Source organism: Ferranicluibacter rubi (genome assembly GCF_011603255.1).
Lineage (GTDB): Bacteria > Pseudomonadota > Alphaproteobacteria > Rhizobiales > Rhizobiaceae > Ferranicluibacter > Ferranicluibacter rubi.
On record NZ_JAANCM010000003.1, the window covers coordinates 454,833 to 504,505 of the forward strand.

41 protein-coding genes (1 of these 41 only partly in view) are annotated in these 49,673 nt (G+C 63.8%); 32 read left to right on the top strand and 9 right to left on the bottom strand.

Annotated features, from left to right (window positions below):
- From G8E10_RS08765 to bluB, 4 genes are all read left to right on the top strand, one after another.
- Positions 1-99 carry the 3' end of an ABC transporter substrate-binding protein gene (locus G8E10_RS08765; protein ID WP_165910638.1) on the top strand. 1,056 nt of this gene lie to the left of the window's left edge, so 99 of the gene's 1,155 nt are visible here — the last part of the coding sequence; the start codon falls outside the window, past its left edge; it ends in the stop codon at positions 97-99.
- 108 nt (positions 100-207) lie between these two features.
- Entirely contained in the window at positions 208-1,290 is a 1,083-nt protein-coding gene (locus tag G8E10_RS08770) for a FecCD family ABC transporter permease (RefSeq protein ID WP_245420133.1), read from the top strand.
- Positions 1,287-2,087: an ABC transporter ATP-binding protein gene (locus G8E10_RS08775; protein ID WP_110801538.1), complete on the top strand. Its 801-nt coding sequence runs from the start codon at positions 1,287-1,289 to the stop codon at positions 2,085-2,087. Before G8E10_RS08770 ends, G8E10_RS08775 begins: the two co-directional genes overlap by 4 nt.
- A gap of 120 nt (positions 2,088-2,207) precedes the next feature.
- Positions 2,208-2,849 carry a 5,6-dimethylbenzimidazole synthase gene (gene bluB, locus G8E10_RS08780; RefSeq protein WP_207901502.1) on the top strand — a complete coding sequence of 214 codons (642 nt, stop codon included), beginning with the start codon at positions 2,208-2,210 and terminating at the stop codon, positions 2,847-2,849.
- A 71-nt stretch (positions 2,850-2,920) separates the two neighbouring features.
- Here bluB and mcpU read toward each other — a convergent pair whose 3' ends face one another.
- Positions 2,921-5,017 carry a methyl-accepting chemotaxis protein McpU gene (gene mcpU, locus G8E10_RS08785; RefSeq protein WP_110801536.1) on the bottom strand — a complete coding sequence of 699 codons (2,097 nt, stop codon included), beginning with the start codon at positions 5,015-5,017 and terminating at the stop codon, positions 2,921-2,923.
- A gap of 524 nt (positions 5,018-5,541) precedes the next feature.
- Between mcpU and G8E10_RS08790 the strand changes: the two genes are divergently transcribed.
- Positions 5,542-5,835 (top strand): hypothetical protein, encoded by a 294-nt coding sequence (locus G8E10_RS08790; RefSeq protein WP_422038566.1) that lies wholly within the window; start codon positions 5,542-5,544, stop codon positions 5,833-5,835.
- Positions 5,836-5,933: 98 nt separating this feature from the next.
- Here the strand turns inward: G8E10_RS08790 and G8E10_RS08795 are convergent, their stop codons facing one another.
- Positions 5,934-8,234, bottom strand: coding sequence for an FdhF/YdeP family oxidoreductase (locus tag G8E10_RS08795; protein ID WP_110801534.1), 2,301 nt, complete (start codon positions 8,232-8,234; stop codon positions 5,934-5,936).
- Between the two features lie 529 nt (positions 8,235-8,763).
- The gene (locus tag G8E10_RS08800; RefSeq protein ID WP_132665003.1) at positions 8,764-9,876 is read right to left on the bottom strand and encodes a flavin-containing monooxygenase; all 1,113 of its coding nucleotides are present in this window, start codon (positions 9,874-9,876) and stop codon (positions 8,764-8,766) included.
- 150 nt (positions 9,877-10,026) lie between these two features.
- Between G8E10_RS08800 and G8E10_RS08805 the strand changes: the two genes are divergently transcribed.
- A complete protein-coding gene (locus G8E10_RS08805; RefSeq protein WP_110801532.1) occupies positions 10,027-11,067 on the top strand; it encodes a phosphatidylglycerol lysyltransferase domain-containing protein in 1,041 nt (346 codons plus the stop codon).
- A 9-nt stretch (positions 11,068-11,076) separates the two neighbouring features.
- Here G8E10_RS08805 and G8E10_RS08810 read toward each other — a convergent pair whose 3' ends face one another.
- Positions 11,077-11,976 carry a bestrophin family protein gene (locus G8E10_RS08810; protein WP_110801531.1) on the bottom strand — a complete coding sequence of 300 codons (900 nt, stop codon included), beginning with the start codon at positions 11,974-11,976 and terminating at the stop codon, positions 11,077-11,079.
- 647 nt (positions 11,977-12,623) lie between these two features.
- Here G8E10_RS08810 and G8E10_RS08815 point away from each other — a divergent pair.
- From G8E10_RS08815 to G8E10_RS08855, 9 genes are all read left to right on the top strand, one after another.
- Entirely contained in the window at positions 12,624-13,214 is a 591-nt protein-coding gene (locus G8E10_RS08815; protein WP_110729340.1) for a DUF4360 domain-containing protein, read from the top strand.
- Between the two features lie 86 nt (positions 13,215-13,300).
- Positions 13,301-14,698 (top strand): DUF4360 domain-containing protein, encoded by a 1,398-nt coding sequence (locus G8E10_RS08820; protein ID WP_110801530.1) that lies wholly within the window; start codon positions 13,301-13,303, stop codon positions 14,696-14,698.
- A gap of 405 nt (positions 14,699-15,103) precedes the next feature.
- Positions 15,104-17,053: a methyl-accepting chemotaxis protein gene (locus G8E10_RS08825; protein ID WP_110801529.1), complete on the top strand. Its 1,950-nt coding sequence runs from the start codon at positions 15,104-15,106 to the stop codon at positions 17,051-17,053.
- The gene (locus G8E10_RS08830; protein ID WP_165910639.1) at positions 17,053-17,520 is read left to right on the top strand and encodes a chemotaxis protein CheW; all 468 of its coding nucleotides are present in this window, start codon (positions 17,053-17,055) and stop codon (positions 17,518-17,520) included. The genes G8E10_RS08825 and G8E10_RS08830 overlap by 1 nt, the downstream gene beginning before the upstream one ends.
- A 249-nt stretch (positions 17,521-17,769) precedes the next feature.
- Entirely contained in the window at positions 17,770-18,570 is an 801-nt protein-coding gene (locus G8E10_RS08835) for an ABC transporter ATP-binding protein (RefSeq protein ID WP_245420131.1), read from the top strand.
- Positions 18,567-19,331, top strand: coding sequence for an ABC transporter ATP-binding protein (locus tag G8E10_RS08840; protein ID WP_110801527.1), 765 nt, complete (start codon positions 18,567-18,569; stop codon positions 19,329-19,331). The genes G8E10_RS08835 and G8E10_RS08840 overlap by 4 nt, the downstream gene beginning before the upstream one ends.
- Positions 19,328-20,239 (top strand): branched-chain amino acid ABC transporter permease, encoded by a 912-nt coding sequence (locus G8E10_RS08845; protein ID WP_110801526.1) that lies wholly within the window; start codon positions 19,328-19,330, stop codon positions 20,237-20,239. Before G8E10_RS08840 ends, G8E10_RS08845 begins: the two co-directional genes overlap by 4 nt.
- Positions 20,236-21,225 carry a branched-chain amino acid ABC transporter permease gene (locus G8E10_RS08850; protein ID WP_110801525.1) on the top strand — a complete coding sequence of 330 codons (990 nt, stop codon included), beginning with the start codon at positions 20,236-20,238 and terminating at the stop codon, positions 21,223-21,225. The genes G8E10_RS08845 and G8E10_RS08850 overlap by 4 nt, the downstream gene beginning before the upstream one ends.
- Positions 21,209-22,669, top strand: coding sequence for an aldo/keto reductase (locus G8E10_RS08855; RefSeq protein ID WP_110801524.1), 1,461 nt, complete (start codon positions 21,209-21,211; stop codon positions 22,667-22,669). Before G8E10_RS08850 ends, G8E10_RS08855 begins: the two co-directional genes overlap by 17 nt.
- Before the next feature lie 16 nt (positions 22,670-22,685).
- Here G8E10_RS08855 and G8E10_RS08860 read toward each other — a convergent pair whose 3' ends face one another.
- Positions 22,686-23,891: an MFS transporter gene (locus G8E10_RS08860; protein ID WP_110801523.1), complete on the bottom strand. Its 1,206-nt coding sequence runs from the start codon at positions 23,889-23,891 to the stop codon at positions 22,686-22,688.
- A 112-nt stretch (positions 23,892-24,003) separates the two neighbouring features.
- On the opposite strand from G8E10_RS08860, the gene G8E10_RS08865 reads away from it, so the two are divergent.
- Both G8E10_RS08865 and G8E10_RS08870 read left to right on the top strand, forming a co-directional pair.
- Positions 24,004-24,810, top strand: a complete 807-nt coding sequence (locus G8E10_RS08865) for an AraC family transcriptional regulator (RefSeq protein ID WP_110801522.1) — start codon at positions 24,004-24,006, stop codon at positions 24,808-24,810.
- 123 nt (positions 24,811-24,933) lie between these two features.
- Positions 24,934-25,983, top strand: coding sequence for an ornithine cyclodeaminase (locus G8E10_RS08870; protein WP_110801521.1), 1,050 nt, complete (start codon positions 24,934-24,936; stop codon positions 25,981-25,983).
- Positions 25,984-26,003: 20 nt separating this feature from the next.
- Here G8E10_RS08870 and G8E10_RS08875 read toward each other — a convergent pair whose 3' ends face one another.
- Entirely contained in the window at positions 26,004-27,662 is a 1,659-nt protein-coding gene (locus tag G8E10_RS08875) for a calcium-binding protein (protein ID WP_132664999.1), read from the bottom strand.
- A 201-nt stretch (positions 27,663-27,863) separates the two neighbouring features.
- Between G8E10_RS08875 and G8E10_RS08880 the strand changes: the two genes are divergently transcribed.
- The 6 genes from G8E10_RS08880 to G8E10_RS08905 all read left to right on the top strand — a co-directional run bounded on the left by G8E10_RS08880 (position 27,864) and on the right by G8E10_RS08905 (position 36,883).
- Entirely contained in the window at positions 27,864-28,016 is a 153-nt protein-coding gene (locus G8E10_RS08880; protein WP_165910640.1) for a hypothetical protein, read from the top strand.
- Between the two features lie 16 nt (positions 28,017-28,032).
- Positions 28,033-28,209 carry a hypothetical protein gene (locus G8E10_RS08885; protein ID WP_165910641.1) on the top strand — a complete coding sequence of 59 codons (177 nt, stop codon included), beginning with the start codon at positions 28,033-28,035 and terminating at the stop codon, positions 28,207-28,209.
- A 366-nt stretch (positions 28,210-28,575) separates the two neighbouring features.
- The gene (bcsN, locus tag G8E10_RS08890) at positions 28,576-29,691 is read left to right on the top strand and encodes a cellulose biosynthesis protein BcsN (RefSeq protein WP_165910642.1); all 1,116 of its coding nucleotides are present in this window, start codon (positions 28,576-28,578) and stop codon (positions 29,689-29,691) included.
- A 46-nt stretch (positions 29,692-29,737) separates the two neighbouring features.
- On the top strand, positions 29,738-31,933 hold the full coding sequence (gene bcsA, locus G8E10_RS08895; protein ID WP_110801518.1) for a UDP-forming cellulose synthase catalytic subunit: 2,196 nt from the start codon (positions 29,738-29,740) through the stop codon (positions 31,931-31,933).
- Positions 31,930-34,422, top strand: coding sequence for a cellulose biosynthesis cyclic di-GMP-binding regulatory protein BcsB (locus tag G8E10_RS08900; protein ID WP_110801517.1), 2,493 nt, complete (start codon positions 31,930-31,932; stop codon positions 34,420-34,422). The genes bcsA and G8E10_RS08900 overlap by 4 nt, the downstream gene beginning before the upstream one ends.
- A gap of 76 nt (positions 34,423-34,498) precedes the next feature.
- Positions 34,499-36,883, top strand: coding sequence for a tetratricopeptide repeat protein (locus tag G8E10_RS08905; protein ID WP_110807789.1), 2,385 nt, complete (start codon positions 34,499-34,501; stop codon positions 36,881-36,883).
- Between the two features lie 96 nt (positions 36,884-36,979).
- Here G8E10_RS08905 and G8E10_RS08910 read toward each other — a convergent pair whose 3' ends face one another.
- Together G8E10_RS08910 and G8E10_RS08915 are read right to left on the bottom strand one after the other, a co-directional pair.
- Positions 36,980-37,687 carry a L,D-transpeptidase gene (locus tag G8E10_RS08910; protein ID WP_110801515.1) on the bottom strand — a complete coding sequence of 236 codons (708 nt, stop codon included), beginning with the start codon at positions 37,685-37,687 and terminating at the stop codon, positions 36,980-36,982.
- A 151-nt stretch (positions 37,688-37,838) separates the two neighbouring features.
- Complete coding sequence (locus tag G8E10_RS08915; protein WP_110801720.1) at positions 37,839-38,288, bottom strand: response regulator; 450 nt, start codon at positions 38,286-38,288, stop codon at positions 37,839-37,841.
- A gap of 305 nt (positions 38,289-38,593) precedes the next feature.
- On the opposite strand from G8E10_RS08915, the gene ugpB reads away from it, so the two are divergent.
- The 4 genes from ugpB (at position 38,594) to G8E10_RS08935 (ending at position 42,780) form a co-directional block, all read left to right on the top strand.
- Entirely contained in the window at positions 38,594-39,916 is a 1,323-nt protein-coding gene (gene ugpB / locus G8E10_RS08920; RefSeq protein ID WP_110801514.1) for a sn-glycerol-3-phosphate ABC transporter substrate-binding protein UgpB, read from the top strand.
- A 75-nt stretch (positions 39,917-39,991) separates the two neighbouring features.
- Positions 39,992-40,873 carry a sn-glycerol-3-phosphate ABC transporter permease UgpA gene (gene ugpA / locus G8E10_RS08925; protein ID WP_110729322.1) on the top strand — a complete coding sequence of 294 codons (882 nt, stop codon included), beginning with the start codon at positions 39,992-39,994 and terminating at the stop codon, positions 40,871-40,873.
- A gap of 9 nt (positions 40,874-40,882) precedes the next feature.
- The gene (ugpE, locus tag G8E10_RS08930) at positions 40,883-41,731 is read left to right on the top strand and encodes a sn-glycerol-3-phosphate ABC transporter permease UgpE (protein ID WP_110729321.1); all 849 of its coding nucleotides are present in this window, start codon (positions 40,883-40,885) and stop codon (positions 41,729-41,731) included.
- The gene (locus G8E10_RS08935) at positions 41,731-42,780 is read left to right on the top strand and encodes a sn-glycerol-3-phosphate import ATP-binding protein UgpC (RefSeq protein WP_110801513.1); all 1,050 of its coding nucleotides are present in this window, start codon (positions 41,731-41,733) and stop codon (positions 42,778-42,780) included. The genes ugpE and G8E10_RS08935 overlap by 1 nt, the downstream gene beginning before the upstream one ends.
- Before the next feature lie 8 nt (positions 42,781-42,788).
- On the opposite strand, the gene G8E10_RS08940 is transcribed toward G8E10_RS08935, so the two are convergent.
- Positions 42,789-43,442: a GntR family transcriptional regulator gene (locus G8E10_RS08940; RefSeq protein WP_110801719.1), complete on the bottom strand. Its 654-nt coding sequence runs from the start codon at positions 43,440-43,442 to the stop codon at positions 42,789-42,791.
- A 372-nt stretch (positions 43,443-43,814) separates the two neighbouring features.
- Between G8E10_RS08940 and G8E10_RS08945 the strand changes: the two genes are divergently transcribed.
- From G8E10_RS08945 to G8E10_RS08965, 5 genes are all read left to right on the top strand, one after another.
- The gene (locus G8E10_RS08945; protein ID WP_110801512.1) at positions 43,815-45,086 is read left to right on the top strand and encodes an NRAMP family divalent metal transporter; all 1,272 of its coding nucleotides are present in this window, start codon (positions 43,815-43,817) and stop codon (positions 45,084-45,086) included.
- Positions 45,087-45,108: 22 nt separating this feature from the next.
- Positions 45,109-45,876, top strand: coding sequence for a LamB/YcsF family protein (locus tag G8E10_RS08950; RefSeq protein WP_110801511.1), 768 nt, complete (start codon positions 45,109-45,111; stop codon positions 45,874-45,876).
- Positions 45,877-45,894: 18 nt separating this feature from the next.
- Positions 45,895-46,701, top strand: a complete 807-nt coding sequence (locus tag G8E10_RS08955; protein WP_110801510.1) for a putative hydro-lyase — start codon at positions 45,895-45,897, stop codon at positions 46,699-46,701.
- An 8-nt stretch (positions 46,702-46,709) separates the two neighbouring features.
- Positions 46,710-48,308, top strand: coding sequence for a 5-oxoprolinase subunit B/C family protein (locus G8E10_RS08960; RefSeq protein ID WP_110801509.1), 1,599 nt, complete (start codon positions 46,710-46,712; stop codon positions 48,306-48,308).
- A gap of 49 nt (positions 48,309-48,357) precedes the next feature.
- The coding region (locus G8E10_RS08965) for an acetyl-CoA carboxylase biotin carboxylase subunit (protein WP_167128167.1) at positions 48,358-49,673 on the top strand (1,316 nt) is incomplete at its 3' end.

Below are 49,673 nucleotides of genomic sequence, written 5' to 3' on the forward strand. Positions count from 1 at the left end.
GACCCGGATGCGGACCTTGCAACGATCATCGGAAGCTTCACGGGTCTTCCCAAGGGCCTGACGACGGTCTATGGGGCGAAAGCCGCGCCGGCCAAGTAAGCGGCTGCGGAAGACCAACATTGCCGACGGGCCGCCAAGCGGCCCGTCATCACGATAGACGATCCCTGTGTCGATAGACGCACGGATCGAAACGCGGCAGAGAAAGATTTGGCATTACCCCTGACGGAAACCGCAGCGCCGGAGAGCGCCGAGGCCCATTACGGCGCTTCGGTGACGCGACGTGTGCTGATCATCGCCGCGCTCCTCCTCGTGCTCGCCTGCGCCTTCATCGCAGATATCGCCATCGGCTCGGGAACGCTCTCGCTCGCCGACGTTGCGAACGTACTGCTGTCGCCCTCGACGGCGGATGCGAGCAGTCGGTTCGTCGTCTGGGAACTGCGCATGCCGATGACCTTGATGGCGCTGGTAACGGGGATCTCCCTGTCGCTCTCCGGCCTCCTCATGCAGACGATCCTCGACAACCCGCTGGCCGAACCCTTCACGCTCGGCGTCTCTTCAGCCGCGGGTTTCGGTGCGGCACTGTCGCTCGGCTTCTCCGTTTCGCTCACATCCGCCATGCCGTGGATGCCGCCTGAACTGCTGACGGCGGCAAATGCCTTCCTGTTCGGGCTTCTGGCAACAGGCCTCGTCCTTGCGCTCACGCGCGGCGGCACGAGCGTCCAGGCGATCACGCTTCTCGGCATTGCCCTCCACTTCGTCTTTTCCTCGCTCCTGTCGCTTGTCCAGTACATGGCGAGCGTCGATCAGCTGCAGAGCATCGTCTTCTGGCTGATGGGCTCCCTGCAGCGCGCGACCTGGCTAAAGGTGTCGATCGCGGGCGGGCTCTGTGCCATCGCGCTGCCCATCGTTCTTCTCAATGCCTGGGCGCTGACGACCATCCGCTCCTTCGGCGAAGAGGCCATCGTCTTCGGGGTGCGGGTCAGGGCACTGAGGATCGTCATGCTGACCATCTCGGCGCTGCTCGCCGGCGCCGTCACAGCCGTCGTCGGCATTATCGGGTTCATCGGGCTTATCGGCCCGCATGTCGCCAGACTGCTGGTGGGTGAGGATCATCGCTTCACGATCGCCGCAACGGTGGCGGTGGGCGGCGTCTTTGCCGTTCTCGCCTCGCTCGCGACCAAGGTGATCGTGCCGGGCGCGGTGCTGCCGCTCAGCATGGTGACGTCGCTGACCGGTCTGCCCTTCTTCATCTTCCTCGTTCTGCGTCAGTCGCGGAGCCCGAGCGCATGAGCTTCTCTGTCGAAAACTACAGCGTCACCATCGGCGCCCGCCGCGTGGTGCAAGACGTGTCCTTCGACGCCAAGCCCGGCCGTATACTGGCCGTTCTCGGACCGAACGGCGCCGGCAAATCGACATTGCTGAAAGGCTTTTGCAGCATGCGGCGCGGCGACGGCAGTGTTCGCCTCGATCATGCCGACCTCCTCGCCATGCGCCCGATCGATCGGGCGCGACTGGTCGGCTATGTCGCGCAGGATCTGGCCCAACTCGATGTCGCCCTGGATGTGTTTGAGTTGTTGCTTCTCGCCCAGAGCGGGGGACGACGCTCGTGGCGAGCCCCGCCCGAGGCGTTTCGCCGTGCGGAAGAGACGCTGGAGACGCTCGGCCTGTCGCGCTTTGCCCGCTGCCGCCCCAGCCAGCTTTCCGGCGGAGAGCGGCAGATGATCGGTCTCGCGCTTGCGCTCGTGCGCCGCCCGCGCCTGCTTCTGCTCGACGAGCCGACCTCCGCACTCGATCTCTCCAATCAGTTGCAGATCCTCGATGCCGTCGCCGAGCATACGCGCAGCCACGATGTGGTGACGCTCGCTGTCCTCCACGATCTCAATCTCGCCACCCGCTATGCCGATGAGGTTCTCCTGCTGAAGAACGGCCGTGTGCACACATCGGGTACGACGGAAGCGGTCATGGACCCGGCGACGATCTCGGACGTCTATGGCGTCGATTGTTATCCCCTGCCCGTGCCGGGAACGCGGTTCACCGCGCTGTATCCGGTTTCGCGAACGCCGCGGATGCAGCCGACAGCAAAATAGCGCCAATAAGCTTTTCCTCATAGATACGTGTGTCATCTGGCGCTCGCCGATCGTCACCTGCTATGCAGCCGGCGATCCGTCGCGTACCCATGCGCGCTCGATGCCGAAGGGATGTGGCCGATGCCGCAGGGAAAAACATTCGATGCCGGTTTCCGCGCGGAGCTGACGCAGCTCCTGACCTGGCGCCGCGATGTGCGCCAGTTCCGTACCGATCCACTTCCCGCAGGAACGGTCGAGCGCCTTGTCCAAGCGGCCGGTCTCGCACCCTCCGTCGGCCTCAGCCAGCCCTGGCGTTTCGTCTTCGTGGAGGATGTCGGGCGACGGGCAACGGTGCGTCACGTGTTCGAGACCTGCAACGCAACCGCACTTGCGGGCTATTCCGGTGAAAAGGCCGAGCAATATGCAAGATTGAAGCTGGCGGGCCTCGACGACGCGCCCTGCCAGTTCGCTGTCTTTTGCGATCGCTCGGTATTGCAGGGCCATGGGCTGGGGCGCCTTACCATGCCGGAAACGCTCGATTATTCGGTGGTGCTTGCGGTTCACACGCTGTGGCTTGCCGCCCGCGCCGAAGGGCTCGGGCTCGGCTGGCTGTCGATCCTCGATCCGGCCGGCGTCGTAGCCGTGCTCGACGTGCCCGAGAGTTGGCATTTCATCGGCTACTTCTGTCTCGGCTACCCCACCGCCGAGGACGACACACCGGCGCTGGAGCGGGCGGGCTGGGAGCAACGCTGCGACCCGGAAAGTGTGATCGTCAGGCGTTAGGCTGAAAATGCGGGACAGACGTTCGCAACGCGCATTCCCTCTGGCTGCGCGTTGCGATGGTCTCCGTGTGATCAGGCAGCCCGGCGCGAGGCTGGCTGGTACCGCGCCGCGGCGCTCTCTTCGCCCAAATCGAACTGTGCGAGAAGCGTGTTCAGCGCGGCCGCTTCGCCGGCAAGGCCGTGGCTTGCCGCGGTCTGCTCCTCGACCATAGCGGCATTCTGCTGGGTGCCCTGGTCCATGGTGTTGACGGCAGTATTGATCTCCTGAAGTCCGGTCGATTGCTCGCGGCTTGCCGTAACGATCGCTGCGATATGCGCGTTGATCTCCTGCACCTGACCGGCGATCGCCTGAAGCGACTGCCCGGTTTCGCCAACCAGCGACACGCCTGCGCGCACCTGTCCGCTCGAGGTGTTGATCAGCGCCTTGATTTCCTTGGCGGCCTTTGCAGAGCGCTGTGCCAGTTCGCGCACTTCCTGCGCCACCACCGCAAAGCCCTTGCCCGCCTCGCCGGCACGCGCCGCCTCGACGCCTGCGTTGAGGGCAAGCAGGTTCGTCTGGAAGGCGATGTCGTCGATCACGCCGATGATGTTGCCGATCTCGTTGGAGGATGTCTCGATCCCCTGCATGGCGCTGACGGCCTTGCCGACGATCTCGCCGGAGGTTTCCGCACCGGCACGGGCGCGAGCGACGAGCTGGCCGACTTCCTCGGCACGACGCGCACTGTCGCGCACCGTGGTGGTGATTTCTTCCAGCGCGGCCGCGGTTTCCTCGACGGAGGCGGCCTGCTGCTCCGTGCGACGGGCGAGATCGTCCGCGGCATGGCGAATCTCGCTCGCACCGGCATCGATGGCGCGGGCATTGCTGCCCACGGCTCGCATCGCATCATGCAGCTTTGAGACGGCATGGTTGAAGTCGGCGCGGAGCCGGTCGAGATGGAGGACGAAGGGCGTGGAGATGCGATAACCGAGGTCACCGTCCGCAAGCCGGCCGAGCCCTGTGGCAAGCGCCTCGACGGCGTGCTGGATGTCCGCGGTCTCCTGGGCCTTCGTGGCCTCCCGCTCGCGCTGCTCGCGCGCCGATAGCGAACGCCCGCTTTCGGCTTCGGTTTCCAGGCGCGCCCGGTCGATGGCATTGGTGCGGAACACGGCGACGGCAGCAGCCATGGAACCGATCTGGTCGCGGCGCTCCTGTCCCGGAATGTCGGTCTTCAGATCGCCCGATGCCAGCTCTTCCATGGCGCGGGTCATGTCGGTGACCGGACGGATGACGAGGCGGCTGAGAAGGCTCGCCAGGAAGACGATCATGGCGCCGACCGCAAGAAGCGTCGCGATGGTCGCGGCAATGCGGAAATGGTCGATGGCGGAATAAACCTGGTCGGCATCGACGGCAAAGCCGACATACCATTCGACCGTGGGAAGGCCGGCGACGGGCACGAAGCTCACGAGCATCGGCTTGCCGTTCGCTTCCGTCTCCATGATACCGCTGCCGATCGTGGGTGTCGCAGCCGGAAAGGCATCGGCAAGCGTCTTCGTCACCAGCTTGGCATCGGGATGCACGAGGATCTGGCCCGACTTGTTGACGAGGAAGGCGAAACCGCCAGCTCCGGCATCGATCGACTGGATCATCGAGACCAGCGTCTTCAGCGAGAAGTCGCTGCCGGCAACGCCGGTCAGCGCACCGTTCTTCATCACGGGCACAGCCGCACTGATGATCAGATCGCCGGTGGAAGCGTCGAAATAGGGGTCCGTGAGAACATCGCCCTTCGCCTTCACCGCATCCTGATACCAGGGACGCTGGCGCGGATCGTAACCGGCCGGCAGGTTCGTCACCGGCCATGTGGTAAAGGTGCCTGCCTCGTCGCCGATATAGGTGCTCATGAACTCCTTGACGAGAACATCGTTTTTCAGGACGGCGAGAAGAGCGGTCTTATCAGGGGCATTGGCGGCGGCATCGGCCACCATCGCCGTCAGGGTGACGCGGCCGTTCAGCCAGTTCGCCACGCTCTGTGCGGCCTGCTTTCCAGAGAAGGCGATATTCTCTTCGACGGCATGCGTCGTCGTGCTCCGCTGCAGCGTGTCGATGTAGAAGGAGAAGCCGGCAAAGGCGGCGGCAACGACGACCGACGCGGCCACCAGAATGCGCGTCATCAAATTGGATGTCTTGGGCACAGGGTTTTTCCTAGATCGTCGGGCGCAATCGCGAGGTAGGGTTGTCGGCCAGCTGGGCGGCCACCGTTACCTGTCGGCGTGCCGACAGGTAACGGGAGCGTATCGCGGTGAATGTGGAACATGCCGTTTTCGGCGAACGCAGGCACGCGTCATGCGGCCAGACAAGAGACGCGGTTGCTCTTCATCGATGGAAACTACCGGCGCTAGATTAAGTGGCCGTTAAAGTTCCCCTCCATGTTCAAGGGTATCTCAAACGCCATTAGACCTGATGTCTAAGGCAACCTTGGCGCCCACGGGGTTTTGCGGCAGAGGATCCGATATCCGTCCCGCGCGAACGCAAAGACCACAGCTTTGCCGATCCGGGATCCGGCTACGGTGACAATTGCGACAAGCTTCATGTATCGTCTTCTTCTAAGCCTTCGTCTCAGTGTAACCGACAGCGGCGACGCAACGCTGGTGCTGTGAACGCGCGGAACCAAGGCCTGTGCGCAGGGTTTGGCCAACATCATCATCCCCGAGGAGACATGCATATGACCTTCCGCCTTATCGGCATCCTTGCCGTTGGCCTGTCGCTCGCAGCCTGCACAACGGCCTCGACCGCGCTGGAGCCGATCCCCGGCAGCCTGATCTACAACGGCCAGCCGCGGACGAAGCTGACGAAATCGCCCATCGGCTCCACCTTCACGCACCGCTTCCTCGATCCGCGAGGCGACCGCTATCTGGAAACCTACCAGATTCAGGAAGACCGCAGCGTCAAGCTCATCGCCCGGCGCAAGCTCAATATCTTCGTTGGTTTGGGCAACGACCGGGATTACTGAGGCTTAGAAGGTTCCAAAGTCGTCGTCCGAGCGGCGGCATCCGACCCTCAGGCTGGGGCATCGGCGGTCGGCATGACTTCGGACACCTCCGGCCAACTTCAAGCAGACATGGCCGGCTGCGCCCGGGTGATGACCACGGGCACAGATTTGGCAGCCGGCGTGTTGCTCCGCGTGTCCCTATGCGACAGGGACAACAGTCCATTCGTCTCGGGGTAATAGGCTGCACAGCAGCCTTGCGGGACGTCGTAGGCGACGACCTTGAAGCCGCCTGCCCGCCGCTCGATGCCATCGGCGGCGACGGCGGCGAAATCGACGACCGTCCCCTCCGACACCTCGAGCGCCGCCATGTCCTTCTCGTTCATGAAGACCACCATCCGGTCTCCGGATATGCCGCGATACCGGTCGTTGTTGGAATAGATCGTCGTGTTGAACTGGTCGTGGCTGCGCAGCGTCATCAGCTGAAGGTGCGGCCGCTGTGGCGCATCTTCGTTCTGGTCCTTCAGGTCGGGATTAAACAGGAAGTTTGCCTTGCCCGTCGGCGTCGCCCAGCGCCGCTCGCTCGCGCCGTTCGGCAGGCGGAAGCCACCGGGCTTGCCGATGCGGATATTGTAGTCGCGGAACTGCTCGGGAAGCACCGCCTCGATCTTGTCGCGGATGCGGTCGTAATCGCCAACGAGGCCGTCCCAGTCGATCGATGCCCGATCCGCGACGGTGGCCTTGGCAAGGTTCGCGACGATCCAGGGCTCGGAGCGGCAATGCTCGCTCGCCGGCACTAGGCGTCCCGTAGAACCATGCACCATCGAGAAGCTGTCCTCGACCGTCACCGTCTGGGCCACGCCTTGCTGCAGATCGAGTTCGGTCCGGCCGAGCGCCGGGAGGATATAGGCCTGCTTGCCATGGATCAGGTGGCTGCGGTTAAGCTTCGTCGCGATATGCACCGTGAGCCCGATCTCAGGCACCTTCTCCGCGATCCGCTCGATATCCGGGATCGCACGGAAGAAATTGCCGCCGAGCGCCAGAAACGCATCGACGTCGCCGCGAAGGATCGCCTCGCAGCACTCAGCCGTATCGTGACCATGCTCGCGCGGGCTGACGAAGCCGAAGGCTGCGTCCAGTTGCGAGAGAAAATCCTCCGTCGGTGTCTTGTTGATCCCAACCGTGCGGTCGCCCTGAACATTCGAATGTCCGCGAATGGGGCACGCACCCGCGCCGAGACGGCCGATATTTCCGCGCAGGAACAACAGGTTGAGGATCTGCTGCAGGGCATCGCCGCCGTGCTTGTGCTGGGTGATGCCCATGCCCCAGCAGGCGATGACCCGCTCGGCCTTCATATAGATGTCTGCGGCCTGCTCGAGCTGCTCGCGGCGTAGCGCCGTGTAATGCTCGATCTCGTCCCAGCCAAGCTTGCGGATGAAGTCGGCAAAGGCGCCAAAGCCCGCCGTGTGCTCTTCCAGAAACGCGGTATCGAGGATCCGCTTGCCCCCGGACGCGAGCGCCGCATCGTCGGCCGCGATCACCGCCTTGCAGATGCCCTGCATGGCCATGATGTCGCCGCCGGTGCGCAGCTGGAAATAGTTGGAGCTGATCGCCTGGCCCCTGCCCGTCAACATCTCGACCGGACTCTGCGGGTCGGTGAACCGCAGCAGCGCCCGCTCCTTCAGCGGGTTGAAGGTGACGATCGGCACGCCGCGCTTGGCCATGTCGTGCAGATAGGTCATCATCCGCGGGCTGTTCGTGCCGGGGTTCTGGCCGATGATGAAGAGCGCGTCGCAGTGTTCCCAGTCCTCCAGCGTCACCGTGCCCTTGCCGATGCCGATGCTTTCCGGCAGCGCGACCGTCGTCGTCGCGTGGCACATATCCGAGCAATCGGGGAAATTGTTCGTGCCGAGAAGCCGGCCGTGAAGCTGCCAGAGGAAAGCCGCCTCGTTCGAGGCTCGCCCGGATGTGTAGAACTCGACGCGCTTCGGATCGAGGTTGCGCAGCGTGCCCCCGATTTCGGCCAGTGCGACCGACCAGTCCACCGGTTGATAGGTGTCCGTTGCAGCGTCATAGCGCATCGGATGCGTGAGGCGGCCATGCGCCTCCAGCTCATGATCGCTCCAGGCCTTCAGGTCCTCGACCCGGTTTGCCGCGGAGAAATCCGGTCCTGTCCGCTTCTTCGTCGCCTCCCAGGCAACGGCCTTGGCACCGTTTTCGCAATATTCGGCGAAATGCGGCTTTTCCGGATCCGGCCAGGCGCAGCTCGGGCAATCGAAGCCGCCGGGCTTGTTCATCGACAAAAGCGCACGATTGCCCTTCAGGAGAATCTGCTGCTTGCTCAGATGCTGCTCGACCGCATTCAGTGCTCCCCACCCGCCTGCCGGTGGTTGTTGTGGCGCTGCCTTGCGTCCGTCAGCCATCTGTCTCTCCTCATTGTCCGCACGGAGAAATCCCGCCGAACTCTCATCGTCTCATGATGTTCACAGGTGCATAGCCACTTGCGCATATGCAACCTGAAGTCTGGTGCCGCATTTTGCATTCCCTCGCTCGATCGGCAACCGCCAATATTCGAAGGACAAGAGATACCGTCTGTCACATCTGTCATACGCATACCAAGCCTCCGAGATCTTGCTATTCAGATATGCGTTACCGTCGCCGGTGACCGGGAAGTCGCTTCTGCCTGTTGGTACCTCGGCGGACGTTTACTGTTTTTTACTATTCCCTGAGAGTCGGTTAAGCCGCCTGCTGCATGATCCAGCCACGTTGGAAATGGAGCATGACAATGATTGGCCGCTCATCGACGATGACAACCGTGATGAGACCCATTCAGTTCTAAAATTAGAATATCTTATATTTATTATATAGCTTTAAGATCTATTTCCGTAAAAAAGTGCCTTTACAGAATGCTCCGGCTCAGAACGACACGGCTGCGGATCCTGTGGAACAGGCTTATAGATCGCTTGCAGCACACAATGATCTGCCCGGCGTTTCCGCGATCGATCTGGCAATTTTCGTCGCTTCGCGCTCGGTTTCGCGAAAGAATGACGTGAGACTGGGGGTCAAACCCATGTGCCACAGCCCGGGAGTGCTACCGACAGGCTCGCCCGTCAGAGCGGACGTGCCGTAGCCGGTCGCAACGATCACCATGTCCGGCGTCAAGCGGGTCTCATCCTCAAGGATAACAGCGTCGCGTTCAAAGGAGCGTACGCCACGAACGACGGTGATCTGCCCGCTTCGGATCGCGGCCATCGCGCCGTCATCTACGGGAATGGCGATCTTGTCGTTGACGAGCCGTGTGGCGGCATCGTGTGAACCCTTGGGAAAGCCAAGCCGCGACAGATTGCCGAAAGCAAGATGCTGCGTCGCTGCGATCATGCGATCGACGAGCGGCGTCGGTAGCGCCTGCATGAGGGGAGACAGCCGATGGACCGCAAACCGAAACAGCCGCTTTGGAAGAATGGAGGGGCCGCGGCGCACGGAGAACCAGACGGGGCCGGTCTTTACCCGGCTGAGATGATTGAGGACGTCGAAGCCTGAATTTCCGCCACCAACGACAAGGACGGATCGCCCGGCATAGTCCTGAGCGTTCCCGAAATCGGCGGCATGCCGAACGTCGCCATCGTAGTGCTCCAGCCCATCCCATGCGGGAAGCTGCTTCTCCGTGTCACGTCCCACGGCCATGATGACATGCGCCGCGTGAAATTCGCCGGCCTCGGAAACGATCCTGAAAGAACCGCCGTCTTCACGCGTGACGGAGGACACCGTGACACCGTGCCGAATGTCGAAGGCGTGCTCCCGCGCGAACGCCTGCAGGTGTCGCACGACGGCATCGCGCTTCGGAAAGGCCCCGGCTCCCTTGGGGTAACGGGCGCCTGGAAGCGTTGAGAGATCGCGGTGGGTGTTGAGCGTCAATTGCGGGTGACGCCGCTGCCAGGAAACCCCGATCTCAGGCTCCTGCTCCAGGATGATGGCGGAGATCCCATGCTGCCGCATAACGTAGGCCGCCGTCAGGCCCGCCAGCCCCGCGCCGATGATCATCACATCATGGACATTTGTCGACAAAATCAGCTTCTTTCCTACGCTTTTCGAAGTCTAGGGATTGTGCGCGGCGGCGACAAGCTGGCAATGTCCGAAGCGGTTGGGTAAGCGCATATTTGCGAATGGCATGACCACCTTCTTAACCGCCTGATTGCCTTTCCGGAGCCAAGCTGAATGCCAAGCCTACGCAAGTGGATGGACGCGATTCTGGATGCGCGCCTTTCCAAGCTGCCCGCTGCCGACCTCGATGCACAGGCACGACTCGACCTTCTAAGAAAGCACGGCGATTTCTCGCTCGCCTATTCGACCTATGCCCAGCCCGATCTCCGGTATTTCGGTGATGCGGACGGTTACATCGCTTACGCAACCAAGATGGGGCACACTTTCGTGCTCGGCGATCCGGTTGCCGATCCGGCGCGTCGGGCCGACTATATCAGGCGTTTCGTTGCCGCCGCAAACGCACCCTGCTTCGTGCAGACCTCGCGCGAAACCGCGGCCGTCCTCGAAACGCTCGGCTATCGTATCAACCACATGGGCATCGATACCCGCCTGTCACTCGACACACATTCCTTCGCGGGCAAGCGGAACGAGACGATCCGCTATTCCGAGCGGTGGCTCCTGAAGAAGAATTACCGGCTGATCGAGTGCGACGGCAGCATAGCGGACGCGAAGAAGGTGCGGGAGATCTCGTCGAACTGGCGCAGCGGCCGCATTGTCAGCCGCCGGGAGATGCGTTTTCTCAACCGCCCCTTCAGCGTCGAACTCGCCCCGCATATGCGCCGGTTCCTCATCATCGATCCCGCCGGCCATCCGGTTGCCGTGCTCGATTTCGATCCGATCTTCCGGGCGGGCGACGTCGTCGGCTACACCGTCGCGTTCAAGCGCAAACTGACGGGAACGACGCCCCATGCCGAGATCGGCCTGACCAAGTTCGCGACCGACCGCTTTATCGCGGAGGGCCGAGAGGTTGTCACCTTTGGCCTGTCGCCGCTGGCGGCGATCACCGAGAGCGGCTTTCTCGAAAGCCGGATCTGGCGGAACCTGTTCGAACGCGCCTACCGCTCGAAGAGGATCAACGCCCGGATCTTTAACCTGCAAGGCCAAGCCGCCTTCAAGCGGCGCTTCCATGGCGAGGAGATCCCCACCTATATCGGCTTCAAGCGCCGCACGCCGCTCGAAATCCTTGCACTCCTGCGCCTGTTGAAAACGTTGTAGCGTCTCTTCCTACCAGAGAACATGCTCGACCGGTTGCACCGGCTTCGATCGCCCACCGGCACCGGAGAGATGTTCGAGATCGATCTGGATGGTTCGGCAGATCGAGGTAAGCGGCACGTCGTGTTCGCGGTTTTCAAACGGGTCCTGAAGATCGGCCCCGATACGGTCCATGGCGAGCAGCATGAAGCCGACGATGGTGGAGGCAAGCGGGGTATATATGGTCAGGCTGTCCACCAGGCCGACGGGCAGCAGGATGCAGAAGATGTGGACGAACAGCGTCGGATAGTAATCATATTCGCGCGGCAACGGCGTGTTCTTGATCCGCTCCATGCCGCCCTGCGCATTGCTCATGTCGACCAGAAGCGTCTCGATCTGCACATTGCGGATGGAGTCCGTCCAGCCGTTGCGGCGCGCCTCCGCCACCATGCCCGCTGTCCGGTTGAGAATGGCATTCGGCGCATTGCCCACACCTTGCAAAGACTGGATCTCGGCCTCGCCTAGAAACGGCCGGATCTCATCCGCGTTCGGCTGTCGGCGAAGATGGCATCGCAGCGCGTGCACATAGGCGATCTGGCGGCGCACGAGTTCGCGGCGGAACGCCTCGCTGCCGTCGCGACTTTCGATCAGATGCCAGACCTCGCGCCCGAAGGACCGCGACGCATTGACCATAGAGCCCCAGAGCGTGCGCGCCTCCCACCAGCGGTGATAGGCATTGTTGTTGCGGAAGCCGAGGAACAAAGCGAGTGCCGAGCCGAGCAGCGCCATCGGCAAGGTCGGAAGATCGAGCCAGGGATGCGGCAGATAGACGTAGGCCAGCGTGACGATGATGTCCCAGACGAACAGCAAGGCCAGCGGCCAGCCGATATAGCCGAGCATCTGGTGGAAACGAGCCGACTCCGGCAGAACCATTCGGGTGCTCCTTCGAGACTGCTGAACGTCAGCTTCTCTGCATATAAGGTGCAATGCAGCAAGTTCGAGTGCAGCGCACACCCTTTTTCGGGGGTTGGCAAATCGGCGCATTCAACATCGCGTCGGTCCCGATCAACGATCTACCGAAGTGACCTCGACGTCAGCGGGGGCAGACACCGATGTTCGAGCGGCAGACCCGAGGGCGATAAAGCCGTTCGTAGCCGCCTTCCCGGGCGCGGGTCGCCTGCTTGCGCTGGTGATCCAGCAGAGCCTGCGACGAGCTTGCCGGTCGTGGCGAAACATCCGTTGCGGGTTGCGGTGTCGAGCAACCCCAAAGCAGGGTAGCCATCCCCAGGAGGATCACCGCCTTTGGTGCGAGAGACCGTCGGCTCATTGCATTTCCTTCCTTATCGTCGTCTACCCCCGTAAGCTGGCGCTTCCGACACGGTGCGCGACGATGGCCATGATGCTGCCATTAAATGGCGCGATTTCGACCGCGTTTGATTAAAACTCTCTTAATCACGCCGCTCTACTTCTAACGCCTTCCGATGTGAATCGCAGCCGAACGGATTGCTCAGCGACGGTTCATATTGGCACATCTATTTTCCTGCCAGGGCTTGATGCTCACATATAAACGAGGAAGTTCAATGAAGAGATTTGGTCTCCTGCTGGCGTCGCTGTTCATCTCGTCCGCTGCCTACGCCGACGACATTTCCCTCGGCGTACCCGGCTATGGCGGTAGCGGTTGCCCGTCGGACAGCGTCTCCGCCACGATCAGCCCGGACGGCAAGGCGCTGAGCCTGCTGTTCGACAACTACATCGTCCAGGCCGGCGGTGATACGGGCAAGAACATGGACCGCAAGACCTGCAACGTGGCCATTCCGGTTCACGTGCCCCAGGGCCGCAGCGTTTCGGTTCTCGCTGTCGATTATCGCGGCTTCAACCAGCTGCCGCGTGGCGCCCGCTCGCAGTTCAACGTCGAATACTTCTTCGCGGGAACGCGCGGACCGACCTTCGTCAAGACGTTCTCCGGCCCCAGCGAACAGGACTACCTGATCTCCAACAAGATCGTTGCAGATTCCATGATCTGGTCGGCCTGCGGTGAAGACGTCAACCTGCGGACCAACTCCAGCATCCGCGTGAACACGACGCGCGGCCAGGAAGCCATGGCGACCGTCGATACGCAGGACGTAAAGGCCGCCATCGTCTATCAGCTGCAGTGGAAGACCTGCCGCTAACATGATCCGGCGCGGGTGGCAGGAGACTGCCGCCCGCGCTGATTGCTCTTCTTGCCCGCCTGCCTCCCTGCCCGTGAGAACCGTCCATGCGCCACAGCACATCGTTCGCCCTCTGTCTCCTGAGCATCGCGGCCACAACGCCCGGCCGGGCCGATGCCGCAGACGGATGCGCGGACGGGACGTTCTCCAGCGTCACCTCGCCTGACGGCAATGCGACCAGCGTGCTCTTCGACGACTTTTCGGCCACCGCCGGCGGTGGTGCCGGCACATCGCGCGCGACCAGCACCTGCCAGCTGAACATCCCGGTGACCCGAGCTGATGGCTTCAGCGTCTACGGCGTCGATTATCGCGGATTCGTAACGACGGAAGACGGACAGGCCGCGCAGATCGTCACCTTGCAGGACGGCCGCCAGGTTCTGAAGTACCAGGTTGCAGGACCACTGCAGGACGATGTCGCAACCGGCGGCAAGGTCGGCACGTCGGGCTCCGACACGCTCGGCCTGACGGTCGTCGTGGAAACGACGGCACCGATCGATCCCGACAATCCCGATGCCAGCCTGCTTCTCGACACGGTCGATATCACGCGCCTCGGCTTCACAACGCTCTCATCGGTCACGGCCTCGACGGACCAGCTGGCGCGCCAGCGACAGGCGATTGCCGCAGAGCTCATCGGCACGGCGCAAGGCCTTCTCGGTGAGGGCGAACGCTTCGATGCGGGCAGCGCGATCAGCCTCTTCGGATCGTCCAGCGCGGCGGCCGGCTTCAAGGGCCGGTGGGAAGCCGGAAGCGGCATCACCGTCCTCGGCGGCGCGGCGATCGTCAATCCCGACGACGACAACGTCTCGGTCGATACGCTGGCGCTGCTTGCAGGCGCCGTCCGTTACACGACGCCGCAGGCGACGTGGCGCGCCTTCGGCGAAGTCGGCCTCTGGGGCTCGCCGAACGTCACGGCGGATCTGTCGCGCCGCTATCTCAACGTCGACAATATCGTTTCCGCCGGCGGTACGGCCGATGGCTCGCTTCTCAGCTCCTACGGACGGATCGGCGCGGTTTTCGCGCCCGACCAGGCCAACGAGTTCGTGCTTTCGGCTCGCTTCACCAAGGCATGGCTCGACCTCGACGGCTACAGCGAGACGGCGACGGACAGAAACCTCTTCGCGGCCACCGTCCACGGGGGCACGTCGAGCGAGAACATCGTCAGCGCCGAACTTGCCTGGAGCCACCAGACCGAAGGCCGGCTGGACTACACGCTTTCCGGCGCCGTCGGCCGCATCTTCGCCGACGACAAGGCCGTTCGTGCTTCCGTCGATTGGGTCGGCGATGTCTCCGGCCGCGCTCGCGACCAGACCTTCGCCTCAGCCGGCAGCCGCATCGGCGTTCGGCTTGACGACGTCTGGCGCCTGGACACCTCAGTCGCCGCCACCTTCCGCCAGTACGACGATCCCGAGTGGAACGTCGGCGCGCAACTGAAGGCCGCGTTCTAGTCAAAGTCGGCCCGGCGATTCATGATCGCAGCACGCGCCCGCGTGCTCGCCGCTCTGTATGCGGCCCTCAACCCTGTGCGAAGGCCGTTCGTCACGTTTTCCCAGGCTTTGTGACCGACCAGACTACCGTCTCTTCAGCGCAAGCCGGGCGGTCAATCCCTGCCCATCAGGCAGCAGAAGGGACGCTCTTTCGGGTCAAGCGCTTCCGTTCGAAGAAAGCAAACAGTCGAACCCCATTTCCTCTATCGTATTATTTACCCATTTTTATATTATTTTCGTCATTTAAGATATTCTGCGCGAGCACCATAGCCAGTCCTCCCCCTGCCTGATGTTGTTCTCCCGTGCGTTGCTCAGTCGTCTGTCTCACACCCGCCCTCGGCAAGACATAAAATCAGCGAGCCCATGATGTCCTTCTTCAACAACCTCCAGATTCTCACAAAGATCGCCGCCACTCTCGGCATGTTGATCCTCATCGGTATGGGGGTCAGCTACTCCAGCTATGCGTCCCTCTCCAAGCTTGAGCAGACAGCGGCGATGACGGACCATACGTATAAGGTCATCGACGCGCTGAACGGCATCACCGCCAGCATGGTCGATCAGGAGACCGGCATGCGCGGATATCTCGTATCGGCCAACGAGGCATTCCTGGCGCCGCAGAAGGCCGGTGTTGCTGCCTATGCCGCCGATCTCAAGAACGTTCGAAGCTTGACGTCGGACAACCCTGCGCAGCAGAAGCGCCTGGATACGCTGGAAGCTTTCGTCGCAGACTGGCACGAGAAAGTCTCCAAGCCGGAACTCGCTTTCATGGCAAACCCGGCGACACGCGACCAGGCGCGCGCCATCGAGACCAACGGTAGCGGCAAGGCCGCGATGGATGGCATCCGTGCGACCGTCGCAGAAATGGTCGAGATCGAAGCCGGTCTGCTGGAGGTTCGCGCCGAGGCCGCCGAAGCGGCGGCGGCGTCCGGCCGCTTCAACAATATCGCCGGCGGTGCCGGCATGCTGCTGATCTCCGTTCTTGCCCTGATCGTTCTGAATATCGGTCTCGTTCGCCCCGTGCGCGGCATGAACGATGCCATGCGCCATCTTGCAGCGGGACGAACCGACATCGCGATCCCGGGCAGCGGACGCGCCGACGAAGTCGGCGAGATGTCCGGCGCCGTCGAGGTTTTCCGTCAGGCGGCCATCGTCAACCGCCAGCTGGAGCAGGACGCCGAAGCCGTCCGTCGGCAGGCCGAAGCCGACCGCGTTCGCCTGACGGCCGAAGCCGAAGCAGCCGCACAGCAGCGTCTGAACGAGGCCACCTCGGGCCTTGCCAGCGGCCTGAAGCGCTTGGCTGCCGGCGACCTCACCTTCCAACTGAACGAGCCGTTTTCACCCGATTTCGAGGCCCTGCGCCACGACCTCAACAATGCCGTGAGCCAGCTGGGCGAGACGCTTCGCTCCGTGGCGCAGGCTGCCGGTTCGATCGATGGCGGCTCGCAGGAGATCAGCCGCGGTGCCGACGACCTGTCCAAGCGCACGGAACAACAGGCCGCTTCGCTCGAAGAAACAGCAGCCGCCCTCGACCAGATCACGGCCAACGTCTCGAATTCCTCCAAGCGGGCCGACGAAGCACGCGCCGTTGCCGTGCAGGCCAATTCCAGCGCCAGCCAATCGGGCAAGGTGGTCGCCCAGGCTGTCGACGCCATGGGGAAGATCGAAGCGTCCTCGAACGAGGTCTCCAACATCATCGGCGTCATCGACGAGATCGCCTTCCAGACCAACCTGCTGGCGCTCAACGCCGGTGTCGAGGCGGCGCGCGCCGGCGATGCGGGCAAGGGCTTTGCCGTTGTCGCCCAGGAAGTGCGGGAACTGGCGCAGCGCTCCGCCAAGGCGGCAAAGGAAATCAAGGAGCTTATTCGCAATTCGTCCGTCGAAGTCCAGAACGGCGTTCAGCTGGTCAGCGAAACCGGCTTGGCTCTGCAGACGATCGAGGGCTACATCATCACGATCAACCAGCACATGGACTCCATCGCCACGTCCGCCCGGGAGCAGTCCGTCGGACTCAGCGAAGTCAACATCGCCGTCAACCAGATGGATCAGGTGACGCAGCAGAACGCCGCCATGGTCGAGGAAACCAGTGCCGCTGGCGTGACCCTAGCGAGTGAAAGCAACAATCTTCGCCACCTCATCGGGCAATTCGCTCTCGGTGACACCGGCACACAATCGTCGGCGCTGCGTCACGCGGCGGCAACCATGAAGGTCGCAAACACGCCACGATACGCCAGCGCACAGCCGGCTGCGCGTCCCCGCAAGGCTGCTGGGGCATCGGCCGGAAACACAGCAGTCAACGATGGATGGAGGGAATTCTGATGCACCATGCGGCGAACTCGGCAATGCTGGAAATTATAGCCTTCCGGCTCCACGACCAGGAGTTCTGCGTCCGGACCGTCACCATCCGCGAGATTCGCGGATGGGCGCCCGTGACGCCCATTCCCCAGGCTCCCTCGGAAGTCCTCGGTGTCATGAACCTTCGCGGCACGGTCATTCCCGTGATCAACCTCGCGCTCAAGCTCGGCATGTCCGGTGCCGAACCGACCGAGCGCAGCGCCATCGTCGTCACGGAAGTGCACGGCATGGTCATGGGGCTTCTCGTGGACCAGGTCTCGGATATCCTTATGGTCTCCGCGGACCTGCTCCAGCCGGTTCCAGACATCACGTCGTCCGGCGCATCGGCCTTTTCCGATGGCATCATCGTCCAGCCAAGCGGCATGATCTGCTTCCTGAACCTCGATCGTATGTTCAACAGAAGCGAAGCGGAATTGCTGCTCGCCGCGTAAGCGGGCTAGACGGTTTTTGTAAGGGGGGCGCCCTTTGCTGGAACGCCGCTCCGACTGTCGAAAGTCTGCAACACCTACAGGGTAAAGCCCACGTCCCGGCACACCTGTGCCGGGCGACCTAGCTGCAAATTTTTTTAAGTGTTATCAGCATGTTGGGATAACTGGGCATTCTGAAAGCACTCTTGGCTGTTCGGAAACCGTTTGCCTCGTGTAAGCCACTGAATTCATTGCAGCCTCGGAACCCTTCGATTGCCATTCCAGATCGCCTCCACGACGCCGACGACCGAAAGTCCCGTTATCGATGCGCGCAATCTCGTCAAGCGGTTCGACGGGATGACAGCGGTCGACGGGATGTCGCTGCGGCTGGCGCGCGGCGAGATGGTGGGGCTGATCGGACCGAACGGAGCGGGCAAGACGACGCTCTTCAACCTCATTGCGGGCACGCTGAAGCCGACATCGGGCGAAATCCGGATCGGCGGGCGCGACGCATCGCAGGACCGGCCGGAGCAGCGGATCGGGCTCGGCATCGGGCGGACATTCCAGATCCCCAAGCCTTTCCTCGAAATGACCGTGCTTGAGAATGTGCTCGCGGGCGCGCAGCGCCAGGATGGCGAGAAGCTGCTCGCCAATTTCCTGCGCTTTGCCCATGTCCGTCGACAGGAAAAGGCAGCAATCGAAAAGGCGCGCGCGCTGCTCGCTTTCGTCACCCTATCGGATCTCGAGCATCAGCCGGCGCGGGTTCTCTCCGGCGGGCAACGCAAGCTGCTGGAGCTGGCACGCATACTGATGGCGGATCCGACCGCCATTTTGCTCGACGAACCCGCAGCCGGCGTCAATCCGGCGCTGCTGGAGACCATCATCGAGCGCGTGACGCAGCTGAACGCCGAGGGCACCTCCATTCTTCTGATCGAGCACAACATGGACATGGTTTCGCGTCTCTGCTCACGGGTCGTCGCCATGGCGCTGGGCAAGCCGCTTGCCGAGGGCACGCCGGCCGAGGTCGCGCGCGATCCCGCCGTGATCGAGGCCTATCTCGGAGCAATGGCATGAGCCTCGTCCCCGCTTCGCCGGTCGGTCCGGCGCTCGATATTCATGCGCTCGTCGCCGGCTACGAGCCGGACCTGCCGATCGTCCGTGGCGTGGACCTTATCGTTCCCAAGGGCGATTTTCTCGTGCTACTCGGTCCGAACGGTGCCGGGAAATCCACCTTGGTGAAGGCGATCGCCGGCGTCGTACCGATCCATGCCGGGGCGGTGCTGCTGGGCGGACAGGATATCACCAGCGTTCCCTCCCATCGCAAGATCGCGCGCGGCCTCGCCTTCGTTCCGCAGACCGAGAACATCTTCGCAACGCTCTCCATCCACGAGAACCTGCAACTCGCCGCAGCCATCCTGCCGAAGCCGGATCGTGCCGGCAGAATTGACGGCCTCTATCGCCGCTTTCCGGACCTCGCCCGCCAACCCTCGCGGCTTGCCGGTGCGCTTTCCGGCGGACAGCGCCAGATGCTTGCCGTCGCCCGCGCCCTGATCGTCGATCCCTCCGTTCTCATTCTCGACGAGCCCTCCGCCGGCCTGTCGCCGAAGATCGTCGGGGAGGTCTTTGCCATGCTGCAGGATATCAACGCCGATGGCGTCACCATCGTGCTGGTGGAACAGAATGTGAAGGCGGCATTGGCGATTGCGCGGCGTGCGGTCGTTCTGGTCGAAGGGCGTATCCGGCATGAGGGTCCCGCGGACGGCCTGTTCGGCGATCCTCTGCTCGCCCGCCTCTACCTCGGCACATCCCACGCAGGGGAGGTCGCCGCGCCATGAACCCGCAATTTCTCATGGACGGCCTCATCGCGGGCGCGATGATCGGCCTCGGCGCCATCGGCGTGACGCTGACCTATTCCATTCTGCGCTTTGCCAACTTCGGCCATGGCGAACTGCTCTCCTGGGGGGCCTATCTCGCTCTCGCCGTCAGCGGCGGGCTCGGCCTGCTTTCGACCTCGTTGATGCGGCCGATCGGTCCGTTCTCCTTCGGCTGGTCGCTACCGCTCGCCGCAATCATCGCCATTCTTCTGACCGGTCTTCTGGCGCTCGCCGTGGATGCCGTTCTCTTCGGGCGGCTTCGGGCGCGCGGAAGTGCCGTCATCATCCTCGTCATGGCGAGTTTCGGCGCATCGCTTGCGCTCCGCAGTCTGCTCGAATTCCTCTTCACGTCGAAGCCTGCTTATTTCACCAAGGCCCTGCAGATCGCCATGCCCATGGGCGCGGGACTGCGGGCAACGCCGGACCAACTTCTCTCGCTCGGCATCGCCCTTCTCGCCGTGCTTGCCGTGCACCTTCTCATGACGCGAACGGATATCGGTCGCTCCATGCGGGCGGTCAGCGAAAATCCGGCGCTCGCCGGGATCGCGGGTGTCGATGTGCGCCGCGTCATTCGGGTGGTGTGGATGCTCGGCGCGGGGCTCGCCTGCCTTGCCGGCATCATGACCGGGCTGCTCGTACAGATTCGCCCCTATCTGGGTCACGACCTCCTGCTGCCGCTGTTTGCCGCCGCCATCCTGGGCGGCATCGGCAGCGTGCCCGGCGCCATGCTCGCCGGCCTCATCGTCGGCCTGTCGGAAGCCGCAGCGGTGCAACTGGTTGGTGCCGAATGGCGGGCGGCCGTCTCCTTCGTTATTCTGGTGGCGGTGCTCCTCTTCCGGCCGCGCGGTCTCTTCGGGAGACCGGCATGAGCCTCGATCTTCTCGCCTACGCCGCCTTCTTCCTGACGATGGCACTGACCTATGCCGTCATGTGCCTCGGGCTGAACCTGCAATGGGGCCAGACGGGCCTTTTCAATGTCGGCATCGCCGCATTCGTCGCGATCGGCGCCTATGTCTCCGCGCTCCTGACGACCCCACCCACACCGGACCGGTTCGGCGGCTTCGACATGCCGATCCTCGTCGGCTGGCTGGGGGGTGCGGCGGCGGCCGGCCTTGCCGCATGGCTCGTCGGCGCCCTCACGATACGGCTGCGATCCGATTACCTCGCCATCGCGACCTTCGGCGTGGCCGTCTGCGTGCAGCTCTGCGTGCTCAATCTGCAAGGCCTCACCGGCGGCGCTTTCGGTATCGGCTTCATTCCCCGCCCCTTCTCGCACCTTGCGGGCAATGTGCTTGCCTTCGGGCTTGCCAATCTGGCCTTGATGGCGGGCCTCGTGGCCGTCCTCTATCTCGCCCTCGAACATCTGGCGAAAAGCCCCTGGGGCCGTGTGCTCCGGGCGATCCGCGAAGATGAAACCGCTGCGCAGGCGCTTGGCAAGCGACCGATCCGCTTCCGACTGCAGGCCTTCACCATCGGCGGCGCCATCATGGGGCTTGCCGGCGCAGCGCAGGGTCATTTCATCGGCTTCATCGCGCCCGACAATTACCTGCCGGTTCTGACCTTTCAGGTCTGGGCCATGCTGATCGTCGGCGGCTCGGGCAACAATCGCGGCGCCATTCTCGGGGCCATCCTCGTCTGGGGGCTGTGGGCTCTCTCGGCCGCAGCCGTGTCGGCCTTCGTACCCCCGGAACAGCAGGCGCGCGCCGCAGCCTTACAGATCGTCGCGATCGGCGTCGGCCTGTGCGCCATCCTTCTTCTTCGGCCCCGCGGCATTCTGGGCGAGCGCAGCGCGCTCGGCCCCCGCGGAAAACACGGGCGCAGACCCGGGAGACGTCCAGATGACCGAGCGCCTTGACCGTATTCGCCTCACCCCGGAGCTGGAGATCAGCCGTCTTGTCTGCGGCCTCTGGCAGGTCGCCGATATCGAGAAGGACGGCACGACGATCGACCCGGACAAGGGCGCCGACGCCTTGCAGGACTATGCCCGTAACGGCTTCGACACATTCGACATGGCCGATCACTATGGCTCAGCCGAACTGATCACCGGCCGTCTCCTGTCGCGGTATCCGAACGAACCACGACCCGTCGCCTTCACGAAGTGGTGCCCGGAGCCTGGCCCCATGACACGCGATATCGTGCGGCGCGGCATCGAAGAGCGGCTGACCCGGCTCGGCGTCGAGCGCATCGACCTTCTCCAGTTCCACTGGTGGACGTTCGAGCACCCGGCCTGGCTGGATGCCCTGCACGAGATGCAGCGGCTCAAGGAAGAAGGCCTGATCAGCGCGCTGGGCTTGACGAATTTCGACGCAGGCCATCTGGCGCTGGCGCTGTCCGATGGCATCGAGATTGCCACCAATCAGGTTTCCTTTTCGCTGGTCGATCGCCGGGCCGCAGGTGCGCTGTCGGATCTCTGCGCAAAGCGCAGCGTCAAGCTGCTCGCCTACGGCACGCTGTGCGGCGGGTTTTTGTCCGAGAAATGGCTCGGCAAACCGGAACCGGATGCGATCCCCGACTGGAGCCGCTCGAAGTACAAGCGCTTCATCGACACAGCCGGCGGCTGGGCCGCATTCCAGGGCATCCTCGAAGCCGCATCGCAGATCGCCAAGCGGCATGGCGTGTCGCTGTCGAACGTCGCCAGCCGCTGGGTTCTGGAACATCCGGCCGTTGCCGGCACCATCATCGGCGCACGGCTTGGGGAAAACGAGCATCGCGGCGACAATCTGAAGGTCTTCGGCTTCGCGCTCGATGCGCAGGACCATGCGGATCTCGATGCGGCTTTCGCCGCCACGCAGCCCATCCCCGGTGATTGCGGCGATGAGTATCGCAAACCGCCGTTCCTGACCGCATCTGGCGATCTCAGCCACCATCTGAGTGCCATTCCCTCGATCTACACCGCCGAGCCTGTGCCCGGCCGGCCGGGACGCAGCCGTGTTTCCTCCGGCAGTATCTGGGAGCCCATTGCCGGCTACAGCCGTGCCGTCCGCGTGGGCGATCGCATTCACGTCTCCGGCACGACAGCCACGCATGCGGCCGACCGCTGCGTCGCGCCGGGCGATGCGGGCGCGCAGGCCACCTACATCCTCGACAAGATCGCCGCATCGATCACCGCGCTCGGCGGGTCAATGGAGGATGTGGTGCGGACGCGGGTCTATCTGCGCGACGCCAGCCAGTGGGAGCCGGTCTCCCGCGCTCACGGCCGCGTGTTCGGCACTGTCCTGCCCGCCAACACGATGGTGGAGGCGGGCGATCTGATCGGCGATTACGCGGTCGAGATCGAGGCGGAGGCCATCTGCGACTGAACCGCGGACAGCAGCCTCAGGCGCGCTTGCGCCCGGGCAGTTTCGGCAGCAGCACCGTGAGCAGGCCGAGCAGCGGCAGATAGGAGCAGAGCCGGTAGACGAACTCGATGCCGTAGCGGTCGGCAAAGAGACCGAGGACGGCTGCGCCGATACCGCCGAACCCGAAGGCAAAGCCGAAGAACATGCCGGCGATCAGCCCTACCCTGCCCGGCACCAGTTCCTGCGCGAAGACCACGATGGCGGAAAATGCGGAGGAGAAGATGAAGCCGATGATGATGACCAGCGCCGAGGTCCAGAAGAGATCGGCATAGGGCAGTATCAGCGCGAAGGGGATGACGCCGAGGATTGAGAACCAGATGACGACGCGGGCGCCGAACCGATCGCCAATCGGCCCGCCGAAGAACACGCCGGCTGCGGACGCACCGAGGAACAGGAACAGCATGACCTGCGCATCCTGCACGCCGACACCGAATTTCTCGATCGCGAAGAAGGTGAAGTAGCTGGAGAGGCTGGCAAGATAGGCGTTCTTCGTCGCGGTGAGCACCGTCAGCACGGCCAGCGTCCACAGCACCTGATTGCGCGGCAGCGGCAGGGCACGATCGAGCATGGGCCGACCCGCCGTCGCGCGGCGGTGGCGCAGATACCATGTGCTGACGAAGGACAGCACGATGAAGCCGACGATCGCGATGATCGAGAACCAGCCGAGCGTCTGCTGCCCGCGCGGGATGACGACGAACGCCGCCAGCAGCGGCCCGATGGCCGTTCCGGCGTTGCCGCCGACCTGAAAGAAGGACTGTGCAAGCCCGTGCCGCCCGCCGGAGGCGAGCCGGGCAACGCGCGAGGCTTCCGGATGGAAGACGGCGGAACCGACGCCGATGAGGCAGGCGCCGATGACCAGCACCTCGAAACTATGCGCGAACGCCAGCGTGAACAGCCCGGCACAGGTGGCGAGCATCGCCGCCGGCAGCGAGAACGGCATGGGCCAACGGTCCGTCACCACCCCGACCACCGGCTGCAGCAGCGATGCCGTCACCTGGAATGCGAAGGTCAGAAGCCCGATCTGGACGAAATCCAGCGCATAGTTCGCCTTGATCAAAGGGTAGAGCGAGGTGAGCAGCGACTGCATGATGTCGTTGAGCATGTGGCAGAAGCTGGCCGCCGCGATAATCGAAAAGGCCATGGTGTCCGCCCGGACCCCGCCTGGTGTGGTTACGCTCGCCATGATGGACCTCTCCTGCCCGTTTCGGCGCGCAATGCGCCCGCTCGCTCCTCCTACAGGCCTTGACGCTGGCCTGCCTTTGCGCTCTGGTCCACTTCTTTCGTGAGTGGGCCAAATGCGTTTTACGGAATTTCCGACCATCGGTGTCGATCTCGATGAGCACCGCCAGAGCCTGAACCGGATCGATGCGGCGCAGGAGCCGCTCTATGCGATCGGCCGGAGCTACAAGGCCGGCATGCGCAGCCCCATGCACTCGCATCGAAAGACGCAGCTCTGGCACGCGCGCCGCGGTGTGGTCGTTGTCGGCACCAGCGACCGGCGATGGATGATACCGCCCGGCCACGGCCTCATCATTCCCGCCGGCCTGGAACACGCATCGGAGACGATGAGCCCGGTCGAGATGCTGTCGATCTACGTCGATACGCAGCTGGCATTCGTCGAGCGGCCGAAGGTGGTCAACGTCACCACACTCGCAGCGAACCTGATGGACGAACTGGTGCGCGATGCGCCGCCTTTTCCAAAGCCGCGGCGGCGGGAGCTGATCATGGATCTGTTGCTGGACGAGATGCAGCAATTGCCCGAAGTCCCGCTCGGTCTGCCCTTTCCGAACGACCCGCGGCTTGCCGCTGCCTGCCGGGCCTTTCTGGAGGCGCCGCGCGCGGTTGCGAGCATCGATGACTGGGCCGCAACGCTTGCCATGAGCCGCCGCAGTTTCACGCGCTTCTTCCGCACCCAGACCGGCGTCAGCTTCGTGACGTGGCGCCAGCAGGCCTGCCTTTTCGCCTCGCTGCCGCGGCTTGCCGCCGGGCACTCGATCACCAGCGTCGCGCTCGATGCGGGCTACGAGAACATCGCCGCCTTCACCACCATGTTCCGCCGAATGATGGGCAGCCCGCCGCGGCAATATCTCCTCTCGCGGTGAGCGAGCAGTTTGCGCAATCTGGCTGGCAATCTGCTCGGTTCGGCGGGAAATATGACAATCATCTGCCGTTTCCGTGAGCATTTGCGGTTGCTACCATCGTCCTCTGCAACGAGGAAACGCCCCATGTCCGCCCTGCCATCTGAAAAGGCCCTGATCCCCTTCGTCAGCGTCGAGAACATGATGCGCCTCGTGCATCATCTGGGCATCGAGCGCGTCCTTTTTGAACTGACGGACACGATCGAGGACGACTTCCGACGCTGGGAGGTCTTCGATAAAACCTCCCGGATCGCCTCGCATTCACGGGACGGCGTGATCGAGCTGATGCCGACCTCCGATGGCGAGATCTACGGCTTCAAATATGTGAACGGACACCCGAAGAATATGGCCGCGGGCCTCCAGACGGTGACCGCCTTCGGGCTCTTGGCCGATGTCGCGACGGGCTATCCCGTCCTGCTGACGGAAATGACGCTGCTGACGGCACTGCGCACCGCTGCGACCTCCGCCATGGCCGCACGGCATCTCGCCCCGGAGGGCACGCGGGTGATGGCCATGATCGGCAACGGCGCGCAGGCCGAGTTTCAGGCGCTGGCGATGAAGGCCGTCCTCGGCATCACGGAGATCCGGCTCTACGATATCGACAGCCGCGCGACCGAGAAGACCGTCCGCAATCTGACAGGCTCGGGCATCGTGCTGCACGCCTGTGAGAGCGCCGAACAGGCGATCGAAGGCGCTGGCATCATCACCACCTGCACGGCGGACAAGCAATATGCGACGATCCTGACCGACAACATGATCGGCAGCGGGGTCCACATCAACGCGATCGGCGGCGATTGTCCGGGAAAGACCGAGCTGCACCGGGATATCCTGCTGCGCGCCGATACCTTCGTCGAATATCCGCCGCAGACTCGTATCGAGGGCGAGATTCAGCAGATGGCGCCGGATTACCCGGTGACGGAGCTTTGGAAGGTCGTGCGCGGCGAAGCGCCCGGCCGGCGCGATGCGCGGCAGATCACGCTGTTCGACAGCGTCGGCTTTGCGGTGGAGGATTTCTCTGCGCTCCGCTATGTCCGCGCGGCGCTGGCGGGTACCGATTTCTTCCAGCAGATCGACATCATCGCAGATCCCGACGATCCACGCGATCTCTTCGGCATGCTCCAGCGCGCGGCGGCCTGAGCCGGCAGCGCGACAGGAGATCAGAAGAAGAAATCGCCCTTGTCGAGATGAGCGAGCTTCACGCCCTTGAGCAGGATGCTGTCGCCGCCTGTGGCATCGATCATCACATCGTTGCCGACCTGCCGGGCATGGTTCGCCATCAGGTCCTTGAAGCTGGTGATCGCCTTCACGCCGGTCAGGTCGAGAATATCGTGGGCTTTGCCGCTGGCGACAAAATCCGTGATGACGTCGCGGCCGTCGCCGGTGGCGAACACGAACTGGTCGATGCCGGCACCGCCCGTCAGCGTATCCGCGCCGCCATGGCCCCAGATCATATCGTTGCCGGCCTTGCCGTCGATCCGGTTGTCGGCACCATTGCCGTGGATCTGGTTCGCCAGCGCATTGCCGGTCGCGTTCACCGCCGCCGTCCCGCCCAGCGTGAGGAACTCAAAATTGTCGGCCAGCGCGTAGCTGACGCTGGAGATGACGAGATCGTTGCCGGCATTCTTGGCTTCGACCAGCAGAGTGCGCGCGTTGTCGATGACATACGTGTCGTGGCCCGCACCACCCGCGACCTTGCCCATGACGGTACCGCCACGACCATCGAAATAGTCGTTGCCGCCGCCCAGGAGCACATCGCCCTTGATCGTGCCGCCGTTCGTCAGCGACTGCTGGCCATCGCCGCCCTTGAACGCAAGACCGGACACCGCGGAAAGAACGCCGCTATTGTTGAAGCTGGCGTGATCCGCCTTGGTGAAATCGACAGCGCTGCCCTTGGAGGCGGAAATCGTGCCACTATTGGCGCCGCGCGCCGCGTCACCGACGACGGCGATCCCGATGGCACCGCTCATCGTGCCCAGATTGTTGACGATCACGCCACTGGCGGTGACGTTGACAGCCGTGCCACCGACCGCGATCGTCTTGCTGTTCGTCACGGTGCCGTTCGCGCCGGAAAGCGCGACACCATCGACGCTTGCCTGCAGAGCCCCGGAGTTCGTGACGACGGCATTCTTGCCCTTTGCGACGATAGCGCTGGCGCCGCTGCCGACCGTGCCGTTATTGGTGATGATCTCTGAGACACCGCTTGCCACGATGCCATTGCCGCGCGCGCCGATCGATCCATTGTTGGTCACGGTCGAGGCCATTCCGTCAATCACAATGCCGGCGGCAGTGGCAGACGAGATGTCCTTGTTGTTCGTCATGGCCACGCGGTCGCCGGAAAGCTTCACGGCATCCGTCTGTCCGGCCATCCGGCCGTTGTTGACGACCATGGCCGCGGCACCCGCCACAGAGACAGCGCTGCCGGCCGCCGACGAAATCGTGCCCTCGTTGGCGACATTCGCTTTGCTGCCGATCACGTTGACGCCGGCCTGCTTGCCGGAAATACCACCGCGATTGACGATATCCATGCCGACAGCCGTCGCCGATATGCCGAAGGCCCCCGCGACGATCGATCCGGTCTCCGAGACGACGACGGACCCCTTGAGCTCTCCCGCATTGGCCGCGCCGAACGTCACGCCGGACACACCGGCCGAGATCGTCCCATCAACCACGACGGCGCGCTCCTTTGCGAGACCGGACGCAACGATGCCGCTTTCGGTAACCGAAATGGTCACGTCTTTGACGAGCACCAGCGTGGTGTCGGCTTCGGTGAAGCTGACACTGGTCTTCGTGTTGTTCGTAAGGAACGTCATGGCCATGGGCGGCACGCTATCACTGCTGTGGGTTGATTGCCTCTTACACGATAAGCATGCGGAAATCGACTAGCGATACACCCGACTGGCCTCTGATGCCGTCGGTTCTGCGATAAATACGCAACATGCTTAACGCACGAAGGACCCTCTCTTAGCCAAACGCTGACGTCGAGGGGAACTTACGACTCGCGGACGTCTTTACGCGGTATGAGAGTTCGCACTGGAAACCAATCCGTCATCGTGGTCGTCGTCGTGTCGGTCGTCTGCATCCTGTTCGTCTACGCCGCTTCAACGCGTGTCGAGGATGCGTCGGGCCGGGTCGATCCGAAGGCGAGCATGCTGGCACCCGGCAAGAGCTAAAAGAGGCAGAGATAACATGGCGTTGAACCGAACAGCCCTGAGCATCGCCATCCTTGTTGTCACTGTGATCGCGATCGGCTGGTTGATCATGAGCCCATCGCAGAATGACCCGGCCGGAGGGACAGCCGGCACGCCATCCGCTCAGAGCCCGACGACACCGAACAATCCCGGGCCGACCACAGGCGCGCAGTAGCGCATCGTCATTCCCATGGGCCCATGGGCGACATTTCTCAAGCCGAGCGGCTCACGAGGTGGTGTCCGTAATCCATAAAGCAGACACGGTGAACCGTCGCCATCCTGCCGTATATCCCGACAGTGATTCGCGACGGAGGATGCTTCCGCGGTGCTTTTGGAAACTTCAGTCGGCACGAAACGTATCGGCCAAGCCACGGAAACACCAAAAACGGTCAACTGCAGCGCACAAATAGGAAAGTGTTAGCGAAGATTAACTGTACGTTAACCATGCGAGCGAGAAATGAGGTGGAAGAACCCTGATTCCATCACTGGATGCACGCCGCCCATGTTTCATACAGCTCTCGCAATTGCAGGAAGAACCGCCATGCAGGGCGCGTTTCTGGCCTTGGGCGCCTCGGCACTTTCCGGTTGCACGCAGACGGGCGGCCTGAAACTGACCTCGGCGCCGACCGAAGTCGCGGCCGAAAAGGCGCTGGCTTTTCCGCCGCCCGGCGGCCCGGCGATCGTCAGCGTGATCGAGCGCAACTTCTCCAACGCCGTCCAGCAGGACATCATCCTGAGCACCGATGCCCGTAGTCGCGGCCAGAATTACATTCAGGTGCGCTATTTCGGCCCCGCGTCCACGCCGTTCGCCGGCGCGTCGCGCCTGTCGACCGGGCTGATGACAACGGCCCAGGCTGTGGGCGAGATGCGGTCGGAGTTCCCGACCATCCGCATGAGCATTTCCCCGAGCTTCGTTCAGAACAATTACGGCGCTTTCGCCTATGCTTACGGGACCAATCCAGGTTCCGGCGATGCATGCCTCTACGGTTGGCAGCAAATCAAGGCACCTGATAATTACGTGCGCACGTTCCACTATCTCGGCAGAATCCAGACCCGCGTCCGCTTCTGCCAGACCGGTGCGTCTCGCGACGAACTGCTGTCGATGATGTACCATTATACGCTGACAGGCGCCTTCGACAGCGTCGGTTGGAATCCCTATGGCAACGTTCCGCCTCTCGACCCCACGGTCGGGCAGCTTGGCCGGCCGATCTATGCTGCAGGCGCCGGCGCCCGGCTTCAGCCCCCGACACCCGCACCTGTCGCTCCGGTCCGCCCGGCCATTCGGAGCCTCGAGAGCCAGAACACGCGACCTGCGGCCCCGCGCGTCGAGACCGTCAGGCCGATCGTTCCCGCCGTCGCCATCCCCGCGCCGAACATGGTCACGCGCTCGCCTCTGGCAAGGACGGGCCAGCCCACCGGGGCTGATATCGAACCACAGACGCTGCCGGGCCCCTCGCGCCTGCCGGGTCCGACCACGACACCCGCGACGGCGCCTGCACCCGGATCACAAACCCCGCAGGCACCGAGACCGACGAGCCAGTTGCAGCAGCAGGGCCTGACCCGCGTATCGAGCGCTTCCCCGTTGCCGGCCCGACCCATCATTCCGGCCGTTCCCTGCACGATCTCCCCCACCAGCTCCTGTGCGGGAGACATGTAAACCATGAGCCATATCCAGCTGCATTCGGGACAAGGAAACTAGGATCATGGTCAAGGCGCTCATCGTCATTGCATGGATCTGCATGTCGATCGTCATCGTGGCGATCACGACGCTGCCGGTCAGCCTCCAGACGCATCTGGTTGCCGCCTTCCTCTGCATGGCGCTGCTTGCCGTGCTGAAGGTGCTGAAGGCGGAAGGCAACTGGCGCCTGATCGGGCTCGGCTTCGGCACGGCCATCGTTCTGCGCTATGTCTACTGGCGCACCACCAGCACGCTGCCGCCGGTCAACCAGCTCGAAAACTTCATTCCCGGCTTCCTGCTGTATCTCGCTGAAATGTACAGCGTCGCGATGCTGGCGCTCAGCCTCTTCATCGTCTCCATGCCGCTTCCCCCGAACCGGCCCCGCCCGGGCTCGGCGGATTATGCGCCATCCGTCGACGTCTTCATTCCGACCTACAACGAAGACGCGGATATGCTGGCCAACACGCTCGCCGCCGCCAAGAACATGGACTACCCGCCGGAAAAGCTGACCGTCTGGCTTCTGGACGATGGCGGCACCCTGCAGAAGCGGAACGCGGCCAGCATTCCGGACGCGCAAGCCGCCCAGCGCCGCCACGAGGAGCTGAAGGAACTCTGCCGCAACCTCGATGCCAATTATCTCACGCGCGACCGCAACGAACATGCCAAGGCCGGCAATCTGAACAATGGCATGCGCCAGTCCCAAGGCGACCTCATCACCGTCTTCGACGCCGACCATGCGCCGGCGCGCGACTTCCTGCGCGAGACTGTGGGGTATTTCGAGGAGGATCCGCGCCTCTTCCTCGTGCAAACGCCGCACTTCTTCCTCAATCCCGACCCGATCGAGCGCAACCTGAAAACCTTCAACAAGATGCCGAGCGAGAACGAGATGTTCTATGGCATCATCCAGCGCGGTCTCGACAAGTGGAACGCCGCGTTCTTCTGCGGTTCGGCAGCGGTGCTCAACCGGCGCGCGCTCGAAGACACCAACGGCTTCAGCGGCATCAGCATCACCGAGGACTGCGAAACGGCGCTTGCGCTCCACGCCCGCGGCTGGAACAGCGTCTATGTGGACAAGCCGCTGATCGCCGGGCTCCAGCCCGCCACCTTCGCAAGCTTCATCGGCCAGCGCAGCCGCTGGGCGCAGGGCATGATGCAGATCCTCATGTTCCGCATGCCGCTGTTCAAGCGCGGTCTGAGCATGCCGCAACGTCTTTGCTACATGTCCTCGACGCTCTTCTGGCTGTTCCCGTTCCCCCGCACGGTCTTCCTGTTTGCGCCACTGTTCTACATCTTCTTCGATCTGGAGATCTTCGTCGGCTCCGGCGGCGAGTTCCTGGCCTATACGACCACCTACATGCTCGTGAACCTGCTCATGCAGAACTATCTCTACGGCCGCTTCCGCTGGCCTTGGATCTCAGAACTTTATGAATATGTGCAGACGGTGCACCTGCTGCCCGCCGTCATTTCGGTCATCTTCAACCCGTCGAAGCCCACGTTCAAGGTGACGGCAAAGGACGAGTCGATCAGCGACAACCGTCTTTCGGAGATTAGCCGGCCGTTCTTCGTCATCTTCGGCGTGCTGCTCATCGCCACCGTCATGTCGTTCTACAAGATCTATGCCGAGCCCTACAAATCCGACGTGACGCTGGTCGTCGCCGGCTGGAACCTGTTGAACCTCCTCTTCGCCGGCTGCGCGCTGGGCGTGGTGTCGGAACGGCGCGAAAAGTCGTCGTCCCGGCGGGTCAACGTCAAACGGCGGTGCGAATTCCGCGTGGGCGACCAGTGGTTCCCGGGCGTCATCGAAAACGTCTCGGTCAACGGTCTTCTCGTCCACGTCTACGATCGCTCCATGCAGCCGCTGACGGTGGGGGCTATGGAGGAGATCCGCGTCGAGACGTTCAGCCCGGGCGCGCCGTCCTCCATGCCGGTCAAGATCGTGCGTAGTGGCCGGGGCGACGGCTTCGTGCTCGTCGGCTGCACGTTCGCGCCGCGCGAACCGCAGGAACGGCGGCTGCTTGCCGATATCATCTTTGCGAATTCTGCACAGTGGACGGAGTTCCAGATGGGCCGGCGGCGCAATCCCGGCCTTATCCGTGGCACGATCAGCTTCTTCGCCATTGCGCTCTACCAGACCAATCGCGGCCTCTTCTACTTCTTCCGCAGCCTTGGTGGCGCGAAGGAAGCAGCGGCCCCCGTCAAGAAGGAGGCAGCGAGACCATGAAGCCCTTCGTTATCGCCTGCACGCTCGCCCTCCTCGCACCGTCGCAGCTCCTCGCTCAGACCACTCCCTTCGACATGTCTCGCGAGCGGCCGGCAACCCCGGCTCAGCCGGCACCGTCGCCCGCCCCGGGCCAGCCGCCGGCGCAAGTTCCGGCGCAAGCACAGCCGCCCGCAGCGGCACCCGAGGCACGCCCACAGCAACCAGCAACGCAGCCGGCGCCCTTCCAGGTCTCGCCCGGAGCGCCCACACGCCCGGCGCCCCAGCCAACACGGCCAACGCCGGCCACACCGACGGCTCCCCCGCAGGCCGAGGCGAAACCGCGTGTCCAGACAGCTTCCGACACGGACGCCAGCCGCCGCTACATCCTGCCGTTCGGCAAGCTCAGCCTCTCCGGCGAGGCCGACCGGCGGACATGGACGATCTATGTGACGCCCGAACAGGCGAGCGCTGCCACGGCCATCACCATCGGCTACCAGAACTCCATCGTCGTCGCACCGGAGGCCTCCACCTTCTCTGTCGAGCTCAACGGCAGCGTCATCGGCCAGGTGCCGGTCGCCTCGGCCGATGCGGTCAGCGATCTCGTGCTGCCGCTTCCGGCCGGCGCGCTGCAGGCCGGCGCGAACGTCGTGCGCCTCGCCACGCAACAGCGCCACCGCACCGATTGCAGCATTCAGTCGACCTATGATCTCTGGACCAATATCGACCCGAGCCGGACATATCTGACCTTCAACGCACCGGTCGGCAATCGCTTCTCCAGCATCGACGATATCCCGGCCGTTGGCCTCGACGCCACGGGTGCGACGACGATCGACATCATTGCGCCGGCACTGACGAACCCGAGCCGGTCGAACATGCTGCTGCGTCTCGCACAGGCTCTGGCCTTGCGCGTGCAGATGCCGAACCAGACCGTTGCCTTCCACGCGACCATGCCCACGGCACCGGTCGCAGGCACCCTGACCGTGCTGGTCGGCACGCAGCTTGAGATCGAGGGCCTGATCCCGGCTTTGCCGGCAGGCACCGCGGTCGGTCCGACCGTAACGTTTGCGCCTGCCGCAATGCCCGGCTTGAGCACCCTTGTCGTTACCGGCCCGACGGCCGAAGCTCTCCGACAGGCGGTGGAAACCCTGGCAAGCCCTCTCGACACGGCGCCGGGCACCTCGCGCACCACCTTCTCCACCAAGGCGTGGAACACGCCGGATGCGCCGATCCTCGTCGGCGAGACGCGCATGCCGCTCTCGCAACTCGGCATCACCACCAGCGAGTTCTCGGGTCGCCGGTTCCGTACGGAGTTCATGCTTGGCGTTCCCGCGGACTTCTACGCCAGCGCCTATGGCGATGCCGTGATCCTGCTCGATGCCGGCTATGCCGCGTCGGTCCTGCCGGGCAGCCGCATCGACGTCTATGTCAATGGCAATATCGCCACCACCACGCCACTCTCCACGGCCGGTGGCGGCATCCTCAGCCATCTCCCGATCACCGTGACGCTGCGCCACTTCGTGCCCGGCGTGAACCGGATCTCGATCGAAGCCGTGCTGCTGACGGAAGACGACGACGCTTGCGCCACAGGCACGCCGGCGCAGACCACGCCGCGCTTCGCGCTCTTCGACACCACCGAATTCCACATGCCGGATTTCGCGCGGATCGACAGCAGCCCCAGCCTTGCGGCCACATCCTCGACGGGCCAGCCCTATCGTCGGGCCGAACAGCCGACGGCGCTCTATCTCGACCGCCTCGATCCCGAGACGCTGTCGGCCGCAGCCACCCTCGTCGGGCGCCTCGCCGTTGCCGCGGGCAACCCGCTCGCGCTGGAAACCGTAGCCTCCCCGGCGGCTCTCGGCGATCGCAACGCCTTGATCGTCGGCACGATGTCGCAGCTTCCCCCGCCCTTGCTGACCCAGATGCAGATCGGTGCGGCGCCCGCCAACTGGGGCACACACCATGCGGGCGGGCCGGCAAACGGCGACAGCGGCACCCTGTTCGAGGAATGGCGCCACAAGGTTTCCGGTGGCAGCTGGCTCGGTCAGGGGTCTCGTCTCGAAGCCTGGCTGAAGAGCGATCTCGACCTGTCGATGGACTCGCTACGCTTCCTGCCCGGCGAGGAAGAGAATTTCTCTCCGGCAGACGACGTCAGTTTCATGATCGCCCAGGGCCGCAGCCCGTCGGGCGCCGGCACATGGACGCTTGCAACCGGGCCAACGCCGGCAAGTCTTCAGACCGGCATGAGCGCCATGGTGCAAGAGGCGCGCTGGAATGGCATCGAAGGCCGGATCACGACCTTCGAGGAGGCGACCGGAAACGTGGCGATGGTACCGGTGCACGACCTGCATCTGAACCCGACGCAACCCTTCTCGATCGCCAACTGGCGCCTGATCGCGGCAAACTGGCTGTCGACCAACATCCTCTTCTTCGCCGTGATGTTCATCGCCGGCTTCGCCCTTCTCGGCATCATCACCACGCTGATGCTGCGCCTCCTGGGGCGCAGCCGATGAGGACGACAAGCGGCTCCGCATCGACGCACGCCCCCCGGGCGTTCTCTCTTCCTCGGACAGTTCACCGGGAGTTCCCATGACAACCGCCCGCATCCTGCTTTTCTCGACGCTGGCCGCAGCAACCGCAACGGCGATCTATTACGGCCCCGCTCTGCTGCCCGAGAGAGAACTGACGACCGGCACGATCGCCGCCCCGCCCGCCGTCGACGAGAAAGGCAACCGGCTGAGCCTGGTGCCGCCGAGCCCGACCGTGCGCCGTGGCGACCGGCGACCGGCCGACCTATCGCAGGCGCTTCCGCCTGCCGTTCCCGCCGCAGATACTGAGACTGCGACCGAGGCCACCACACCGGATATGTCCGGGGAAGCGGCAGCGGAGCCGGAGCTGCAAGGCGCCGAACCCGTGATCAAGGCGCAGTTGCAATCGCAACCGCCTGTGCCCGCACAAACCCAACCCACTGCGCCCGCGGCCCCTGCAGCATCCGCGCCGCCGAAGCCGACCGTGGATGAAGGGGCGCTCCGCTACTTCGCGCGTCTGGGCGACACCGTGCGCCTACAGGCCGAGATCGCACGCCTGCGCACGCTCTATCCCGACTGGGAACCTCCGGCCGATCCGCTCGCCGTGCCGCAGAATGTCGATACGCAGCTGGAAGCCATGTGGGCGCTTTATGGACAGACGCGCTATGCAGAGGTGCGCAAGGCCATCACCGAGAGACAGGCGCGCGAACCCGGCTGGCAGCCGCCGGAAAATCTTCTGTCGATGCTGGCGCTCGGTGAAGCCCGTCAGCGTCTCGTCAACGCCTCCAACCTCCAGCAGTTTCCGACCGTCATCGACGTCGCCGCGGAAACGCCGCAGCTTCTCGTCTGCAGCGAAATCGACATTCTCTGGCGCCTCGCGGAGGCCTTCGCAAAAACCGACCGGCAGCAGCGGTCGTTGGATGCCTATACCTATATCCTCTCCAGCTGCACCGAGGGCCCCGACCGGCTGGCGACCTTGCAGAAGGCTGCATCCCTGCTGCCGCGCCCGATGGTCGAGCAGTTGCTGACGCAGGAAAAGACCGATCCGTCCGGCAAGGGCGAATTCGAGCCCGTGAAGGACGATCTGGCCCGCCAGTTCGTCGCCGCCGCCGGCGAAGATCCAAAGCTCACCGTTCCCCCGGCCTATCTGACCCGGCTGGAGCGCGTCTCCGAAGTGGGTGGTAAAGCCTCCGACGCGCTGCTGCTTGGCTGGTACTACGTGCGCCGCAACGGTGCCGAACAGGCGGAAACCTGGTTCCGGCGGGCACGGACGGCAGAAGATTCCGCAGCAGCGTCGCAGGGCCTCGCCCTGACGCTGATCGCACGCAACAATCCGGGTGAGGCTGAAGCCACGCTCTATCCCTGGCGGGATACGTCCGACGACACGCGCGCTACCTATCTCGCCGCCGCCTCGAACCTCCTGGCCCTCGACCCGCCCATCGTGATCGCAGCGGACGTGCTGCAACGCATGGCGCAGGAAGCGATGCGCTCCCGCAATGCCGACGTCGCCCAGCAGTTCGGCTGGTACGCCCGCGCCTTCGAACAGCCGCAGCTCGCGCTGCAATGGTTCTCGACCTCGCTGACCTGGAAGCCCGATACCGAAGCCTCTGCCTATGGGCTTGCGATCACCGCAAATCAGCTTGGCATGACGAACGATGTCGCGCGAATCCAGAGACAATGGGCCGGACGTTCCCCGCGGATCGCCATGCTCGGCGAAGAAGAAGACCCGAACCAGCCTCAGCGCATGGCGCAAGCCGGAACGGTGGCCGATGAACCCGTTCGCGAGACATCGCGGTCACCCGCGCGGCAGCCCGCGCGGACCGTATCTGCGCAGACGAGCGCCGAGCCGGCAGCGCCGGTGCGCCAACGCACCGCTCGTGCTGTCCCTGCCAATCGTGGCGCGGCGCCGACATCCGGCCGAGGCTGCAGCACCTTCGGCGACGCTTCCGGACTTTCGGCCGGTGAAGCGCTGCGGCGCGGCTGGTGCCTGATGGAGTTGAACCGGCCACTCGAAGCCGTTCACCATTTCGACGCAGCGATCCGCACCGGCGACACGCGCATCCGCAGCGAAGCCGCTTACGGCCAGAGCCTTGCCTATCTGCGTCAGGGCCTGACCGACAAAGCTTCCGTTGCCGCGACGCGTGGACCGATGGATGCGCAGAAGGCGACGGAACTGCAGATCGCCCTCCTCTCCAACCGCGCTTTGGTTGCTTTCGACCAGAAGCGGTTTTCAGAGGCCCTGATCCTCCTCGACCGCCGCGCGCAACTGGCACCCGAACGCATCGATCTGATGGTGCTGCGCGGTTACGCCCTTCTCGGGCTGAACCGCTATGGCCAAGCGATCCGGACCTTCGAAACACTGGCGGCGACCGGCGATCAGGAGGCCATTCGCGGTCTTGCCAACGCCCGCGCGGCAACACCGTCCGCCATCGCGACGAGGAACTGAGGTCCGAGGCAAAAGGTAACGCGTTTCAGCGAAGGCCTTGGGGTAGGTTCCCAAGGCCTTCGCTGGTTTTCAAGACCCTTCAGGTCTCTGTTGCCGTTACTGCCGCACGACGATCCGGGCGCCTTCCGGCACGCGATCGTAGAGATCGATGATATCCTGGTTGATGAAGCGAACGCAGCCGGAAGATTGAGCCTTGCCAATGGAGCGCCAGTCCGGGTTGCCGTGCAGGCGGTAGAGCGTGTCCTGCCCGTTCTGGAAAATGTAGAGTGCGCGGGCGCCCAGCGGATTGGTGATGCCCGGTGCTTGGCCGCCATTGCCGATGGAGTAGCGGGCAAGCTTCGGCTGACGGGCGACCATCTCGTCGGGCGGCGTCCAGCGCGGCCATTTCTTGCGCCACTGGATGACGCCTTCGCCCTGCCAGGCAAAGCCATCCTTGCCGATGCTGACACCGTACCGCATCGCGGTACCGCCTTTCTCCACTAGATAGAGATAACGGGCCTTGGTATCCACGACGACGGTGCCGGGCGCTTCACCCGTGGGATCGATGACGCGCTGACGGTAGAAGCGCTGCGGGATGTTCTTGTAGGGAATGGCTGGAAGGCTGAAGCCTTCATCCGTGCGGGCCGCGTAGATGACGGCGGGATCGGGCTGTTCGCCGTCATAGGTCTTCGGCACGATTGCGTTGACGACGGGTTCGAAGAACGTGCCGATGCCCTGCGTGGAGCAGCCAGTGAGAAACGTCGCGGAAGCGACACCTGCGCATCCGAGAAAGCGTCGGCGCGAAAGCGAAACGATGGTCGTCATCGTGGAGCCTTGAAGTTGGACAGGCGCGGGGCGCCTCTGTCTGAGGTGAAAGCAATGGAATGTATGGAGGAAAGACGGATTCGATGAAGGCCGGGCTTTGAAAAGCTCGACCCTTCGTCAGAAGACTACAGCGAAGACCTTGAGGAAGTCTTCAGCCGACAAAAAGCGTCAATTCGGGCGGCACGATCGCCAGATCGCCACGCCTGCGGGCAATCGCGTAGGTCAAGGCGCCGCGCACGGCTTCCGGGCTGACAGGCTTCTTCAGGACACCCATGGTGCCGGGCACGCCGGTGCCGAGCATTTCCGGGTCCGCCGTGGTGAAGATAACGGTGACATCGTGATCTTCGGCCAGGATGCGCCCGATCTCCGGACCGCTCGGCCCGTCGGCAAGGTTCACATCGACGAAGGCGATGGCGGCAAGGCTGCCGATCTGCAAGGCATGCTTCCTGCGGCTCGCGAAGCCGACGACGCCGGCATTCAGCCCCGCGGCCGAGACGGCATCTTCCAGATCGAGTGCGAGAAGGAGGTGATCTTCGATGATCACGACGGGATAGTCGATGATCGGACGGCTCTGCCACCGGCGGACTGTGTTCTCGGTCATGACGCTATACCCATTCGACATTGAGACTGCAGCTGAAATGGCCGGAACAAGATTTTGTTCCAAATTTTATTTAAATGCGCGCACTATTGCAGGTGTTAACAAAGTATTAACCGAGAAAACCACGCCGCCCTTCCAAACTGTACTACACAGGCAGCAAAGCAGCATGATCGTGTAGGAGGCCCGATTGGCGGTTGCCGCCCGGACAAAAGCCCGGCATATGTAACTGTCTCGTGACGGTCGAGGAGGATCGTCATGCTGATATCGCGGAGCGGCACGTCCTGCTTCGCCAAAACGGGAGGACGTTCATGTTCAAGACAATCCTGAAGGCATCGACCCTGAAGGCGACAGCAGCCGCGCTTGCTTTGTCGGCTACCGGACCTTTGGCCGCGTCTGCGGCGACCGATCTGCAATGGTGGCATGCGATGACCGGTGCGAACAACGAGGTCGTCAACCAGCTCGCCAAGGAATTCAACGAAAGCCAGAGCGAATACACCATCACGCCCGTGTTCAAGGGCACCTATCCGGAAACGCTGAACGCCGGCATCGCTGCCTTTCGCTCCAAGCAGCCGCCGGCGATCATTCAGGTGTTCGACGCTGGTAGCGGTGTGATGATGGGGGCCGAGGGTGCGATCATGCCCGCGGCAGACGTGCTGCAGAAGGGTGGCTTCACCTTCGACAAGTCGCAATATCTCGCCGGCATCGCGGCCTATTATTCCAAGCCGGACGGCACGATGTTGTCCTTCCCCTACAACTCGTCCTCGCCGATCCTTTACTACAACAAGGATATCTTCGCGAAGGCTGGGCTTGACGCCGAAGCGCCACCAAAGACATGGCCTGAAGTGTTCGAGGCCGCAAAGAAGATCAAGGCGAGCGGTGCCGCATCCTGTGGCTTCACATCGACCTGGCTCACCTGGATCCAGACCGAAAATCTGGCTGCCTGGAACAACGTCGCCTATGGCACCAACGAGAACGGGCTCGGCGGCAGCGACGTGAAGCTTGAGTTCAACGCCCCGCTCTTCGTTGAGCATTTCCAGGCCATTGCCGATCTCGCAAAAGACGGCACCTTCCGCTATGGGGGCCGCACATCCGAAGCCAAGCAGCTCTTCATGTCGGGCGAATGCGCGATCCTGACGGAATCCTCCGGTGGTCTCGGTGATATCGTCAAGTCGGGCGTGAAATACGGCATCGGCCAGCTGCCCTATTACGAGGGCCATGGACCGCAGAACACGATCCCCGGCGGCGCGAGCCTCTGGGTCTTCGGCGGCAAGAGCGATGCGGAATATGCGGGCATCGCCCAGTTCTTCAATTTCCTGTCTCAGACGAAGACCCAGGCACGTCTGCATCAGGTCTCGGGTTATATGCCGGTGACCAATGCTGCCTATGAGGAAACCAAGAAGTCCGGCTTCTACGACAAGAACCCCGGCCGCGAGACGCCGATCCTGCAGATGATGGGCAAGGCGCCGACCGAGAACTCCAAAGGTGTCCGCCTCGTCAACCTGCCGCAGGTCCGCGACATCATGAACGAGGAGTTCGAATCGATGCTCGCCGGCAAGCAGGATGCGAAGGCCGCCCTCGACAAGGCTGTCGAGCGGGGCAATGCGGCGATTGCCGAAGCCATCGGCAACTGATCCGCACCTGACCGTATCGCCGGCCCCGCTTCACGGGCCGGCGATACGCTTGCCTGCCGTTCCGAGGAGCACCCGGTGCACAACGTCGCCTTCCCCAACAAGATTCTTCCCTACCTGCTGGTCGCCCCGCAGATCATCCTCACGGTCATTTTCTTCTTCTGGCCGGCAAGTCAGGCGCTCTATCAATCCGTCATGCGCGAGGACCCGTTCGGCCTGAAGAGCGGCTTCGTCGGCCTTGCCAATTTCCGCGCCGTGCTCTCGGACCCGAATTATATCCACGCGCTGCAGGTCACCGTGGTCTTCAGCATTCTCACAGCACTTGTCTCCATGGGCGTGGCGCTGCTGTTGGCGACCGCAGCCGATAAGGTCGTCCGCGGACAGACCTTCTATCGCACCCTGCTGATCTGGCCTTATGCCGTGGCGCCGGCCGTCGCGGGCATGCTCTGGCTCTTCATGTTCAACCCGGCCATGGGCACGTTTGCCTATCTGCTGCGCCGGAACGGTTTCGGCTGGGATCCGCTGTTGAACGGTGATCAGGCCATGGGGCTCGTCGTCGTCGCTGCCGCCTGGAAGCAGATCAGCTACAATTTCCTGTTCTTCGTCGCCGGGCTGCAGGCCATTCCGAAATCGCTCATCGAAGCGGCGTCGATCGATGGAGCGCGCGGTGCGCGGCGGTTCTGGACGATCGTCTTCCCGCTGCTGGCGCCGACCACCTTCTTCCTGCTGGTCGTCAACACCGTCTACGCGTTCTTCGACACCTTCGGCATCATCCATTCCGTCACCGGCGGCGGGCCGGCAAAGGCCACGGAAACGCTGGTCTACAAGGTCTACAATGACGGCTTCGTCAATCTGAACCTCGGCTCCTCGGCGGCCCAGTCCGTCATCCTCATGGTCATCGTGATCGCGTTGACGGCGTTCCAGTTCCGCTTCGTCGAGAAGCGCGTGCATTATGGTTGAGGCCCCGAGATGATCGAAAAACGCCCCATCGCCAATCTCGTCGGCCACTTTATCCTGATCCTTGGGATCATCGTCGTCGCCTTCCCGATCTATTATACGTTCATCGCCTCCACGGCGACGTCGGAGGCCATCATCCGCCCGCCGATGTCGCTGCTACCGGGCGGTCATTTCGTCGAAAACTACACGGAGGCCATGACCGGCGGCGTCGAGCGCGTCGTCGGCGTCAGCCTGGAACGGCTGCTGTTCAACTCGTTCGTGGTGGCCGTGGCGATCGCGGTCGGCAAGATCGTCATTTCGTTCCTATCGGCTTTCGCGATCGTCTTCTTCCGCTTTCCGTTCCGCATGGCCTTCTTCTGGATGATCTTCGTCACGCTGATGCTGCCGGTCGAGGTCCGCATCCTGCCGACCTACAAGGTCATCGTCGATCTCGGGCTTATCGATACCTATGCGGGCCTGACCTTGCCCCTGATGGCCTCAGCAACAGCCACATTCCTCTTCCGCCAGTTCTTCCTGACCATTCCGGGCGAACTGGTGGAAGCCGCGCGCATCGACAATGCCGGCCCGTTCCGCTTCATGCGGGATATCCTGCTGCCGCTGTCGAGCACCAACATCGCCGCCTTGTTCGTCATCCTGTTCATCTATGGCTGGACGCAATATCTCTGGCCGCTGCTCGTCACCAATGATGCGAAGATGAACACCGTCATCATCGGCCTGCGGCGCATGGTGGATTTCACCGATGCCTCGACGCCGTGGAACTATGTGATGGTCACGGCGATCCTTGCGATCATTCCCCCCATTCTCGTCGTGGTGCTGATGCAGCGCTGGTTCGTCAAAGGTCTCGTGGAGACGGAAAAATAATGGCCAATATCGTCCTCAACGACGTCCGCAAGAAATACGGCAATATCGATGCCATCAAGGGCATTTCGCTCGATATCGCCGACGGCGAGTTCCTCGTGCTCGTCGGCCCTTCGGGCTGCGGAAAATCGACACTGCTGCGCATGATCGCCGGGCTCGAGAGCATTACCGGCGGTGAAATCTCGATCGGCGGCCGCGTCGTCAACACGCTGGAGCCGTCCGAGCGCGACATCGCGATGGTGTTCCAGAACTATGCCCTCTATCCGCATATGACGGTGCGCCAGAACCTCGCCTACGGCCTGAAGAACCGCAACACGCCGCAGGCCGAGATCGACCGGCGCATCTCGGATGCGGCCAAGGCGCTGGAGATCGAAACCTTTCTGGAGCGCAAACCCCGCCAGCTTTCCGGCGGCCAGCGTCAGCGCGTGGCGATGGGCCGGGCGATCGTGCGCGAACCCGCCGCCTTCCTGTTCGACGAGCCGCTGTCCAACCTCGACGCCAAGCTGCGCGTGCAGATGCGCGTCGAGATCAAGCGTCTGCAGAAATCGCTGCAGACGACGAGCGTCTACGTCACGCACGACCAGATGGAGGCGATGACGCTCGCAGACCGGCTCGTCGTGCTCAACAGCGGTGTCATCGAGCAGGTGGGAACACCGATCGAGCTTTACGAAAAGCCCGCGACCACCTTCGTCGCGACCTTCATCGGCTCACCCTCCATGAACCTCTTGCCTAGTCTCTCCAGCTCTGCCTGGAGCCTCGCGCCGGATATCAACTTGCCGCAGGGCAGCGCCACGCTCGGCATACGACCGGAGGATCTGCACGTGGCAGACGGCGACGGCGCTACTGAGGCATTCCGGGCGGACGTAAAGGTCGCCGCCGTCGAGTTGGTCGGCGCGGAGAGCTATGTCCACGGACATCTCACGGACGGCCAGCCGATCATCTTCCGCGTCGCCGGGCGCTCCCGTATCCTCATGGATGACATCGTGCCCGTCGCCGCCAGCCGGCAGGCGCTGCATCTCTTCGATGAGGCCGGACGCCGCAAGGACGCCTGAGCCGCCGTTTAGCCGATACGGGAGAATGCGGCCAAGACGGTTCGCTCCGACTGGGTGAGGTACACTTCCAGCATGTCTGCTGCCGCCTGCGTCCGGCCGGCTTCCAAGTGCTCCAGAATGGCCGCATTCAGATCGATATAGGGGGCGTGGAGAAGCTCGGGATCGTCGAGCAGGCCAAAGCTCAGCCGAAGTTCGGCGGCGATTTGGGCGTAGAACGCGTTCAGCCGCTGGCTGTCCGCCAAATCGACGATGGCGGCGTGGAACACCATGTTCTGGCTGCCCACCATGCCCCATGCCTTCTCACCGCGTGCGATCCGCGCGGCCTCCACAGCGGCCCGCATTCGGGCGACGGCGGGGTGGTGCGGATAGGCCTTGGCCAGCGCCTGACATTCGATCATCCGCCGGATCCGGTAGATATCGATGATCGAGGCCATGCTGGGCGTGGCGACGAACATGCCGCGATTGGGCTCGTGGTGCAGCAGGCCTTCCTTCGTCAGCAGCCGGAAGGCCTCACGCAGGGAATTGCGGGACACGGAGAAATCCGCGCTGAGCGCCGCCTCCGACAGGCGCTGTCCCGGCTTGAGTTCGCCGGCGATCAACCTGCCCCGGATCTCCTCTGCCAACCGTGGCGCCAGCGCCGATATCGTGTCCTGCTCTGCCATCGAAAAACTCGATCCCCCGGGCGCGCGTCCGTTCAGGTGCGCCACGGCCGCAGCGATATCGCGGATCACGCAGGAGGGAAACCTCCCCATGACGTTTGCAAGGCGCCTTCTCTTCGATTTCGACGGCGTCCGGCTGGGAACGCGCCACTGTCGAGGCAGGAAGAGCCGTTTTGGATCGCCTAAAAGATGCACGGAGGCCACGATTTCCTGCCCGTTCTCTCAGCAAGCTGCCGCGTGTTTGAACAACTTGGTAGAACGATACAGTAAAATTGTTGAACGATATTGACAGAATTGTGAAACGGGACGACGCTGCTGTCATAACAATCGCTCTCTGCAGGATGTGCAGCAGGAGCGGCCAACGAAGAGGGCAACATGGCAGATACATCGGCATCCCCCGCACCACCATCCCAGGGCAGTCCCGCACCGGAAGGCATGTCGGCAAAATCGCGCCGCGCGGCGCTTATCGCCGCCATCTTCCTCATGTCGATGTCGGCCGTGGGTCCCGGCTTCATCACCCAGACCGCAACCTTCACGATCAAGCATGGCGCGGCCTTCGCCTTTGCCATCCTTGCCTCGGTCCTCATCGATTTCGTGGTGCAGGCCAATGTCTGGCGGATCGTCACCGTGACGCGCATGCGCGCTCCGGCCATCGCCAATGCCGCCATTCCCGGTTCAGGCTACTTGCTCGCCATCCTCGTCATCATCGGCGGCCTGTTTTTCAACATCGGCAACATCGGCGGTGCCGGTCTCGGCCTCAACGCCATGATCGATCTCGACCCGAAGATCGGCGGCGCAGCTGCGGCCCTCGCCGCCATCGCGATCTTCCTGTCGCGCCGGGCCGGCGTCGCCATGGACCGCGTAGTCTATGTCGCCGCCTTCATCAAGCTGGCGTTGATCCTCTACGCGGCGTTCGTGTCCGGTCCGCCGGTTGCGCAGGCCCTTTACGAGACCGTGCTGCCGTCGAACATCGACTTCTTCACCATCACCACCATCGTCGGCGGAACGGTCGGCGGCTACATCACCTATGCCGGCGCACACCGCCTGCTGGACAAGGGCACGGTCGGTGTCGAGAACATCGGCGCGGTCAATCGTGCGGCTCTCACCGGCATCGCGATTACTGGCGTTCTGCGCTACATCCTGTTCCTTGCCATTCTCGGTGTCGTAGCCAGCGGCGTGGTCATCGACCTCTCGGGCAAGGGGGCCAATCCTGCGGGACAAGCGTTCCATGCAGCGGCCGGCGATATCGGCTACCGTCTGTTCGGCGCGGTCTTCCTCGCCTCCGCCATGACCAGCATCATCGGCGCAGCCTATACATCGGTCTCGTTCCTGACCGCCTTCAAGCCGGACCTGACCGAGCGACAGCGCAACAATGCGACCGTCGGCTTCATCGCCTTCTCGCTCGTTGCCTACATGCTGATCACGACGCCGCCGGCCGCCATGCTGGTCTTCGTCGGGGGGCTCAACGGCCTGGTTCTGCCCATCGGCCTGTCGATCTTCATGTATGCCGCCTGGAAGCGCGCCGACCTGATGCACGGCTATCATTACCCGCGCTGGCTGATCGGCCTCGGCGTCCTGACCTGCGGTCTGACGTGGTTTATGGCGTACAAGTCGGTCGGCGCGATCTTCGCGATGCTGACGGCCTGATACGGGAAAGGGAGAGACTGACATGAAAGCCATCGATCTCAACAGCGACCTCGGCGAAAGCTACGGCGCCTGGGGCATGGGCGACGACACGGCGATGCTCGCCATCGTCTCCAGCGCCAACGTCGCCTGCGGCTTTCACGCCGGCGACGCCGCCGGTATCCTGAAAACCGTCAGGGCAGCCGCCGAGAAGAGCGTCGCGATCGGTGCCCATGTCTCCTATCCCGACCGCGTCGGCTTCGGCCGGCGCGACATGGATGTGACCCCGGACGAGCTTATCGCCGACGTGATCTACCAGATCGGTGCGTTGAAAGGCATTGCTGCGGCTGCAGGCACCACGGTGCGCTACGTCAAGCCGCACGGTGCTCTCTACAACCGCATCGCCAACGACGCGAAACAGGGTCAAGCCGTCATCGACGGCATCAAGTCGGTCGATCCGTCGCTGGTCCTGATGGGCCTTGCCGGCACACCGATCCTCGATCTCGCCCGGCGCGCCGGCCTTGCCGTCGTCGCCGAAGCCTTCGCCGATCGCGCCTACACGCCGGACGGCCAGCTCGTTTCCCGTCGGGAAGCGGGCGCCGTTCTCCACGACCCGCAAGCTATCGCCCAGCGCATGGTCCAACTCGCGCGCGATGGCACGCTGACGGCCATCGACGGCTCCACCATCCGCATCGAGGCCCAGTCGATCTGCGTCCATGGCGACAGCCCGGGTGCGGTATCGATTGCCCGCGAAATCCGGCGTGCCTTCGAGGCGGACGGGTTGCACGTCGCGTCCTTCCTCGACAATCGATAATTCCGGAGGGAGAGTGTCATGATTGCTATCGAGCATCTCCGCCATATCGATGCCACGCCTGCGCGAACGGCACGCGAACGCTACCGCACCGGCAGCGTCGCGCCGACATCCGGCGTGGCGCCCGGTTTCACCCAGGCCAACATGATCGTCCTGCCGCGCGACTGGGCGTTCGACTTCCTGCTTTACGCGCAGCGCAACCCGAAGGCCTGCCCCGTTCTCGATGTGTCGGACCCGGGTTCCCACGCGACGCTGCTGGCACCCGGCGCCGATCTGCGCACCGACCTGCCGCTCTACCGCATCTGGCGGGACGGAAAGCTGGCCGAAGAAACCGCCGATGCCAGCGCCGCCTGGGCCGAGCATCCCGATCTCGTGAGCTTCCTCATCGGATGCAGCTTTACGTTCGAGACGCCGATGGCCGAGGCCGGCATCGAGATCCGTCACATCACCGACGGGTCCAACGTGCCGATGTACCTGACCAACAGGCCCTGCCGCCCGGGAGGGCGTCTCCACGGCAATCTCGTCGTGTCCATGCGCCCGATCCCGGCCGGCCGTGTCGCGGACGCCGCAACCATTTCCGGGCGCTTCCCCGCGGTGCACGGCGCTCCCGTCCATGTCGGCGCGCCGGACGAGATCGGCATCGCCGATCTTGGCAAACCGGAATTCGGCGATGCGGTGCGGATCGAGCCGGGCGAAGTTCCCGTTTTCTGGGCCTGTGGCGTCACCCCGCAAGCCGCCGTCATGGCGTCTGGCGTCCCGTTTGCCATCACCCACGCGCCGGGGCACATGTTCATCACCGACATTCCGGATTCCGCCTACCACGCCTGAGGTTCACGATGCGCTTTCTTCCCGTCAGCCTGACCACACTGCTCGTCGAGCTTGCCGACCTCCAGGAAACGCTGGCCCTGTTCGCCTCGCTGGAGGCCGATCCGGTGCCCGGCATCGCGGACATGGTGCCGGCCGCGCGGACGCTGATGATCCGGTTTCATCCTGGCGCAACGACGCCGGAGGCACTGGCGCGGCAGGTTGCAACACGCGACCTGTCCGCACGGATCGCGCCCTCCGACAAGCTCGTCGAGATCCCCGTGCGCTATGACGGCGAGGATCTGGCCGACGTCGCGGACCTCACCGGCCTGTCCGTTGAGGAGGTCGTGCGCCGGCATGTGGAGAGCGAGTTCACCGTCGCATTCTGCGGCTTTGCGCCCGGCTTCGGCTATCTCGTCGGCGGAGACCCTGCCCTGCACGTACCGCGCCGCCAGAGCCCGCGCACCCGCATCCCCGCCGGCGCGGTGGCGCTCGCCGGCGCCTTCAGCGGCGTCTATCCGCAGGAAAGCCCGGGCGGCTGGCAGATCATCGGCGTGACGCCCGAAAAGATGTGGGATCTCTCCCGCGATCCCCCGGCCCTGTTCCAGCCGGGATACGGCGTGCGGTTCTACGATCTGGCAAAGCGCGCCTACACCGCCGCCGCACCGGTCGCAACAACCGACAGCGTTGCATCGGCAGAGGCACCGGGCGGCGTCTCCTTCACCGTCCTTGCTGCCCCCATGCCCGCACTGTTCCAGGATGCAGGCCGCTTCGGCCAGACCGGTCAGGGCGTCTCGTCCGCCGGCGCGCTCGACCAGGGTGCTTTTCAAGCGGCCAACCGCGTCGTCGGCAATCCGTCAGGCGCCACCTGTCTTGAGATCACGCTCGGTGGCTTCTCAGTCGCTGTTTCCGGTCGCACCGTCATCGGCGTCACCGGCGCCCCCTGCCCTATCGAGATCCGCGACGCCGAGGGGCGGGTGCAGCAGGGCAAGACGTATCGCCCGATATCGCTGGAGCCTGGCGACGTCGTCACGCTGGGTCAGGCACCGAAGGGCATGCGCAGCTATCTCGCGGTGCGCGGCGGCTTCGATGTCGCGCCCGTTCTCGGCAGCACATCCACGGACACGCTGGCCGTGGTCGGGCCCGATCCGGTCACCAAGGGCGCCGTGCTCAAGGTCAATACCGACACGAGCAATCTCATGTCGGTGTCGCTTGAGGAGACGCCGGCCTTCGCGCATCCCGGTTCGGACGATGTCGTGACGCTGGATGTCGTCATGGGGCCGCGCAGCGACTGGTTCACACAGGCGGGCATCGACACGCTGTCGTCCCAGCTCTTCCGCATGACGCCACAATCCAACAGGGTCGGTATCCGCCTCTCCGGCGATATTCCGCTGGAACGCAAGGACAAGGCCGAGCTGCCGAGCGAAGGCACGGCGACCGGCGCGATACAGGTGCCGCATAGCGGCCAGCCGGTGCTTTTCCTTGCCGACCACCCGCTGACGGGCGGCTACCCCGTCATTGCGACGGTTGCCGAATACCACCTCGATCTCGCCGGACAGATTCCGGTCAACGCTCACATCCGCTTCCGGCCGATTGCGCCGTTCACCGACATCGTGCCGGCCAAGGCCTGATGCGCATGTTTATGCAACGGCCGAGGCCCACCTCAGAGGGAGGATTGTCATGAAAAAAGTTCTGATCGCCAACCGCGGCGAAATCGCCGTCCGGATCATCCGCGCCTGCCGCGACTACGGCGTCGGCTCCGTCGCGGTCTATGCCGATTGCGATATCGATGCGCTGCATGTGCGTCTCGCGGACGAGGCCTATGGCCTCGACGGCGACCGCCCTGCCGACAGCTATCTCGACATCGACAAGCTGATCGCGATCGCCAAGCGCTCCGGTGCGGATGCCGTGCATCCCGGCTACGGCTTCCTCTCGGAACGCGCCGAGTTCGCGCGCGCCGTACAGGAGGCCGGCCTCATCTGGATCGGCCCCGACCCTGAGGTCATCGAGGCGCTGGGCGACAAGGTCCAGGCACGGCGCATCGCGACCAGCGTCGGTGCGCCGCTCGTGGCCGGTAGCGACGGTCCGGTCGAGACCGCAGCCGAGGTTATCGCCTTTGCCGATGCCCATGGCCTTCCGGTGGCGATCAAGGCGGCGCATGGCGGCGGCGGGCGTGGTTTGAAGGTCGCCTGGAAACGCGAGGAGATCGCCGATCTCTACGAGTCCGCCGTGCGCGAGGCCACCGCTGCCTTCGGCCGCGGCGAGTGTTTTCTTGAGCGCTTCCTCGACCGGCCGCGCCATATCGAGGCGCAGGTCCTTGCCGACCGTCACGGCCATGTCGTCGTGCTCGGCACCCGCGACTGCTCGCTGCAGCGCCGCAACCAGAAACTCGTCGAAGAGGCCCCTGCCCCCTTCCTCAGCGACGCACAACGCGACGAGATCCATCAGTCTGCGGCCAAGATCTGCAAAGCCGCCGGCTATACCGGTGCGGGCACCGTCGAGTTCCTGCTGGGCGTCGATGGCACGATCTCGTTTCTGGAGGTCAACACGCGCCTGCAGGTCGAGCACCCGGTGACGGAGGAAACGACCGGCATCGACCTCGTTGTCGAACAGTTGCGGATCGCCGACGGCCTGCCCCTCGCATTCACGGAACCGCCGGAGCCCCGCGGCCATTCGATCGAGTTCCGCATCAACGCCGAAGATCCGGGCCGCGGCTTCCTGCCCACGCCCGGCGTCATCACCGAGTTCAGCCCGCCCTCCGGGCCCGGCATTCGCCTCGATAGTGGCGTCGTCACGGGCTCGACCGTGCCCGGCACCTTCGATTCCCTGACATCGAAGCTGATCGTGACCGGAGCGAACCGCGAGCAGGCGCTGGCGCGCGCCCGGCGGGCGCTGGCCGAGTTCCGCATCGAAGGGATCGCCACCGTCCTCCCCTTCCACCGCGCCGCTATCGACACGGCCGACTTTCGCGGCGACGCCGGTTTCAAGGTGCACAC

Bases quoted from the DNA above. Each gene is read 5' to 3' on its own strand.
- G8E10_RS08775 (WP_110801538.1), top strand. From the start codon at position 1,287: ATGAGCTTCTCTGTCGAAAACTACAGCGTCACCATCGGCGCCCGCCGC.
- bluB (WP_207901502.1), top strand. From the start codon at position 2,208: ATGCCGCAGGGAAAAACATTCGATGCCGGTTTCCGCGCGGAGCTGACG.
- G8E10_RS08790 (WP_422038566.1), top strand. From the start codon at position 5,542: ATGCATATGACCTTCCGCCTTATCGGCATCCTTGCCGTTGGCCTGTCG.
- G8E10_RS08795 (WP_110801534.1), bottom strand. From the start codon at position 8,234: ATGGCTGACGGACGCAAGGCAGCGCCACAACAACCACCGGCAGGCGGG.
- G8E10_RS08805 (WP_110801532.1), top strand. From the start codon at position 10,027: ATGCCAAGCCTACGCAAGTGGATGGACGCGATTCTGGATGCGCGCCTT.
- G8E10_RS08810 (WP_110801531.1), bottom strand. From the start codon at position 11,976: ATGGTTCTGCCGGAGTCGGCTCGTTTCCACCAGATGCTCGGCTATATC.
- G8E10_RS08815 (WP_110729340.1), top strand. From the start codon at position 12,624: ATGAAGAGATTTGGTCTCCTGCTGGCGTCGCTGTTCATCTCGTCCGCT.
- G8E10_RS08820 (WP_110801530.1), top strand. From the start codon at position 13,301: ATGCGCCACAGCACATCGTTCGCCCTCTGTCTCCTGAGCATCGCGGCC.
- G8E10_RS08825 (WP_110801529.1), top strand. From the start codon at position 15,104: ATGTCCTTCTTCAACAACCTCCAGATTCTCACAAAGATCGCCGCCACT.
- G8E10_RS08830 (WP_165910639.1), top strand. From the start codon at position 17,053: ATGCACCATGCGGCGAACTCGGCAATGCTGGAAATTATAGCCTTCCGG.
- G8E10_RS08840 (WP_110801527.1), top strand. From the start codon at position 18,567: ATGAGCCTCGTCCCCGCTTCGCCGGTCGGTCCGGCGCTCGATATTCAT.
- G8E10_RS08845 (WP_110801526.1), top strand. From the start codon at position 19,328: ATGAACCCGCAATTTCTCATGGACGGCCTCATCGCGGGCGCGATGATC.
- G8E10_RS08850 (WP_110801525.1), top strand. From the start codon at position 20,236: ATGAGCCTCGATCTTCTCGCCTACGCCGCCTTCTTCCTGACGATGGCA.
- G8E10_RS08855 (WP_110801524.1), top strand. From the start codon at position 21,209: ATGACCGAGCGCCTTGACCGTATTCGCCTCACCCCGGAGCTGGAGATC.
- G8E10_RS08860 (WP_110801523.1), bottom strand. From the start codon at position 23,891: ATGGCGAGCGTAACCACACCAGGCGGGGTCCGGGCGGACACCATGGCC.
- G8E10_RS08865 (WP_110801522.1), top strand. From the start codon at position 24,004: ATGCGTTTTACGGAATTTCCGACCATCGGTGTCGATCTCGATGAGCAC.
- G8E10_RS08870 (WP_110801521.1), top strand. From the start codon at position 24,934: ATGTCCGCCCTGCCATCTGAAAAGGCCCTGATCCCCTTCGTCAGCGTC.
- G8E10_RS08875 (WP_132664999.1), bottom strand. From the start codon at position 27,662: ATGGCCATGACGTTCCTTACGAACAACACGAAGACCAGTGTCAGCTTC.
- G8E10_RS08880 (WP_165910640.1), top strand. From the start codon at position 27,864: ATGAGAGTTCGCACTGGAAACCAATCCGTCATCGTGGTCGTCGTCGTG.
- G8E10_RS08885 (WP_165910641.1), top strand. From the start codon at position 28,033: ATGGCGTTGAACCGAACAGCCCTGAGCATCGCCATCCTTGTTGTCACT.
- bcsN (WP_165910642.1), top strand. From the start codon at position 28,576: ATGCAGGGCGCGTTTCTGGCCTTGGGCGCCTCGGCACTTTCCGGTTGC.
- bcsA (WP_110801518.1), top strand. From the start codon at position 29,738: ATGGTCAAGGCGCTCATCGTCATTGCATGGATCTGCATGTCGATCGTC.
- G8E10_RS08900 (WP_110801517.1), top strand. From the start codon at position 31,930: ATGAAGCCCTTCGTTATCGCCTGCACGCTCGCCCTCCTCGCACCGTCG.
- G8E10_RS08905 (WP_110807789.1), top strand. From the start codon at position 34,499: ATGACAACCGCCCGCATCCTGCTTTTCTCGACGCTGGCCGCAGCAACC.
- G8E10_RS08910 (WP_110801515.1), bottom strand. From the start codon at position 37,687: ATGACGACCATCGTTTCGCTTTCGCGCCGACGCTTTCTCGGATGCGCA.
- G8E10_RS08915 (WP_110801720.1), bottom strand. From the start codon at position 38,288: ATGACCGAGAACACAGTCCGCCGGTGGCAGAGCCGTCCGATCATCGAC.
- ugpB (WP_110801514.1), top strand. From the start codon at position 38,594: ATGTTCAAGACAATCCTGAAGGCATCGACCCTGAAGGCGACAGCAGCC.
- ugpE (WP_110729321.1), top strand. From the start codon at position 40,883: ATGATCGAAAAACGCCCCATCGCCAATCTCGTCGGCCACTTTATCCTG.
- G8E10_RS08935 (WP_110801513.1), top strand. From the start codon at position 41,731: ATGGCCAATATCGTCCTCAACGACGTCCGCAAGAAATACGGCAATATC.
- G8E10_RS08940 (WP_110801719.1), bottom strand. From the start codon at position 43,442: ATGGCAGAGCAGGACACGATATCGGCGCTGGCGCCACGGTTGGCAGAG.
- G8E10_RS08945 (WP_110801512.1), top strand. From the start codon at position 43,815: ATGGCAGATACATCGGCATCCCCCGCACCACCATCCCAGGGCAGTCCC.
- G8E10_RS08950 (WP_110801511.1), top strand. From the start codon at position 45,109: ATGAAAGCCATCGATCTCAACAGCGACCTCGGCGAAAGCTACGGCGCC.
- G8E10_RS08955 (WP_110801510.1), top strand. From the start codon at position 45,895: ATGATTGCTATCGAGCATCTCCGCCATATCGATGCCACGCCTGCGCGA.
- G8E10_RS08960 (WP_110801509.1), top strand. From the start codon at position 46,710: ATGCGCTTTCTTCCCGTCAGCCTGACCACACTGCTCGTCGAGCTTGCC.